Source organism: Paenibacillus sp. GM1FR (assembly GCF_002803315.1).
Classification (GTDB): Bacteria; Bacillota; Bacilli; order Paenibacillales; family Paenibacillaceae; genus Paenibacillus; species Paenibacillus amylolyticus.
Genome location: NZ_MKZL01000011.1, coordinates 519,044 through 576,714, shown reverse-complemented (window position 1 = coordinate 576,714; position 57,671 = coordinate 519,044). Strand labels below are relative to the sequence as shown.

General features: G+C 45.7%; 60 protein-coding genes (1 of these 60 cut by a window edge). 10 read left to right on the top strand and 50 right to left on the bottom strand.

What is annotated here, in order from left to right; all coding sequences use genetic code 11:
- Positions 1-139: 139 nt before the first annotated feature.
- The 7 genes from PAEAM_RS08350 to PAEAM_RS08320 all read right to left on the bottom strand — a co-directional run bounded on the left by PAEAM_RS08350 (position 140) and on the right by PAEAM_RS08320 (position 5,643).
- Positions 140-964, bottom strand: a complete 825-nt coding sequence (locus PAEAM_RS08350) for a purine-nucleoside phosphorylase (protein ID WP_036607861.1) — start codon at positions 962-964, stop codon at positions 140-142.
- 129 nt (positions 965-1,093) lie between these two features.
- Entirely contained in the window at positions 1,094-1,984 is an 891-nt protein-coding gene (locus PAEAM_RS08345; RefSeq protein WP_100527205.1) for a tyrosine recombinase, read from the bottom strand.
- Positions 1,985-2,059: 75 nt separating this feature from the next.
- Positions 2,060-2,302 carry a DUF4227 family protein gene (locus tag PAEAM_RS08340; protein WP_017687632.1) on the bottom strand — a complete coding sequence of 81 codons (243 nt, stop codon included), beginning with the start codon at positions 2,300-2,302 and terminating at the stop codon, positions 2,060-2,062.
- A 158-nt stretch (positions 2,303-2,460) separates the two neighbouring features.
- Positions 2,461-2,928, bottom strand: a complete 468-nt coding sequence (gene fur / locus PAEAM_RS08335) for a ferric iron uptake transcriptional regulator (RefSeq protein ID WP_036607866.1) — start codon at positions 2,926-2,928, stop codon at positions 2,461-2,463.
- Positions 2,929-3,035: 107 nt separating this feature from the next.
- Positions 3,036-3,665 carry a stage II sporulation protein M gene (gene spoIIM, locus PAEAM_RS08330; protein WP_017687629.1) on the bottom strand — a complete coding sequence of 210 codons (630 nt, stop codon included), beginning with the start codon at positions 3,663-3,665 and terminating at the stop codon, positions 3,036-3,038.
- A gap of 161 nt (positions 3,666-3,826) precedes the next feature.
- Complete coding sequence (locus tag PAEAM_RS08325; protein ID WP_100527204.1) at positions 3,827-5,047, bottom strand: endonuclease Q family protein; 1,221 nt, start codon at positions 5,045-5,047, stop codon at positions 3,827-3,829.
- A 2-nt stretch (positions 5,048-5,049) separates the two neighbouring features.
- Entirely contained in the window at positions 5,050-5,643 is a 594-nt protein-coding gene (locus PAEAM_RS08320) for an NUDIX domain-containing protein (RefSeq protein WP_100527203.1), read from the bottom strand.
- A gap of 349 nt (positions 5,644-5,992) precedes the next feature.
- Here PAEAM_RS08320 and PAEAM_RS08315 point away from each other — a divergent pair, with 349 nt between their 5' ends.
- Positions 5,993-6,127, top strand: a complete 135-nt coding sequence (locus PAEAM_RS08315) for a Z-ring formation inhibitor MciZ (RefSeq protein WP_100527202.1) — start codon at positions 5,993-5,995, stop codon at positions 6,125-6,127.
- 318 nt (positions 6,128-6,445) lie between these two features.
- Here PAEAM_RS08315 and PAEAM_RS08310 read toward each other — a convergent pair whose 3' ends face one another.
- On the bottom strand, positions 6,446-7,579 hold the full coding sequence (locus PAEAM_RS08310) for a M20/M25/M40 family metallo-hydrolase (protein ID WP_100527201.1): 1,134 nt from the start codon (positions 7,577-7,579) through the stop codon (positions 6,446-6,448).
- Positions 7,580-7,885: 306 nt separating this feature from the next.
- Between PAEAM_RS08310 and prli42 the strand changes: the two genes are divergently transcribed.
- The gene (prli42, locus tag PAEAM_RS08305) at positions 7,886-7,987 is read left to right on the top strand and encodes a stressosome-associated protein Prli42 (protein WP_017687624.1); all 102 of its coding nucleotides are present in this window, start codon (positions 7,886-7,888) and stop codon (positions 7,985-7,987) included.
- Positions 7,988-8,013: 26 nt separating this feature from the next.
- On the opposite strand, the gene lipB is transcribed toward prli42, so the two are convergent.
- From lipB to lpdA, 5 genes are all read right to left on the bottom strand, one after another.
- Positions 8,014-8,721, bottom strand: coding sequence for a lipoyl(octanoyl) transferase LipB (lipB, locus tag PAEAM_RS08300; RefSeq protein WP_100527200.1), 708 nt, complete (start codon positions 8,719-8,721; stop codon positions 8,014-8,016).
- Between the two features lie 111 nt (positions 8,722-8,832).
- Positions 8,833-10,278 (bottom strand): dihydrolipoamide acetyltransferase family protein, encoded by a 1,446-nt coding sequence (locus PAEAM_RS08295; RefSeq protein ID WP_036672332.1) that lies wholly within the window; start codon positions 10,276-10,278, stop codon positions 8,833-8,835.
- Between the two features lie 47 nt (positions 10,279-10,325).
- Positions 10,326-11,312, bottom strand: a complete 987-nt coding sequence (locus PAEAM_RS08290) for an alpha-ketoacid dehydrogenase subunit beta (protein WP_017687621.1) — start codon at positions 11,310-11,312, stop codon at positions 10,326-10,328.
- Positions 11,313-11,314: 2 nt separating this feature from the next.
- Positions 11,315-12,343, bottom strand: a complete 1,029-nt coding sequence (locus PAEAM_RS08285) for a thiamine pyrophosphate-dependent dehydrogenase E1 component subunit alpha (protein ID WP_017687620.1) — start codon at positions 12,341-12,343, stop codon at positions 11,315-11,317.
- A 139-nt stretch (positions 12,344-12,482) separates the two neighbouring features.
- Positions 12,483-13,907 (bottom strand): dihydrolipoyl dehydrogenase, encoded by a 1,425-nt coding sequence (gene lpdA, locus PAEAM_RS08280; RefSeq protein ID WP_100527199.1) that lies wholly within the window; start codon positions 13,905-13,907, stop codon positions 12,483-12,485.
- Positions 13,908-14,131: 224 nt separating this feature from the next.
- Between lpdA and PAEAM_RS08275 the strand changes: the two genes are divergently transcribed.
- Both PAEAM_RS08275 and PAEAM_RS08270 read left to right on the top strand, forming a co-directional pair.
- Positions 14,132-14,449, top strand: a complete 318-nt coding sequence (locus PAEAM_RS08275) for a DUF2627 domain-containing protein (protein ID WP_017687618.1) — start codon at positions 14,132-14,134, stop codon at positions 14,447-14,449.
- A gap of 63 nt (positions 14,450-14,512) precedes the next feature.
- A complete protein-coding gene (locus PAEAM_RS08270; RefSeq protein WP_036607883.1) occupies positions 14,513-14,860 on the top strand; it encodes a potassium channel family protein in 348 nt (115 codons plus the stop codon).
- Positions 14,861-14,868: 8 nt separating this feature from the next.
- Here the strand turns inward: PAEAM_RS08270 and PAEAM_RS08265 are convergent, their stop codons facing one another.
- Positions 14,869-15,081 (bottom strand): hypothetical protein, encoded by a 213-nt coding sequence (locus PAEAM_RS08265; RefSeq protein ID WP_100527198.1) that lies wholly within the window; start codon positions 15,079-15,081, stop codon positions 14,869-14,871.
- 176 nt (positions 15,082-15,257) lie between these two features.
- Between PAEAM_RS08265 and PAEAM_RS08260 the strand changes: the two genes are divergently transcribed.
- Positions 15,258-15,857: a thymidine kinase gene (locus tag PAEAM_RS08260; protein ID WP_017687615.1), complete on the top strand. Its 600-nt coding sequence runs from the start codon at positions 15,258-15,260 to the stop codon at positions 15,855-15,857.
- Positions 15,858-15,978: 121 nt separating this feature from the next.
- Here the strand turns inward: PAEAM_RS08260 and PAEAM_RS08255 are convergent, their stop codons facing one another.
- From PAEAM_RS08255 to PAEAM_RS08235, 5 genes are all read right to left on the bottom strand, one after another.
- Positions 15,979-16,455 carry a hypothetical protein gene (locus PAEAM_RS08255; protein WP_017687614.1) on the bottom strand — a complete coding sequence of 159 codons (477 nt, stop codon included), beginning with the start codon at positions 16,453-16,455 and terminating at the stop codon, positions 15,979-15,981.
- Positions 16,456-16,989: 534 nt separating this feature from the next.
- Positions 16,990-17,640 (bottom strand): hypothetical protein, encoded by a 651-nt coding sequence (locus tag PAEAM_RS08250; protein ID WP_017687613.1) that lies wholly within the window; start codon positions 17,638-17,640, stop codon positions 16,990-16,992.
- Between the two features lie 204 nt (positions 17,641-17,844).
- The gene (locus PAEAM_RS08245) at positions 17,845-18,882 is read right to left on the bottom strand and encodes an NAD(P)/FAD-dependent oxidoreductase (RefSeq protein WP_047843595.1); all 1,038 of its coding nucleotides are present in this window, start codon (positions 18,880-18,882) and stop codon (positions 17,845-17,847) included.
- A gap of 159 nt (positions 18,883-19,041) precedes the next feature.
- On the bottom strand, positions 19,042-21,015 hold the full coding sequence (locus PAEAM_RS08240) for an AraC family transcriptional regulator (RefSeq protein ID WP_100527197.1): 1,974 nt from the start codon (positions 21,013-21,015) through the stop codon (positions 19,042-19,044).
- 188 nt (positions 21,016-21,203) lie between these two features.
- Complete coding sequence (locus PAEAM_RS08235) at positions 21,204-23,165, bottom strand: AraC family transcriptional regulator (protein ID WP_100527196.1); 1,962 nt, start codon at positions 23,163-23,165, stop codon at positions 21,204-21,206.
- A gap of 207 nt (positions 23,166-23,372) precedes the next feature.
- Between PAEAM_RS08235 and PAEAM_RS08230 the strand changes: the two genes are divergently transcribed.
- Positions 23,373-24,176 (top strand): hypothetical protein, encoded by an 804-nt coding sequence (locus tag PAEAM_RS08230; protein ID WP_100527195.1) that lies wholly within the window; start codon positions 23,373-23,375, stop codon positions 24,174-24,176.
- A 267-nt stretch (positions 24,177-24,443) separates the two neighbouring features.
- Here the strand turns inward: PAEAM_RS08230 and PAEAM_RS08225 are convergent, their stop codons facing one another.
- The gene (locus PAEAM_RS08225) at positions 24,444-25,400 is read right to left on the bottom strand and encodes a GGDEF domain-containing protein (protein WP_100527194.1); all 957 of its coding nucleotides are present in this window, start codon (positions 25,398-25,400) and stop codon (positions 24,444-24,446) included.
- Positions 25,401-26,967: 1,567 nt separating this feature from the next.
- Here PAEAM_RS08225 and PAEAM_RS08215 point away from each other — a divergent pair.
- Both PAEAM_RS08215 and PAEAM_RS08210 read left to right on the top strand, forming a co-directional pair.
- Complete coding sequence (locus PAEAM_RS08215; RefSeq protein WP_100527192.1) at positions 26,968-27,774, top strand: hypothetical protein; 807 nt, start codon at positions 26,968-26,970, stop codon at positions 27,772-27,774.
- Between the two features lie 144 nt (positions 27,775-27,918).
- Complete coding sequence (locus PAEAM_RS08210) at positions 27,919-28,446, top strand: pyruvate kinase (RefSeq protein ID WP_100527191.1); 528 nt, start codon at positions 27,919-27,921, stop codon at positions 28,444-28,446.
- 659 nt (positions 28,447-29,105) lie between these two features.
- On the opposite strand, the gene spo0A is transcribed toward PAEAM_RS08210, so the two are convergent.
- The 25 genes from spo0A to spoIIIAA form a co-directional block, all read right to left on the bottom strand.
- Positions 29,106-29,915: a sporulation transcription factor Spo0A gene (spo0A, locus tag PAEAM_RS08205; protein WP_036614349.1), complete on the bottom strand. Its 810-nt coding sequence runs from the start codon at positions 29,913-29,915 to the stop codon at positions 29,106-29,108.
- A gap of 195 nt (positions 29,916-30,110) precedes the next feature.
- Positions 30,111-31,439 (bottom strand): SpoIVB peptidase, encoded by a 1,329-nt coding sequence (spoIVB, locus tag PAEAM_RS08200; protein WP_100527190.1) that lies wholly within the window; start codon positions 31,437-31,439, stop codon positions 30,111-30,113.
- A gap of 120 nt (positions 31,440-31,559) precedes the next feature.
- Positions 31,560-33,278, bottom strand: a complete 1,719-nt coding sequence (recN, locus tag PAEAM_RS08195) for a DNA repair protein RecN (RefSeq protein ID WP_100527189.1) — start codon at positions 33,276-33,278, stop codon at positions 31,560-31,562.
- Between the two features lie 277 nt (positions 33,279-33,555).
- Positions 33,556-34,005, bottom strand: a complete 450-nt coding sequence (gene ahrC, locus PAEAM_RS08190; RefSeq protein WP_017687604.1) for a transcriptional regulator AhrC/ArgR — start codon at positions 34,003-34,005, stop codon at positions 33,556-33,558.
- A gap of 84 nt (positions 34,006-34,089) precedes the next feature.
- On the bottom strand, positions 34,090-34,575 hold the full coding sequence (locus tag PAEAM_RS08185) for a hypothetical protein (protein ID WP_100527188.1): 486 nt from the start codon (positions 34,573-34,575) through the stop codon (positions 34,090-34,092).
- 84 nt (positions 34,576-34,659) lie between these two features.
- Entirely contained in the window at positions 34,660-35,505 is an 846-nt protein-coding gene (locus PAEAM_RS08180) for a TlyA family RNA methyltransferase (RefSeq protein WP_076251028.1), read from the bottom strand.
- A 22-nt stretch (positions 35,506-35,527) separates the two neighbouring features.
- On the bottom strand, positions 35,528-37,435 hold the full coding sequence (gene dxs, locus PAEAM_RS08175; protein WP_036614362.1) for a 1-deoxy-D-xylulose-5-phosphate synthase: 1,908 nt from the start codon (positions 37,433-37,435) through the stop codon (positions 35,528-35,530).
- Positions 37,436-37,717: 282 nt separating this feature from the next.
- The gene (locus PAEAM_RS08170) at positions 37,718-38,623 is read right to left on the bottom strand and encodes a polyprenyl synthetase family protein (protein ID WP_373865046.1); all 906 of its coding nucleotides are present in this window, start codon (positions 38,621-38,623) and stop codon (positions 37,718-37,720) included.
- On the bottom strand, positions 38,616-38,873 hold the full coding sequence (gene xseB, locus PAEAM_RS08165) for an exodeoxyribonuclease VII small subunit (RefSeq protein ID WP_017687599.1): 258 nt from the start codon (positions 38,871-38,873) through the stop codon (positions 38,616-38,618). Before xseB ends, PAEAM_RS08170 begins: the two co-directional genes overlap by 8 nt.
- Positions 38,863-40,227, bottom strand: a complete 1,365-nt coding sequence (gene xseA, locus PAEAM_RS08160) for an exodeoxyribonuclease VII large subunit (RefSeq protein ID WP_100527186.1) — start codon at positions 40,225-40,227, stop codon at positions 38,863-38,865. The genes xseB and xseA overlap by 11 nt, the downstream gene beginning before the upstream one ends.
- A gap of 10 nt (positions 40,228-40,237) precedes the next feature.
- Positions 40,238-41,095 (bottom strand): bifunctional methylenetetrahydrofolate dehydrogenase/methenyltetrahydrofolate cyclohydrolase FolD, encoded by an 858-nt coding sequence (gene folD, locus PAEAM_RS08155; RefSeq protein ID WP_036675001.1) that lies wholly within the window; start codon positions 41,093-41,095, stop codon positions 40,238-40,240.
- 117 nt (positions 41,096-41,212) lie between these two features.
- Entirely contained in the window at positions 41,213-41,665 is a 453-nt protein-coding gene (gene nusB / locus PAEAM_RS08150; protein ID WP_036675000.1) for a transcription antitermination factor NusB, read from the bottom strand.
- Positions 41,666-41,886: 221 nt separating this feature from the next.
- Positions 41,887-42,120 carry a DUF2273 domain-containing protein gene (locus PAEAM_RS08145; protein WP_017687595.1) on the bottom strand — a complete coding sequence of 78 codons (234 nt, stop codon included), beginning with the start codon at positions 42,118-42,120 and terminating at the stop codon, positions 41,887-41,889.
- Positions 42,121-42,134: 14 nt separating this feature from the next.
- Positions 42,135-42,674, bottom strand: a complete 540-nt coding sequence (gene amaP / locus PAEAM_RS08140; RefSeq protein ID WP_017687594.1) for an alkaline shock response membrane anchor protein AmaP — start codon at positions 42,672-42,674, stop codon at positions 42,135-42,137.
- A gap of 146 nt (positions 42,675-42,820) precedes the next feature.
- A complete protein-coding gene (locus tag PAEAM_RS08135; protein WP_017687593.1) occupies positions 42,821-43,231 on the bottom strand; it encodes an Asp23/Gls24 family envelope stress response protein in 411 nt (136 codons plus the stop codon).
- Positions 43,232-43,448: 217 nt separating this feature from the next.
- Positions 43,449-44,792, bottom strand: coding sequence for an acetyl-CoA carboxylase biotin carboxylase subunit (accC, locus tag PAEAM_RS08130; protein WP_036614375.1), 1,344 nt, complete (start codon positions 44,790-44,792; stop codon positions 43,449-43,451).
- A gap of 55 nt (positions 44,793-44,847) precedes the next feature.
- A complete protein-coding gene (gene accB, locus PAEAM_RS08125; RefSeq protein WP_036614903.1) occupies positions 44,848-45,312 on the bottom strand; it encodes an acetyl-CoA carboxylase biotin carboxyl carrier protein in 465 nt (154 codons plus the stop codon).
- Positions 45,313-45,451: 139 nt separating this feature from the next.
- Positions 45,452-46,282 carry a SpoIIIAH-like family protein gene (locus PAEAM_RS08120; RefSeq protein ID WP_036614378.1) on the bottom strand — a complete coding sequence of 277 codons (831 nt, stop codon included), beginning with the start codon at positions 46,280-46,282 and terminating at the stop codon, positions 45,452-45,454.
- 66 nt (positions 46,283-46,348) lie between these two features.
- The gene (gene spoIIIAG / locus PAEAM_RS08115; RefSeq protein ID WP_036614381.1) at positions 46,349-46,987 is read right to left on the bottom strand and encodes a stage III sporulation protein AG; all 639 of its coding nucleotides are present in this window, start codon (positions 46,985-46,987) and stop codon (positions 46,349-46,351) included.
- 15 nt (positions 46,988-47,002) lie between these two features.
- The gene (gene spoIIIAF, locus PAEAM_RS08110; RefSeq protein WP_165789861.1) at positions 47,003-47,833 is read right to left on the bottom strand and encodes a stage III sporulation protein AF; all 831 of its coding nucleotides are present in this window, start codon (positions 47,831-47,833) and stop codon (positions 47,003-47,005) included.
- Positions 47,834-47,864: 31 nt separating this feature from the next.
- Entirely contained in the window at positions 47,865-49,007 is a 1,143-nt protein-coding gene (spoIIIAE, locus tag PAEAM_RS08105; RefSeq protein ID WP_370511423.1) for a stage III sporulation protein AE, read from the bottom strand.
- 68 nt (positions 49,008-49,075) lie between these two features.
- Positions 49,076-49,465 carry a stage III sporulation protein AD gene (spoIIIAD, locus tag PAEAM_RS08100; RefSeq protein WP_100527184.1) on the bottom strand — a complete coding sequence of 130 codons (390 nt, stop codon included), beginning with the start codon at positions 49,463-49,465 and terminating at the stop codon, positions 49,076-49,078.
- Between the two features lie 32 nt (positions 49,466-49,497).
- Entirely contained in the window at positions 49,498-49,701 is a 204-nt protein-coding gene (gene spoIIIAC / locus PAEAM_RS08095) for a stage III sporulation protein AC (RefSeq protein WP_017687585.1), read from the bottom strand.
- Positions 49,702-49,730: 29 nt separating this feature from the next.
- Entirely contained in the window at positions 49,731-50,249 is a 519-nt protein-coding gene (gene spoIIIAB / locus PAEAM_RS08090) for a stage III sporulation protein SpoIIIAB (RefSeq protein WP_036614389.1), read from the bottom strand.
- Positions 50,242-51,246: a stage III sporulation protein AA gene (gene spoIIIAA / locus PAEAM_RS08085; RefSeq protein ID WP_100527183.1), complete on the bottom strand. Its 1,005-nt coding sequence runs from the start codon at positions 51,244-51,246 to the stop codon at positions 50,242-50,244. Before spoIIIAA ends, spoIIIAB begins: the two co-directional genes overlap by 8 nt.
- Before the next feature lie 263 nt (positions 51,247-51,509).
- On the opposite strand from spoIIIAA, the gene PAEAM_RS08080 reads away from it, so the two are divergent.
- Positions 51,510-52,259: a 2-phosphosulfolactate phosphatase gene (locus PAEAM_RS08080; protein WP_076251020.1), complete on the top strand. Its 750-nt coding sequence runs from the start codon at positions 51,510-51,512 to the stop codon at positions 52,257-52,259.
- An 86-nt stretch (positions 52,260-52,345) separates the two neighbouring features.
- Here PAEAM_RS08080 and PAEAM_RS08075 read toward each other — a convergent pair whose 3' ends face one another.
- The 5 genes from PAEAM_RS08075 to PAEAM_RS08055 all read right to left on the bottom strand — a co-directional run bounded on the left by PAEAM_RS08075 (position 52,346) and on the right by PAEAM_RS08055 (position 56,849).
- Positions 52,346-53,599, bottom strand: a complete 1,254-nt coding sequence (locus PAEAM_RS08075) for an aspartate kinase (RefSeq protein ID WP_047843625.1) — start codon at positions 53,597-53,599, stop codon at positions 52,346-52,348.
- 190 nt (positions 53,600-53,789) lie between these two features.
- Positions 53,790-54,347: an elongation factor P gene (efp, locus tag PAEAM_RS08070; protein ID WP_036614394.1), complete on the bottom strand. Its 558-nt coding sequence runs from the start codon at positions 54,345-54,347 to the stop codon at positions 53,790-53,792.
- Between the two features lie 290 nt (positions 54,348-54,637).
- Entirely contained in the window at positions 54,638-55,711 is a 1,074-nt protein-coding gene (locus tag PAEAM_RS08065) for a M24 family metallopeptidase (RefSeq protein ID WP_036674988.1), read from the bottom strand.
- Between the two features lie 39 nt (positions 55,712-55,750).
- A complete protein-coding gene (gene aroQ, locus PAEAM_RS08060) occupies positions 55,751-56,194 on the bottom strand; it encodes a type II 3-dehydroquinate dehydratase (RefSeq protein WP_036614400.1) in 444 nt (147 codons plus the stop codon).
- Between the two features lie 76 nt (positions 56,195-56,270).
- The gene (locus PAEAM_RS08055; protein WP_017687577.1) at positions 56,271-56,849 is read right to left on the bottom strand and encodes a YqhR family membrane protein; all 579 of its coding nucleotides are present in this window, start codon (positions 56,847-56,849) and stop codon (positions 56,271-56,273) included.
- A 213-nt stretch (positions 56,850-57,062) separates the two neighbouring features.
- On the opposite strand from PAEAM_RS08055, the gene PAEAM_RS08050 reads away from it, so the two are divergent.
- On the top strand, positions 57,063-57,671 hold the 5' portion of the coding sequence (locus PAEAM_RS08050) for a DUF1385 domain-containing protein (protein WP_047843628.1). Its footprint extends 384 nt past the window's final position; the window shows 609 of its 993 coding nt (coding positions 1-609); its start codon is at positions 57,063-57,065; its stop codon lies off the right edge, out of view.

Sequence of the window (57,671 nt, the reverse complement as noted above, 5' to 3'; positions counted from 1 at the left end):
TTTTATTGAAAATGTGGTCATAGCCAAAAAAACGCACTGTACTCAAGGAATGAGTAACCGTACGTTCAACACAACAAAAAAAGGTTACCCCCCTATGATTTCTCATCTAAAGAGGTAACCTTATCTACTCAAATCTTGCTTACATTTGTGGAATAACTGCCACTACCAGCGCCAGGAACGACTCACGCACACGTTCCGTCGTCTCCATAACCTCATCATGTGACAGCGGCTGGTCCAGAATTCCAGCAGCCATGTTGCTGATACAGGAAATACCGAGTACTTCCAGGCCCGCGTGGCGTGCCACAATCACTTCAGATACAGTGGACATGCCCACTGCGTCTGCGCCCAATGTACGCAGCATTCTGATCTCTGCCGGTGTCTCATAGTTCGGACCAAGCATACCTGCGTATACCCCTTCACGTACGTTAAAACCTTGTGATGCAGCCGTATCCTTCGCCAGCGCACGCAAACGGCGGCTATATGCTTCGGACAAATCCGGGAAACGCACGCCCAGTGCAGCGTCATTTGGTCCGATCAGTGGATTTTTGCCTGTGAGATTCAAGTGATCCGAGATCAGCATCAAGTCTCCAGCTTCATACGACGTATTCACGCCGCCTGCAGCATTGGTTACAAGCAGGCTGCTTACACCCAGTTCTTTCATAACCCGTACCGGGAAAGCTGTCAATTCCGGACCATATCCTTCGTACATATGGAAACGGCCTTTCATCATCACGACTGGACGACCTTTAATGGTTCCGACCAATAGTTCACCTTCATGTCCTTCTACTGTGGACACTGGAAAATGAGGAATATCCTGATAAGCAATACTTACGCCATCTTCAATCAGTTCTGCCAGTACGCCAAGACCTGAACCCAAAATCAAACCGACTTCCGGCTTGATGGAGCTTTTGCTTTGAATATAAGATGCTGCTTCCGAAATCATTTGTTGGTTTAATGCTGTCATGCGATGTATGTTCCTCCTTGAGTTGAAACGATCCGTCTTATGTATAACGGCGTTTGGATGTATTCAATTTATTTTATCCTAAATCGGCCCAATGTTCCGCATTTATTTGTGAATGCCATGCGTCAAAATCTATCTTGCCCTCGGATGATGGGTTTCATAGATTTCTTTCATGGTTTTGCGACCATGATTGCCATATTGTTGTCCAGGCTGCTCCACGTGACCCAGCATGTCTTGAACCGCACGTGTATCCGCCCCATTGGCAATCAGGTGTGCTGCAAAAGAATGACGAAGGGTATGCGGCGTAATTTCTTCCGAGATTCCCGCATCCACCGCCGCTTTTTTGAGCAGCTTCCAGAAGCCCTGCCGGGTTAAACGTCTACCAGATACATTCACGAATAGTGCCTGCTCGTCCGAATCGTTTTTGAGCAACTTGTTGCGGAATTCCTCCACATATACACTTGCCCAATGTGCAGCTGGTGCACCAATGGGAAGGATACGTTCCTTGCCCGCCCCACCGCATCGTATAAAGCGCATCCCTGGCTGTACATCCCGAATGTCGAGCGCAATCAGTTCCGAGACGCGAATGCCTGTAGCATATAACAGTTCAAGCATCGCTCGATCTCTCACACCCTGCGGTGAACGAATATCAGGCGCTGTCAGCAGTTGTTCGATCTCCTGGATACTTAGCACCTGTGGTGGCGTCTTGTCCGCCTTGGGAGCTTCCACATCAAACGTAGGGTCCTGTATAATATCACCCCGTCGCATCAAAAAATGAAAGTAGGAGCGCAGAGATACGATGCTGCGGGCAATGGTTGCATTGGCACGTCCTGCCTGTTTGAGCTGACCTGCAAACAGGACGACATGTGTGCGTCTGACCTGATCGGCTTCGCGTATGCCATATTCCTTATCTGCAAATTCAATGAACTTGTCCACGTCTCGGAGATACGATTCAAGCGTGCTGCTCGACATCCCTTTATCATCTTCCAAGTATAAGGCATAGGCGTGTATCGTCTGTTTCATGTACAACGCTCCTCAACTGACAGATCTGCCGCTCTGGCAGACTGCTCCCGTATTTGCATCCCTGGCTGTTCGAAGCTACTCTCCGTACCAATAGAACAAACGGAGACGCTCTGCCATCGTAGGACGTCCTTCTCCATTACCCGGCCAATCCGTTTCCTGAAATACTTTGATTGCATTGCCAGTTGGCATCTGATACTGATCCACAGGTGAGATCCAGCCATTAAACAGATCCAGAACATGATAGAACAGATAAACTAATGCAGCAAAAAATATAATAAATCGAATAAAACGGAGCCCTCTCCGCACTGATATAATCATGGGCGTGTCCCCTCCTGATTCGAATCCGTTATTGTCCTTGAATCAGGGTATGTCCATAAACACAGGTTTATGCCATTCGGGGGAAACTCCAGATCATGTCCGGTGCCAAAAAAGCTCTCCCGTCAAAACCGCCGGTGAGAGCTTGAAGATATGCTATGTTATTCTTCATCTTTGGGTTTCTGTTCATTTTTAGCTTTGCAACGATAACAAATTCCATGAAAGTCCAGTCGGTGATCTACTACCGAAAAGTTGAATTCCCGCTCCAAACGCTCTTCAAGCGGTCCAAGCCAGTCTTCACGTATTTCATCCATACTTCCGCATTGAACACAGATTAAGTGATGATGGTGATGCTTGGATGTATCTCCGCGCAGATCATAACGCGCTACACCGTCGCCGAAGTTGATTTTCTCTACAACATGCAGCTCACTCAGCAGTTCGAGGGTACGGTACACGGTTGCCAGACCGATTTCGGGAGCCTTTTCTTTAACGAGCATGAATACATCTTCTGCGCTCAGATGATCTTCTTCATTCTCAAGAAGTACTCTTAAGGTGGCTTCCCGCTGGGGCGTTAATTTATATCCTTGGGACTGTAGTTGCTGCTTAATTTTATCAATCCGTGCTTCCATTTTCTCCCTCCCCCTAGGAAATCACTGCACACTGCAACTTAACCCACTCTTTTCATTATAGGGGGAGTGCGTAATTAAAGTCAACATTTTACACTATACGGTGCACGTTAGGCCGGTAGTAACATTGGCGTGACCCAACGCATCATCGCAGGTGTAACCCATGTTTCAAAAGACGCTACGCCGAGCAGCAATGCAGCCATAACCAAAGTTAACACTATATATGAAGCAAAAGGCCTTTGTCGACCAGGTGTTCGCTGCATCAAAACACGATTGCGAATGATGTATAACGAGAACGTCATCGCCGCTACACTGCAGATCAGGAGGATCGGAATGACAAATAGATTATGCGGTGCCACGGACACCAGTGCAAACAGCAGCCCTTTCCAGGAATACTGTCCAACAAGGTACCCCACTGTGAATCCAATGAGCACACCTTTCAGAAAATCCAGAACCAGTATACCAGGTAGTCCAACGACGGATAAACCCAGAATAAAGATCAGACCTACCCATTTCAGATGAAGCATGGCAATGTCCCAATATGCCCCGGTTTCAGTCACTTGTGCACTGTGCTGCACGGTCATGAAGAAATTACCGAGATAACCCTCCAGATCCTGACGTTGCTCGAGAGACAATGCGTTCACCATGAGCGCGCCAAAAATGACGCCGACCAGAAACAAGACGGCCACGAATACATATAACGAAGTCTGACCTTTAAATGTAAAGTAGGAAGAGCGCATACAGGTACGAGTCCCCTTTCCGGTATCATGCTGCAAGGATTTTCATTTACATCCTCATAGTCATTCTTATGAACCGGAATGCACCTGTATGACTTCTTGTCCAGATTGGAGCTCTGTATAGCGAAAGCTATATGAGTTGAACTAAAGATTATTTACACCGGTCACTCCGAGGCTTTTTCCTGAACAGCAACCTTTCCGTACGTACCGCCACCTCCGGAGGACAGCTCCAGTTGTCCGTTCCGTGCAGCCACAATCAAGCCTGCCAGCACAGGTCCAACAACCGCAGCAAGCTCTTCCTCACGCGTGCGATGAAGTACGTTCATTTCTGTACCAAAATGGTCCAGTAGCTGGCGCAGTTTGGCTTTGCCAAGTCCCGGGATGAACTCCAGTGGCACCTGATAATGATAGGCTGGTCTGTTTGCAGGAACATGAGGACTCTCTCGATCAGAGATCGCCAGGATGCGATCCAGCACCCCCTGCACCAGCTTCAGACTGCCACAGTGCGGACAGCGCTCTGCTGACATCGCTTGCTCATCCATAATGCTGCCACATGCTGCACAGTAGGTACGATGATATTTGCCCAGCCTTGGATTAAGTCCATAATTGGCCGCAATTTTCCTGCCGGCTTCTCCTTGAAGTGCCATACGGAACTCATCAAAAGAAGGTGCAGCCACTTGCAGTTCATTATACTCCCGTCCAATCTTACCGAGAGAGTGGGCATCCGAATTGGTCAGGAACGGAACATGATCCAACTCCCGAATATAACTTGCCATGGATGAGTCCGAGCTTAACCCCAGCTCTACCGCATCCACGAGACTAGTATCCAGCACATCGCCCATACGGGATGCCGTACTGCCATAGATGCCTTTATGCGGTGTAAATACATGTGCAGGAACAATAAGTCCACCACGGGCCTTAATCTCCGCCTGCATCTCAAGAGCGGGCACGTAGACCCGCTGAGAACTGAGATTCACATTTTTCATATAACGTTTCATCCAGTCCGTGAAGGACTTCATCGTTTTCAGATCACGGAAGTACGCCAGCATATGGAACTCACGCATTCCAGGCTCGCGCAGCTCAATCTCTGTACCCAACAGAATGGTCGTATCCTGGTAGGCAATACCGCCGCCCTCAATCTCGGACATGGTACCACTCTCCAGCAATTGCTCGATATCCATCTGAACAACCGGAGAATGACAATCAATAACACCAAGCAAATGAATTCCTTTGCGATCCGATGCTTCCCGGGCAATATTCTCAAATGTCAGATCACGACTACCACTGATTTTAACAGCCTCACCCCGAGAGGTTCGTCCAATGTGGATATGCAGGTCTGTATAACAGGGCTCCCACGTCGTGGACGTTTCCAGTTCGTCTTGCATGCCTAGAACCGTCCTGTCGTTCTGTAAAGGTCCCACGCGTACACGGCCATCATCGTTTTGGCATCGCTAATCCGGTTCTCGTCCATAAGCGCATAGGCTTCCTCCAGAGTTATTTCGGCAACTTCAAGGAATTCATCTTCGTCCAGCGCCATGTCCCCTGCTTCCAACTCTTCAGCGATGTAAAGATGAATGATCTCATCTGCGAACCCCGGTGACGTGTAAAACGAACGCAAATGACGCAGCGACTTGGCTAGATATCCCGTCTCTTCTCGCAATTCACGTGCTGCGGCAACCTCTGGCTCTTCTCCCGGGTCCAGTTTTCCCGCAGGAATCTCCACTTCGGTGCGTCCCATTGCCTGACGATACTGATCCACAACAAGCATGCGATCCCCATTCAGAGCGAGTACAGCTACCGCTCCAGGGTGCCGGATTATCTCACGTGTAGCCGTCTGCCCATTCGGTAGTTTAACGGTATCGACTTGAAGCGAAATCACTTTGCCCTCGAAGATTGGCTTAGTGGATACGGTCACTTCATCTAGTTTTGGATTGGCAGGTTGCGCCGCGTGGATGGATTGGGCAGATTGGTTTGGTTTCATTGGTTCTTCAACTCCATATCGTAGGATTATATATAAATGGACTGAAAATATTTACACTAACCACTCCGATGACAGAACAACCCTTCGATCGCTGTTATCCCCAGATTTTTTTGATTTGTTTCTCTAATAGATAAAATTTGGTGATAGCTTATGCTTACGATGCAGCTTTCTTTCAGAAAGCTTTTAGGCGAACGCTCCGCTTCTCTTGGTTATTTCTGTCCTCTCCGTTCTTGTGTAAAGGGATTAGCTCAATTTATATATTCGGTTAATGTATATATCTCTGATTTTGGGCATATGGTGAGCGTATAGAACTCTCACAGCAAATATAAACGAATCAGGGGGACTTTCAATGAATAGTTATATGACGCCTCAATCCTTACACGTGGTAGGACAAGCCCGGCAAGTACAGCTCATACTCAAACAATGGTTGCGCGAGTGGGGCCCGGATGCCAAGTTAATTGATCTGCTCGCTGGACGTAAATGAATGGGTCATCGATCCATTCATCCAATGATTCAATTTGACCCTAAATTAACGAGTCTTCTCCCTTGAAATATAACATTAATTCGCAAAAAGTCCGAATCCGATACTAGGGCGTGTCTCAAAACTCGCTGAAGTGCATCTTTTACCGCCTTTTCGCCCCTGCTGCGTCACTTTCCCTTGACGTGCCCCGGCACGCCTGCGGAAAACTTCCTGGCTTGGAACGAAAATTCGGCAAAATCTGCTTCCTTCAGAGTTTTCAGACACGCCCTAACCGGGTTCGGACTTTTGTCTAACAACATGTGAGGTAACATGTGCTCTATATTATTTCTTGTCAGCTACCGTTTCCTGAATAATAGCTACGACTACCTGGGATAACTTCACAATGTCTTCGGCACGAATGCGTTCTTTGGTTGTATGAATATCCTCATACCCTACCGCCAGATTCACTGTCGGAAGGTCGAATCCGTTAAAGATATTGGCATCACTGCCACCACCGGAAGCAAACGTACTTGTCTCCAGCCCAATACTGCGGATGGCACGCTGTGCAAGTTGTACAACTTCGTGTTCATCATGGAAGCCAAATGCAGGGTAAAGGATCTCACTTCTGAATTCAGCTGTTGCACCGTATTTGCGACATGTCGTTTCCAACGCGTCACGCATCTGTGCAACCTGCAATTCAACTTTCTCCTGCACAATACTGCGAGCTTCCGCTTCAAGCTGTACAAAGTCACATACCACGTTGAGTGCTGATCCACCTTGGAATTTACCGATGTTCGCTGTCGTCTCATCATCAATTCTGCCCAGTGTCATCGCAGCAATAGCTTTTGCGGCAACCTGAATGGCGCTGATCCCGTCTTCCGGGTTCACGCCCGCATGTGCGGACTTACCATAGATGCTCATTTGAATTTCAGCTCTGGCTGGTGCAGCAACACAGATCGTGCCTACAGCTCCATTAGAATCCAGCGCATAACCGAACTCGGCATCGATATCCTTCGGATTCATTGCACGTGCGCCCACCAGGCCAGACTCTTCGCCGACCGTAATGACAAATTGAATTTTACCATGTGGAATCTTGTTTTCCTGGATCACACGAATCGCTTCAAACAATGCCGCAATCCCTGCTTTGTCATCTGCTCCCAGGATCGTTGTTCCATCACTGCGGATCCAGCCATCTTCACCCAGTTCAGGCTTGATTCCCTGTCCCGGCGTCACGGTGTCCATATGACATGTGAAAAAGATCGGTGCAACCCCTTCAGTTCCTTCAGCTTCCCAGGTAATGACGAGGTTTCCGGCGCCATGTCCGGTTTGCTCCATGGTATCATCCTCATAGACATGAAGCCCGAGATCTGTAAACTGTTCTTTTAACACCTTGGAGATGTTCTGTTCATTTTTCGTTTCACTATCAATCTGCACCAGTTCCATGAACTGATCGATAACACGTTGTTGTTTAATCAAAGGACTTTCCTCCCTCTCGTAGATACGGTACAATACAATTACTATGGCTTGTTTATTTTATGAGGTTGTTCAAAAAGTCCAGTTTTGATTACGAAGGATGCCTGGCGGCATCATCAGCATCGAATATGGAATTCAGCCGAAATAAGCGGGAGGCTTACGAAGTATGTTTCCTTTCGAAACATTGTGGTTGCTCACGTAGTTTTCCCTACGCTCCGCTACTCCATTTCTAGCTTCATCCCATCTTCTTGGTACTAAAAACCAGTCTTTTTGAACATACACCTTATGTTGAAAGGAGTTCTCTCATCCATGCAAAAAAAGAAATGGTTCAAAATCATCATCTATCTCATGCTGATCGCCATGATCGGGTCCACCCTTTTCATAGCTCTCGAACCGTTGCTGTTTGGATAGCAACCTAAAGCCTTTCGACGACCTGTTTACAGACGTTGAAGGGCTTCTTTTTCCGTGACCCAATTAATTTGATATTGAAAAATACGATTAAAGTACGGAACAATCTCCTGCGCTACTTGCTCCACCGCATAGGACTTGCCCGTTATATCCTCCAGTGAGGTAACGCCATACTGTTCAATCCCACAAGGAACAATCCCCTGAAAACCTGCATGTTGAATGCCTGAGCTGATGTTAAAAGCAAACCCGTGACTGGTCACAAAACCGCGGCGGTGTTTGCAACGATTAAACTTGATGCCGATTGCAGCAATCTTCATATCACCAATCCACACACCCGTGTAACCCTCTTTGCGTCCAGCTTCAATGCCCTGGTCTGCAAGATAATCCATAAGCACCTGCTCAAGTTTCCGTAGATAGCCGTGCAGATCCAGGTCTTCATCCCGACCAAGAATCAATAACGGGTAACCTACCAACTGGCCCGGGCCATGATAAGTAATATCACCGCCACGGTCAATTTGAAACAAAGAAATCCCTTGCTCACGCAACTCTTCCGGACTGAGAAGCAGATGCTCCGGATGATTTTGTGAGCCGATCGTATACGTTGGTGGATGCTGTAAAAGCAACATCTGCTCCGCTCCCTCGCCCTCGTCCAATCGCTGCACAATCGCTTTCTGGCGGTTCCAAGCCTCTTCATAATCAAGCATTGGTATGTATGCAACATCCAGCGGCTTGCTCATGATTCCCCACACCCTTCTGCTTCAGGTTCAGTGTACAATTGAGCACCTGTCCGTAGACAGCAGGAAAAGTGCACGGCCTCCGGCACATACACTTTCCCGACAACTATTTACTTAATACACCTTGGTCTCCATGGTATATCCTTCAAGGTTTTCTTTGACACGTTGCAAGAAACGTCCGCTGATTACACCATCCAGGATTCGGTGATCCAACGACAGACACAGGTTAGCCATCGAACGAACAGCGATCATATCATTAATAACCACTGGTTTCTTGACAATCGACTCGAATGTAAGAATCGCTGCCTGCGGATAGTTAATGATTGGCTGGGACAGGATCGAACCAAATGAACCGGTGTTGTTCACCGTGAACGTACCACCTTGCATATGGTCCAGCTTTAACGTACCTTCACGTGTTTTGCGAGCCAGTTCATCCACTTCACGGGCCAGACCTGCGATATTACGCTGATCGGCATGTTTGATTACGGGTGTAAGTACAGAATCTTCGGTTCCTACCGCCATGGACAGGTTAATGTCCCGTTTGACGATAATTTTGTCCACTGCCCATACCGAGTTCATAATTGGGTAGTCTTTAATCGCGTTAACGACTCCCTTCATCATGAAGGACAGATATGTCAGATTGATGCCTTCCTTACGCTTGAACTCATCCTTGAGTTTATTGCGTAGCATCACAAGATTGGTTACGTCCACTTCGATCATTGTCCATGCATGCGGGATTTCCGATACGCTTTGACGCATATTCCGGGCAATGGCATTACGCACAGGGGTAACATCGATGAAATACTCCGATCTTCCCTGGCCGCCACCTTCCACTTCGATCTGTGGAATTTTCGGACTTTCGGTTAGATGAATGCCTGAATGTCTCACAGGAACACCTGCATCGGACGCTGAGATCGCTTCTCCAGCGGTCAAACCCATTTCTCCATTTCCACGATTCACTCCGCTGAATGGAGAAGCAGACGGCATACTAGAAGGTGTATGCTGAACTGCTGCAGATGATGCTTGTGCGGACGATCCAGCCGCGTTACCTCCCTGTGCAACAAATGTCAGCACATCTTTGCGGGTAATACGACCACCGGCACCGGTGCCTTGGATGCTTTGCAAGTTCAAGCCATGCTCTGCTGCCAAGGATTGCACTGCTGGGGAATACCGATTACGCATCGGCTGGTTCGGATCATGTCCTGCTGTATTTGACGCGGCAAGAGGAGTGGGGCTCGCATGTTGCTGCACTTGCTCCTGTTGCTGCGATACTTGTGTTACTTGCTCAGCCGCTTCTTCGTCAGAAGCTGCGACCTGCATGCGGCAGATTGCTTCACCAACAGCTATCGTTGTGCCCTCTTCCACCAAAAGGTCACCCATAATTCCATCCACAGTGGATGGAATCTCGGCATTAACTTTATCAGTGATTACTTCACAGATCGGCTCGTACTGTTCCACACGGTCGCCCGGTTTTTTCAACCATTTGCCTATGGTAGCCGAGACCAGCGATTCCGCCAATTGCGGCATAATGACCTCGATCCATTTCATACGTTCAGCCATTTGATTATCACTCCAAACTTTACTTTTAAACGATCCAAAAAACGAAATTAAAACTCGGCAAGTGTACGCATTGCTGCTTTGGCTTTGTCTTTGCTCAGCATGTAGAATTTCTCCAATGTTGGGCTAATTGGCATGGCCGGCACATCAGGTCCGCAGAGACGCTGAATCGGTGCATCCAGTTCAAATAGACATTCCTCACTAATAATCGCGGCAACTTCGGCACCTACACCACCCGTTTTGTTATCTTCGTGTACGATCAGCACTTTGCCTGTCAGACGAGCGGAAGCAATAATCGCTTCACGATCCAACGGTTGCAATGTGCGCAGATCGAGAACGTGTGCTGTAATGCCTTCTTCACGCTCCAGTTCCTCAGCAGCCTGCATGACAAAATGTAGCGGCTGACTGTAACCGATCACCGTAATATCCGCACCTTCACGAAGTACGTTGGCTTTACCAATCGGAACGATGTAATCATCTTCAGGCACATCTTCCTTGATAAGTTTGTAGCATTTTTTATTTTCAAAAAAGAGTACCGGGTCCGGGTCGCGAATAGCGGCCTTCAGCAGTCCCTTAGCATCGTATGCCGAGTAGGGAGCTATAATTTTCAGACCAGGTGTACCAAAGAAAATCGACTCCGGACATTGGGAGTGATACAACCCACCGAAGATCCCGCCACCAATCGGCGCACGGATAACAATCGGACAGCTCCAGTCATTGTTGGAACGATAGCGAATTTTTGCCGCTTCACTAATGATCTGGTTGGTTGCTGGCAACATGAAGTCCGAATATTGCATTTCGGCAATCGGCTTCATGCCATACATCGCTGCACCAATCGCAACACCTGCAATAGCAGATTCAGACAATGGTGTGTCCATCACTCGCATTTCGCCAAACTGATCTTGCAGCCCTTTAGTTGTGGTAAACACACCACCTTTGAGACCTACGTCTTCACCAAGGATAAACACATTTTCATCCCGTTCCATCTCTTCTTTCATCGCGAGACGGATTGCATCAATATATTCCATCACTGCCATACTTACCGTCCCCCTTCTTCGCTGTCCGCATAAACGTGCGTCAGAGTGTCCTCAGGTTTAGGATATGGCGCGTTGTCTGCATATTCAGTTGCTTCTTTCATTTCCAGCGCAAGCTGGGAAGCCAGATCCGCATCCCGGGCTTCGTCCCAGATGCCGCAATCGATCAAGTAGTTCTTCATACGAGGAACGCCATCTTTCTTCCAGTTCTCCTCAACTTCCTCTTTGGTCCGGTAAGCCAGATCATTATCGGAGGTGGAGTGAGGTGACAACCGATACATCATCGCTTCAATCAGTGTCGGGCCTTCTCCGGCTATGGCACGGCGACGCGCTTCCTTCACTGCAGCATATACTTCTAATGCATCGTTACCATCTACACGAAGTCCGGGGAACCCGTATCCTTGTGCTCGATCGGATATTTTGCCGCTCAACTGTTTGTGAATCGGTACCGAAATTGCATATTGATTGTTCTCACACATAATAATGACAGGCAATTTATGCACACCTGCAAAGTTGGCTCCCTCATGGAAGTCACCCTGATTGCTTGATCCTTCGCCAAACGTAACAAAAGAAACAAATTCTTGCTTCTTCATTTTGGCAGCCAGTGCAAATCCAACAGCGTGCGGAACCTGTGTTGTAACCGGGCTGGAACCCGTCACAATCCGCAGCTTTTTGTGACCGAAGTGACCCGGCATTTGCCGACCGCCACTATTCGGATCTTCTGCCTTCGCAAAAGCAGACAACATCAACTCACGCGGAGTCATGCCTACCGCCAGTACAAAACCGTAATCGCGGTAATAAGGTAAATAATAATCGTGATCCCGATCCAGACCAAAAGCAGCGCCTACTTGCGCAGCTTCCTGTCCTACACCGGATACGTGAAAGTTAATTTTGCCAGCCCGTTGCAAGAGCAAGCAACGCTCGTCAAACTTGCGCGCGAGCAGCATGTATTTGTACATATCCAATACTTCACCATCGCTAAGTCCCAGCTGTTGATGCCGGTGGACCGCGTCTGCAGTACCTTGTGAACTCATATGAGGTACCTCCTTTTAATCAGAGCCTGTGCCACTCTTACTACCCGATCTTATAACCTGGTACTAAGACTTGGCTTAACCTTATTATAATCCCTTTTACCCAAAAAAGGAAAGGACCTTTCTCATAAGCTTGTTTGGCTTACATTCCAATGGCCTTTCCATCGACCGCCAACATGGCTTCACCCATAATTTCTGACAGAGAAGGGTGCGGATGAATGGTTTGTCCAACTTCCCAAGGTGTGGCATCCAGCATCTGAGCCAGAGAAGCCTCAGCGATTAATTCCGTCACATGGGTGCCAATCATATGTACCCCCAATATATCATTCGTCTTGGCATCTGCGATCACCTTTACGAATCCATCCCGACTTCCGTGAATGAGTGATTTGCCAATAGCCGAAAATGGGAACTTCCCTGTTTTAATATCATAGCCACGTTCTTTGGCTTCACGCTCGGTGAATCCGATGCTTGCTGCTTCCGGACGTGTGTACACACAACGCGGGATACGGTGGGATTCTACGGCATGTACCGTTTCGCCCGCCAGATGATCGACAGCGAGAATGCCTTCATGACTTGCGGCATGTGCAAGCTGTAAACCGCCGATGCAGTCACCAATGGCGTAGATGTGACCTTCACCGGTCTGTAACTGTTTGTTCACAGCGATGAACCCACGCTCCAATTTGATATCTGTATTTTCAAGTCCGATATTTTCCACATTAGCTTGACGTCCAACCGATACGAGCATTTTCTCCGCTCTTAGCGTTTCCTGCTTATCTTCACCAAGCTGCACATCAATCTGAATACCCTCTTGATCCGTGCTATATGTTTCGGTTAGAACGGTGGCATCTGTCAGGAAACGGACACCTCGTTTGCCGAGCAATCGCTGCATTTCTCTGGCAACATCCTCATCCTCGGCAGGCAACACGTGAGCAGCTGCTTCTACTACTGTGATGTCTACGCCAAAGTCATTCAGCATGGATGCCCACTCCAGTCCAATCACACCCCCACCAACAATGATGAGTGATGCAGGAAGTTCATCCATACGCAGGGCTTCGTCACTGCTCATAATAAACTTGCCGTCCGGTTCCAGGCCCGGCAGCACACGAGGACGCGAACCAGTGGCAATGATGAGATTGGTTGGAACTACCGTATCCATCTCGCCATCTTCGAACTCTACAGCGACTGCTCCGCTCTGCGGTGAGAAGATGGATGGACCGATGACGCGACCTTTCGCGTGTACAACCTGGATTTTATTTTTTTTCATCAAATACTGAACGCCCTGGTGGAGCTGTTCGACAATTGCATCCTTGCGCGCCTGTACTTTGGGAAATACAAGTGTGGCTCCATTCGTCTCGATACCATACGTCTCGCTCTCCTGGATTTCGGCGTATACTTCCGCACTTTTCAGCAAAGCCTTACTCGGAATACAGCCACGATGCAGACAGGTACCGCCAAGCTTGTCCTTCTCAATGATAACAACCTGTTTTCCCAGCTGTGCAGCCCGGATCGCGGCTACATATCCACCGGTTCCTCCTCCAAGAATTGCAACATCACATGTAATTGGCATCTCTCATGCTCTCCTCTATGAATCAAATTTCAATATCATTTATGATGGCTTAAATCATGGTTTAGCTTATACCCTCTATATGCCATTGTACTCTCCTTGAGCGGTCAACTCAAAGTTTGAACCAATCACACATGGACAGCCTATGCATTCCAAGCTATGATGGAATCAGGTATGATCTGTAAGCGTAACCTTTATTTAATGTCGACTTTGGCAGAAAGGGTATAATGCTCATGAATACAAGATTGGTCTTTGCGCGATTTTTGGCAATTGTTGTTCTGGTCATCCCCGGGTTAATGGCTATGAAGGGTTTTCTGATGATGAAAGATGCCCTGTTCCTATATTATGCCGAGCACGGGAACGAACTGATTTCACCAGGATTCCAGTGGCTTTCCTTTGGCGGTGGACTTGTCCTTTTTGCCGCAGGTATGAGTTTTCTGGGAGGCTGGATCTTGTTCCGTGACCGCAAGCGTAATTATGTAGGTCCCCGTTTCCGGTCCAAAAGTGTACCCGAAAAAGCAGAGACGCCCGGAAGGACTCCATGAGTCCGGGCTTTTTGTGTGTTTATACAACACACCGCCTACTTTACATAGACAGGATGGATCATCATGGTATCATTTCTAATCACGTTACAACGATTGCTCAAAGGCATTTTCCATGCGTTCAAAGACCCTAAGTTTCTGGCTCTGTTCGCGTTAACGGCAGCAACGTTGCTATCAGGCACTTTATTTTACACTCGTGTTGAAGGTCTGCACTGGATCGATGCGTTATACTTCTGTGCGGTTACCCTGACTACGGTGGGACATCCTGAATTTGTGCCAACCACCGGATTCAGCAAAGCCTTTACCGTAATCTACATGTTTGCAGGCATTGGTCTCACCTTTGCCATGATTGCCAGAATTACAGCAGGTATTCTGTTCCCTCGCAAATTAAAGACAGAAGAGGACCCGGAGTAATCTCCGGGTCATTCGTATAAGGCATCCCGCAGTTTGGTAGACATACGTGATTCTTTGGAAGAAGACTTCAAGATCGTTCTACGCAAGGTAAGGTTACTTGCCTGCAGTCTCTCCGCTTCTGCGAACAGTTCTGCAAATAACACCTGCGTCGCTTCATCTAGAGATCCCTGTTCTTTCAGGCTTTCATATCGCTCTTGAAGTGATGTTAATGCTTCACTCATACTAAACACCTCTTTTCACAACTCCTGTTAACTAGCTGCCGTAACCAATACCTTAACAATCCATATAGTAACACAAAGCTGCGCAGATTAGTTCTGGCTCTTTCCAAAGATTTTGTGGTACTCTGTAAAGGTCGCTTTTTTTGTTGAATCCCGTATGTGAGAGGAGTAGCAGCACCGTGCAAACAGGACGTATTACCGTAATTACTGGACCCATGTTCAGTGAAAAATCCGGTGAACTCATTCGCCGTTGTCAGAAATTAATACAATTTGGCCGTAAAAAGGTTGTGGCCTACAAACCAGCCGAGGATAATCGGTTTGCCCAGGACGAGATCGTAAGCCGAATTGGTTATCGACTCCCTGCCCATTCCATTCCCCGGCAATTAACCCCGGAATCCGTAGAAATGATCTTGAACCAAACCATAGATGCTGATGTTGTTGCATTTGATGAAGTACAATTTTTCAGCAGTGCCATTATGGAACTTGTCTCGGAGTTAGCGTATTGTGGCAAACATGTCATTGTGGACGGACTTAATATGGATTACCGTGGTAAGGAATTCGGATATGTCGGTGGTTTGCTTGCCATGGCAGACGACATTGAGAAACTCTCGGCTTTCTGTGCGGTATGTGGCAGCCCGGATGCAGCCTTTACGCAACGTATCGTCAATGGGGAGCCTGTCACCTTGGGTCCGGTTGTCATGATTGGCGATTCAGAAGCTTACGAGCCACGCTGTCGTTGCTGCTTCATTCCTCCTCACAAAGTTGAATGCTCCTCATAATTCCTAAAAGATCGATCTTAGATATTTTCCAAAAAGGCCCCTTGGGGCTTTTTTTGTTATAGAGCAAACATTCGCACAAAAAAGCACCGCTTCGCAGCGATGCTTCCAGAGTCACTTCCCGCTAGTCACGGGAAACAAAATATTTGTTGGTCATGTAGTAAGCGTCACCACGCGACGTTTCCACCATTCCTTTTTTGGCATCCAAAAATACAATCTCTTTACACTTTGTACAGTACCATTTTGTGCGCTTGTATGGGGATTCCGTCACATAAGCCGTGCCACATTTACAATCAATCTTCATTAATAACTCGGTTGATTTATAAGCACTGGACAAGCGTTCCAGGTTATCCTGCTGCTGTGTAGGCATAATGGTCTGCTGATAATCCGATAAATGATTTTGAACCTTGAAGTCTGCTACCAATCCTGCATTCAATCCAAAAAACTCCTTGCCGATTTCGGTCACGAAGCGCTTCTCATTTCTGTAGCAATCCAGCCACTCAATAATCTGCTTATTAGACAGTGGAACCGTACCCTTGATACCGCTGTTTAAGGTGTAGGTCATGATGTATAAAGTATCGTCTTGTCTACCTGAGTACATTAGAATCCTCCTTCGAATACATTTGCTAATGTACTACAAAAACGCGCATAAATCAAAAAATTCTTATTTCCTGAGCGCATCTCTTCTTATTAAATGGGAAACATTCCACGTTCATCCGCTAAAGACTTACAAGAACTGCATACACCTGAAACATTTCCCTGTGGCGCGGCATAATGCACGACCGATTTAACGTTTTTCTTGCATATGGAACAGTAGTGCCTCCTTTCCTTTTTTGGGATATAATCCGATAGCTTAACCACGTTTTTGTTCGGTCGGAATCGTTGTAAGAAACCCGGCCATTTCATCTCGCTTCACTCTTTCTTGTTCGTCTACTTCGTAGTCATTTTTTTACTCTGGGCTAATAATCATCTCGTCTTTTTTTATGTATACGATTCCAAGTTGTGCGTGCCTATCTCATAATCTATTCGACGTTTTGAGCGTTTTTCCTGTTTTTAATCTCTACACATATAAAAAAAACCGACAGAACCTGCTCTCCTTTTTTTCGGAAGAACAGTATTTTAGTCGGTTCCAGCCTTATTTATAAAAAGTTCCCAGAACGTCCAGCTCTGATGAACGCTCAATTCGAAATGGATAGATATACCCCTGATTCATTCGGGTAAATTTGCGGCTCCACAGATCCAGTCCCGATGTGAACTGATAGGCCTGATATATAAACTTGGAGCAGTAATTGCGCTCAATACTGCGCAGATTGGTCTGCAAACGGTAGAATTTTACCTGCTTGTAATGGTCGTGTACCCACCCCGCTGCTTTCATTCCTGCCTCATTCAATCTGGAACGGAATACAATGAAACGATCTCCTTCATAAAATCGCGTCAGATACCACTCTAATGAATCAGCAAATACAGGCCCATAAGGGTGCACATGATACACCTTGCCGTCGAGACCGATAATGCCCATATGCCCGGCGTAATACGTCGATTCCGAGCTTGGCGTGTACACAATATCCCCTGGCTCTAGCTTCATCTCGCCCAACGCGTTAATAGGCAAGTCCTGATGCAGCCGTTTGGCTGCTGAACGTTCACGCCGCCCTTCAACCAACAAGCGATGAAGCGCGCCAGCCAGTGCGAGATACATTTCAGACCATTTGATCTTTTTTTTATCAGATCGTTTGAACCACCGCTGGATGAAGGTGAAGCCTCGTTGTGGCTGTGATCCCTTTTTCATACGCTGCACTCCACTCTGATCTAGTTATTGTATCTTGATGTTATTCTAAAGTTTCTCAAGCTTATTATAGACATTTGGTGGTTCATGTTCAATTCGAAGTGTGTTCTATCTTGTGCCATTATGCCTTCTTATTACCCATTTTATGCAAAAAAGATGACTTCGGAATGAACTCGAAGTCATCTTAATATAACCGATCGAAGACCTTTATTCTTCTACAACGCCAAGGGCTTTATTTTTCTCCTTGAAGCGACTGTTATGGGAAGAAACATAAGCCACTTTCTCCGCTTCAGGGTCCATGTAAAGCTTCGCACTGTTTACCGCTAGGGCTGCATCTGTGAAAGTACCCGCAATCAGGTACAGTTTGCTACCATAATCTACAAAATCGCCTGCGCCAAACACGCCGGGAATATTGGTTTGCAATCTCTCCGTTGTAGTGACATGCCATTCGCCAAGATCAAGTCCCCAATCCCGGATTGGACCAAAGTCACTCTTCATGCCATGGTTTACAATGACAGCATCGACTTCAAGCAGTTCAGTTTCACCTGTATCCACGTGTGAGATGGTCACCTGTTCAATCACATCACCACTCATACTATGCAGTGTCTCTACCGCATATGGTGTACGGACATCTACAGAGGATTCTCTCATACGTAGTACATTACGCTCCAACCCGCCAAAGCGGTCACGACGATGCACAACCGTAACTTGCTCTGCCAGTGCTTCCAGTTCATTCGCCCAGTCCACAGCAGAGTCTCCTCCACCCGAGATTAGCACACGTTTACCACGGAATGGCTCTAGTTCCTGCACAGTATAGTGCAGATTGCTAACCTCATAGCGGTCTGCACCTTCAAGCTCCAGCTTGGCCATTTTATATATACCATATCCGATTGCCATAATGACGGTACGTGTCCAGTGTTGCTCACCTGTTGCAGAAGTTAACAGAATTGTGCCATCAGGTTGACGCTCGAATCCTTCGATCTGTTGTTCAAATACGAGGGTTGGCTCAAAAGTCCTTGCCTGTTCTTCCAATTGTTTGATCAGATCTTCACACAGAATTGGCGTCACACCCCCGACATCCCAGATCATTTTCTCCGGATAAAAGAGCATGCGACCTCCCAATCTGTCACGTGCCTCAATCAACTTGGTCTTCATATCCCGCATGCCGCTATAAAAGGCAGAGTACATGCCCGCAGGGCCACCGCCGATAATGGTTACATCATAAAGTTCCAACTGCTGATTCATATTAAAAATACCTCCGTTAATTCGATCCAGAACATCGAGTATTTGATATCGATTCTCATTATCACTTAAATCCTAGTGTAATGGTAATCTTATCAAAATACAATGGCTAAAAAACAAACATTTCTTGTACAAAAATTCTACGAACACATCTGCTCTTTACTATTGCGCTCTTGGAGCCGCCAACAGCTTTTCAACGACAAAATCAAGTTGTTTATTAATTGAATAGATATCCGAATAATAGAAGAAATCGAAATCAATCTCAATCAGACGACCTTCTTTAACAGCCGGGATGCTGCTCCATATTGGATCATCCGTAAGGTTATCTGCCCCTTCATACACCGAACGAAACACGTAGTCCCCGATATATTCAGGCAGTACTTCCATGGATAGATTAGAGCCTCCCGCTTCCGAAACTACATCAATTTTCTTTTGTACCACTTCAGGTGCTTTCATCCCCAAGTATTCATATAGTGCCTGAGATCCTCGGCCATATTGCTTGCTCTCTACAACGACCATACCTTTCAAACCGCCCTCCACAATGGAAACCGTTTTGTCCAATATGCCTGCATCTGCTAGTGTTTGCTTACTCTCTTCGACTTTGCTATTAAGATTATTGATTAATGTCTCAGCTTCCTGTTCTTTGCCAAAAATACTCGCTATACTCTGGAGTCTTTCTTCTGTTGTCATTTTCTCGTATGGAATATATACCGTTGGTGCGATATCCTTTAACAAAGTATACGTCTCTTCTGAAGGAACAATGATCAGATCCGGATCAAGGTCAATGACAGCTTCAGGATTCGGTTCGAACCAGGTGCCTAGTGAATTTACACCTTCAAGCTCACTCTTGTAGGCAGCCCCGTTGAATACTTCAGATGTAGCAATTGGCTTAATTCCAAGCGCAACGACGTCTCCCTGGAGATATAGTACAACAACCCGTTTCGGATTCGCTGGAACAACTACGTCGCCCTTAACCGTTGAGACCGTGCGTGTTTCATTGTCTTTGTTTGTCTGGCTTGCTGTGTCTGATGATACTGCCGTACTGCTGTTATTGGAACTGGCACCCGTTCCTTCGCCAGCTGCTGGTGTTCTTGCTGTACCCGAAGAGCAGGCTGCGAGGAGCATCGTTATGCTCAATAATGCAACCATAATCATACTGGAACTTGTTTTTCTTCTTTTCATTGGTGTAGACCCTCCGTCTATATATTGATAATGATTCTCATAATCAATATATCCCGACTTCCATCTTCGGCCAATGGACGATTCAGAGATTACTAATGGACGATCCTCTGTTCTCGCTTCTTCTCTCATCTTTCGTTGATACTGTATCGGAGAGATCCCCACATGTTTTTTGAAGATACGACTAAAATAATACACATCCGAATAACCTACTTCTGCTGCAATTTCACTCAGCGTTGCATCAGATCGCAAAAGCAGATTGCGAGCCTTAGCGATTCGGGTCTGAATTAAATAATCAATGGGACTGTAACCCGTCTGTCGTTTGAATTGCATGGATAAATGTCGGGAGCTGTAGTTGAACTGTTCAGCCAGGAAATCAAGCGTGACCTGTTCCCTATAATGATTCTGTATATAACGAAGTGTTTGTTTCACCGGGTCAGCAAGCTCTGTTTTGATCTCCTGCTCTGCCAATTGAACCATCATTTCATGAATGAACTGGTAAAATAAACTTTGGGTATGAAGCAGATCCAGACTGCCAGATTGAATCCATGCACCCTCAAGCTCATCAAGGTAACGTAATAACCCCAGCGGACTACTCGGTGCAAATCCATATTGCAAAGAGAACGGTGCAACTTCCGGCTGTGCCAATAACCACTTTTTACGATAACTAGGAAAGGCAAGAAATGCTCTGTAATAGAGCAGAATATATTCAAAATCTTCGTTGGTTTGGATATCCAGTGAAGATCCTTTGGCCCCATGAAGCATGTAGAACCGCTCTGCCTTGTATGTTTGTCCATCCAACTGAAGCACAGCAGATCCTCGAATCGTATATATAAAACCATTTGCCGGAAGTGTGTAGGAACTCAGTTGTGCCCCTGCCTCCATAACGATTCGGCGTATATCCAGAACCTTAACAGCGGCATGATTCCAGCATTTCATCTGTTCGTCTAATTGCATCGAATACTCTCCAATCCCAACCTCACCCGGAACAAAGGCCTTACAAGGTCATCATTCTGCCACACATCCGATAACATATGCCTAGCAGAGGTTCACTAATGTACCTTTATTATAAATGATAATAATTTTCATTATCAACTGAAATTTAGAATGGAATTGGATTTCATCTCATCAATCACTTGTTAGACTTAATTTGGTTCAGAGATCTTCTTAAACCACGCGGCCAATTCCTCTGTTTGATCCAATGTTGCAATCGGGTCAAAGTACCATGAACGATCCGGGCTCCAGATAAACACACGATCATTTTTAACCGCATCCAGTGAACTCCAGACCGGTTTCGATTTCAACTCTTCCAGGGTCAGATTATCTGCTGTTAGAATGATATAGTCTCCGGCAAATTCAGGAATCGCTTCCGATGAAACTTCAACCAGTTGATCCTTCATTAAGATCTCTTTTTTATCTGCAGGAGGATTCAAACCAAGCGCGCTGTAGACTGCCTGACCTCCCCGACCAAAATTATCACCAAAGGCCAACGGTGCTTTATCATAGAACTGCATGACCGACACCTCGGCCTGCGGATCAATTGCCTCACTAACACGTTTCTTGGCATCTGCAATTCTTGCATCATAATCGGCTAACCATGCCTCAGATTCTTTTTCTTTATTTAACACTTCACCGAAATAGGTAATTTCTTCGTGGGTATTTTTCAATTCACCATAAGGTACAACCAAGGTAGGTGCAATTTTGCTAAAGGAATCAAATAAATCAGGATTACCTGTCACAATGAGATCCGGTTCAAGTTCCAACACCTTTTCTAGAGAGATGGTTTCATATTCACCAATATTCTGCACACCCTCAAGTGAGCTGATAAAATAAGGATTTTTCAGGTTCATCTCGGGTGTACCCACAGGTTTGATCCCCAGAGCGATCAAGCTTCCTAGATACAAGTCAACCACAATCCGTTTAGGTTCAGCCGGAATTGTAATATCTCCCTTCACCGTTGAGATTATACGTGGTTCAGATGTTTTGGTGTGATTACCCGCTGTTACTGTGTTTGTGGAACTTGATGTACTTTTGCTTCCAGAAGCATCCCCGCTCGAATTACTGGCAACACCTGTAGAGCAGGCACTTAGCAGTAACGTAAGACTTAGTAAAATACTAAGCAACATTCCCGTTCTTGTCTGTCTGTTCATATTTATTGACCCTCCGTGTTTATATTGATAATGATTATCACCATCAGTATAAACATACCTTCCACTTCCACCTCTGAAAATGTCATTTCGCGCCACACCTGATGTCAGATCAGGCCAATATAGGGGTGCTGAGGTCTTTTCTTTAAATTGCAAAGGAGAAAGACCTGTATGTTTCTTGAACATACGCCCCAAATAATATCCATCCGGATAACCGATGCCTACAGCGATCTCATCCAACGTGGCGTCCGTTTGCAGCAACATCTCCTTGGCTTTGAACAAACGAAACTGAATCAGATAATCGATCGGACTTGTTCCAGTCGACTGCTTGAACTTGCGTGACAAACTTCTTGGGCTGGAGCCGATCATTTCTGCCAAAGCATGCAGCGTAAGCGGCTCGGTGTATGAAGACTCTATAATTTCAATGACTTTGCTGACCTGATCCATAATATTTGGATAGCGAGTGGATACACGAGGAATCTGTGATGAGATTTGCTCCACAAATGCATAGAACAAACTCTTGGCTTGAAAGTGCTGAATAGGGTTCTTTTGATCCCACAAAAAGTGCATCTGTTTCAATTGCTCATATAGAATGGTTGGCATATCTGGGGTAAAGCCATAGTTCATTTGGAACGGATTGATACGCTCCATTAACCTTCCGAGATCATTTCTCCCTCCACTCGGCAAGTTTGCTTTGTACATCAAGTAATATAGGCGCAATCCGGATTCACCTGCTTGAATCACCAACTTACTCCCTTTTCCCCCATGGAAAATATAAAAGCGACTCACTTCATATGTTTGGTTGTCAATCGTCACTCCAGCATCACCCTGAATGGTGAGTACAAAGGTACTTGTCGGAAATTTGTATTTCATCTCTTCATATGCCTCTAATTCCATGTAACGGATATCTGTTACACTCACCGCAGCATAGTTCCAGAGGATATAATAATCATTCCACATTTTGCTAACCCATCTCCGTCTACATAGATTGTGTCTGAACTTCCACTCACTTATTGATAACCATTATCAATTATTATGATGAAGTACGCAATATAACCGACGCAATATGAATCCATTGCGAGGAAACAAGAGCTATTCAAATCCTTCTCTTAACATCCGATATATGTAAATAGAACCATGATAAAGCGGAGAAGGAGAACAGAGGATATGAATTCAATCTCATCTGCAACCAAAAGCAGTTTCACTCCCGGGAATCAAGTCTCCAATCGGGATAAAGAAATTCAGGGACTCATGCAGCAGAAGATCCGGCTCAATGAAGAAATGCAAGGTGTAAAAACCAATGACGAGTTGGATACCAAAACCAAAGCTCAGCGAATCAAATCCTTAACAAGCTCCATTTCCCAGATCGACAGCCAGATTGCCCAAATTAAAGCTGAAGAATTGCAAGAAAAGAACAAATTAAGACAGCCCGAAAAAGCTCAACAGCAACAACCCAAACCAACCGACGAGACACAAGCCCCTTCACTCGATCACCTGATCAAGCATAGTCAGACTTATGATCAATTGGGTAAGCTGGTCGGTTTGCGTGATCGCATGCAGGGCTCCATTCAGACCACCGAAGGAGAAACCCGCTTCGACCGACTTGTTCTGGAGATCAATGCAGACAAGGATATAGGCAAATCAATGATGCTGGAAAATTCAGAACGCACCGTCTTTCAGGCTAAGCGAGAGACCGTCCAGGACATCAACTCCCAGTTAAATAAGGTCAATCAGAAGATTGGGGAACTGGTGGAAGAGATTCATCAGCCCGCACCTAAAAAAGGGGTACAACCACCTATCTCTGCAACATCTGGAGAAGAAGAGCAGGAAGTAAATGAAGGAAAGAAAACGGGAAGCAAGGAGCACCCATCAGATGGCGGAACCACAGATCAGGAATCAGGAAATGGTTCGCAAACTACGGCTTCTACATCTCCTGCTGCTTCATATCCATCCGTCGATATTCGAATCTGAGTACGCATTTATCAAACATACTTATATGTATACATAATGGGTTTGAAGGTTAAAGTGGTTCGTTCGCTACACAACCTTCGACTCGCATCCAATGATAGAACCGCTATTACAGGTGACTAACTCCTGATAAGTAGCGGTTTTTCTTGTATTTTTAACGTTATGGGTATAGAGGCGAAGCCTCAGCTTCCGAAGAAGCTTTCTTACAGAAAGCTTTTAGACCCACATCTTTAGGTTCTCTCTGTCCTCTACGTTCTCGTAATTTTATTTCTAGCACGGAGTAGTGGCGGTATCATTTGCACAGATGATACTCCCAGCAATCGCTTTACAACCTTTTTTGATGCGTGTGGCCTCATCAATTATCTGATCTATGTTTTCATATTTTCGCTTGCTATTGGTTACAACGGCGATGGATACCGACACCAGAGGAATGGGCCGATTCAGCCCGGAGCGTCCTTCCCCCAGAACATATTGATGATGCCAATCATGTTCGTTGTAAAATGTCTTTTTCATTTCCTCAAAACCTGAGATGACTTCCTCACTAATATATTTGTAATCATGGTGATTCAGGATCGTAATAAAATCATCACCACCGATATGTCCAAGAAAAGCTTCAGGGGGAACAAATAGCTTACGCAGCAAGTTAGCTGTCGCCTGAATAAGCTGATCCCCCATTTTGAAGCCGTAGCTATCATTGTAGGATTTGAATTGATCAAGATCAACGTACAGTACGCTAAATTGGTCCATCTGAAGAGCCTGCGACAGCCTTTCATCTATGATATGATTACCAGGAAGACCAGTCAGCGGGTTCATAAAAATCGCCATTTCAGCCCGTACATCAGCAACAGCAAGTAGCAAACGTCGAATACTCACAGCTCCAAAGAAACTTTCTCCTGACGTGACCAACACAAGATCATATATATCCCCTTCATCTCGATCCATGGCTAGAACACTGACATCTGTAATCTGTTCCGAATAATCCACGACCAGTGCCTGCGTATTCATCACCAGTTCTACAGGACGTCCCATATACAGATTATAGCCATACTGGGTGCCAATCTGCTGAAAGAATCGGGGCCGCATCATTAATGACACATCCTTCTCCCCCATAACAGCTATACCTTCCAGACTAGGATTGGACTTGAAAAGATGATAGACGATATCACATTTTGTATCAGATTGTACTACAGGAATTGGTTCAGCAATCTCGCCTATTTGCGTAAACATACTATTCTACTCCTCTGTTCGTAGCATCTTATCCGAACTTTTCAAATATATATGTAGGTCTTTGTCAATGGTCACATCGTACCACTTTCTACTTGAAAAAGCGTTAACTGAGGGTAAAAGTTTATGAAAGATAATTTTTATCCCCATGATCTGTGTTATTTCGTTATGCAAAAATACCGTCAATTATTGGATATCTTCAATCCAATAAAATGACGGTATTCGTTGGCATTGTAGTTGCTCCGTGCTGCGTCATAATTGATATATTCCCACTGGTATCAAAAGCCTTTACTCCAAGAGAACAGCTCGTACCAGGATTCAGTCCTGTAAATGTATATCCACACTTGAACAATACATCTCATTGTATTATATTCACATAATTGATTGTCTTTTCTTCATCTATCCAATCGATACGTACAGAATCCTTTTCATCTATGTAGGTATAATTTTTGTAACGCTACCATTTGGGCAAGCAATAAGACTATTATGTTTCTCTTCGTGGATCTCAGTACTCCCATGATTTCTGGAGTACCCATTAAGCTTTCTTTCCCTATAATCAAAATAGAATACTCTTTGTTATCAAACCTTTTTCCATTTGATAGATTTCCTTTTATCATGCCCCTTGTTATTCCTAAACCAGTAACTTCATTTATCCTTTAAATCGCATTCTTACCACTAGGACACTCCAACAGACTCAGTTTTTCGGATTCCCTTAATGCAACGATCGTTACACATACAATAGACGAACGATCTCTCATTCTCGAAGACGTGTTATTTCAATATCCCTCCACTTCAATATTTTCTAGCGTTGTAAATTCATTTTTATCAACATTAATGTTTTCATTGGCTTTCATTCATTAGTCCAACTTCATTAAATACTGCTCTATAGTGGACAAAAAGACCGCCAATTTAAAACATTAGCGGTCTTCTCATTGTATTATTTTATTATATTGCTCACCTGTTGCCCTTTTGAAAAGGGAATTACAGGTGAGCAATGACCATTTGATATTTTGTGTTTTAGGCTAAGAGAAGAATGTGACTACAATCTCAACCTTCTTGTTGTTGTTCTTGTTGTTGTCACTGTTTCCGTTGTTCTTGTTGTTTTTACTGTTGTTGTTGTCTTGATCCTTAAAACATCCTTTAATCTACTTTCCATAATCTTCCTCACAAAAAAGAATACTTTCTTGTAATATTGCATAGATTAATTTCCTCCTTGTTACAAAAGGAGATTGCTCACCATCCCATACTTTATTAAATTCTACCAGATGCGTTGCGAGAAAACAATTCACAGAATTAATTCTATTTAAGATTTATTAAATCTTGTACAACAAAAGCCAAAATCATGCTTAGTAGATAACTGAAATTGTGAAAATTGGAACAGCTACATTTTTCCTTATGTAAATTAATACCCAATAAATTTTTACATTACCAAATAATACGTATTATTACTATCATTGCTTATTAATGTCGCCTGCACTATACTCCTAATTATTGGTTCTAATATTAACTATATAGAATCGATAACCCATTTTGGAGATGGTGTAAATAAAAAACTTCGGAGGGAATTTAATTGTTTAAAAAGGCATCTTTAAAATCGTTTTTCCGTATTACTGCTCTAACTATGGCTTTCTTATTATTTGCTGTAACTGGTGCACAATCTTATTCGTTAGCCGCAGGTGTAGAAAAGTTGCAAAGTGATCAAGAAGTTGTAACCAGCACAGAGGATAATATTGTTCCAGAAACTGTTGCTGATGAAAGCTCAAATATCACAGAGGATGCACGCACCACAGACGATGAAAATCAAAGTCAGAGTAACGTTGCAGAATCTCCGTCTAATGAGAACTACCATAATGTAAACATTGGCGACTTTGATATTATTGGAGAAGATGTTCCACTTGAAGAGTCGAAAGTAGCATGGGTACTCCCTTGGGTTGGTTGGGAAATCGGAAAAGTTATAGTTTGGCTGGCTGCTGGAGCCGCTGTTGGAGTAACAGTTATCGAAGGCTTTGTAGAAGCTAAAGCGTTTGTGAGTGAACTCACAAAGAGCAAACAGAAAGATAAACCTAAATATTATAGAGTTAAATACGATAAACTAAACCTGTATGTTGGTGCCCCATTGACAGATGACCAAGCTTTTTCAATCATTTCTAGCCCATATGGTGAAGTTTGGACACCAAGTTATAATGACGGTAGAATTCTCGCAGCTAAATTTGCAGGTAAAAATGGAAAAATCATCTCAGAAAATCATTCCAAGAAAAATTATAATGATACTCGCTATTTTTGGCATTTCCATGGAGAGAAGTCAAACGGAGTTCGCTCAGGACATATTTTTCAAGGAACTGAAGGTCAAATGGGACAGATACCAAAACCAAAATAATGAGCAATTAACGTAAAGCATATGATATTCTAGAAATACATATACCATCTCCAGAACTAAATGCTATATTTCGAGACAACTTCAGCAATTGCATGAAGTTGTCTTCTTAACCTAATTAATTTAAGAGAAGAGGATGAAGAAGAATTGCATATTAACATACAACAACTATACGAGCGATATCTCACCCTAAATATACCAAATCCTTTTTCATTAGAGCAAATTCACGATCACCTGACCAATAAATATCACGCTGAGAAAGTGGATCTTAGCCTTTTCTCAAATTTAAGTAGTGATCCTTATGCTGACTTCGATCAAGCTATTGCTGCGTATGTGTTCAAAGACAAGCGCGGAATTATTGAACTATTAAAACTGAACAACAAAGAGGAAATTTATGAGCCTTTAGAATTTGCTTGGATCATAAATTCAACAATACAGGGTTTTTCTCACATGCTATGTGTTGAGATAAGTGTACTACAAATAGAGATACCCAAGGAACAGATGGTTCTGGGAAACTTACTATTTGAAGAGTATCTGGTAGCTCTCTATTTAACTGGTCACATTTATTTTGAAAATGATCAATTAATTGACAAAGTGATAGCACGTTATAAAGAAGGTTACCGTCTCCGGTATTTTGGGAACCAAAACGGTGACGATACTTATCTGTGCAATTAAACTATAACCACTTTTGATGCTCTTTCACATTGAAAGAGCTATTTTATTAGTAAGCATGATTTTCTAGACAAATCAGCCCGTCGCGGTGGAAGTGTCAATTGTAAACAAAGAATGTCATTATGATCTAACGCCCCCTCCCCTAGTCCCTCAAAAGTGTTGTCTAATATGGATTAGACGACACTAAGGGCCTTATAATATCCATATTATATAAATAAATCTCTTAAAACACCTGATATAATTCGATTTCGCATATTTATTCATAAAAACTTAAAGTCCCAACTATATTTAGCATACTTCACATAAACAAATTAAACTGCATCAGAATATTGTTTTTTAACCATCTTTGTTTCTTTTATAAGATGGATATTCCCTGACAGTACCTTCAGCGTTTGCTCGTAGCTAGACAAGGTCTTACGATAAAGATTTTGGAATGAACAGTATAGCATAAAGTTATCCAACTGAAATTCATTATCATTCATAAAAATACCGTCATTTATTGGATTTTTACAAACCCAATAAATGACGGTATTCGTTGGCATGTATTACAGAAGTTTAGCGGCATGAAATGAACGAATTCAGATATAGGCCGCCAAAAACCATTTGGCTAGAATCAAATTTGAATCCAAACTATACTTGCCAGCTCAATACTCCTGACCCTTTCAGCTTACCTTATGCTCAATTCTCAGCTTGTCAGCAACCATCGCGATGAACTCGCTATTCGTTGGTTTCGACTTGCTGATATTGATCGTGTAACCAAACAAGTGGCTGATGCTGTCGATGTTACCGCGAGTCCATGCCACTTCAATGGCATGACGGATGGCACGTTCGACGCGGGACGGCGTGGTTTTGAATTTTTCGGCAATCGCCGGATACAGTGTTTTGGTGATGGCTCCCAAAATTTCGATATTGTTATACACCATCGTAATCGCTTCGCGCAAATACTGATATCCTTTAATATGCGCAGGAACGCCGATTTCATGTATGATGGACGTAATATTTGCATCCAGATTTTTGTGTTTGCCCATTGGCACAACATTGGATGATTTCATGAACATGGATGATCCGCTGCTTGTGGACATCGCCGTCTGTGTTCCCACCAGTTGACGCACACGATTCGCAAGCACTTCCATGTCAAACGGCTTAAGAATATAATAAGAAGCTCCGAGTTGCACGGCACGCTGTGTGATATTCTCTTGTCCGAATGCCGTAAGCATAATGACTTTAGGCTGTGGAGACAGGTTCAGGTCGCGCAAGCGCTCAAGCACACCCAGTCCGTCCAGGTGAGGCATGATAATATCCAGAATCAATACATCCGGCACATCCCGAGTTTGCTCCAGCAATTGCAGTACTTCTTCTCCATTGTATGCAATACCGGTTACTTCCATATCTTCCTGCTCAGATATATATTCGGCAAGCAAATTCGTAAATTCACGATTATCATCGGCCAGCAATACCTCAATTTTTTGCAAAACGGTATCCTCCTTTAAATTAAACATCGTTTCGTACATTTCCTTACACGTTTAATTTTCGACACAGCCAGTTAAATTCCTCCTGTCGAAAATTATTTTTCTTTATTTTTTTTTCTTGATCCTATATAATAAATAATTTATTTCATTATCCGATATATTATGTTTGCTTTCGACAAAAAAGAACCTCAGGGCTGTTTAACCAGCCTTGAGGTTCTTATCGTTTTCCTTTTTCATCATAACGCCAGCATCTTGTAACATCCATTCAATGAAGCAACCGTAACCCGATTTTGGATCATTCACGAATACATGAGTAACTGCACCGATCAATTTACCATTTTGTACAATGGGGCTGCCACTCATCCCTTGAACGATACCTCCGGTCTTATCCAGCAGTTTCGGGTCCGTAATTCGAAGTACCAGACCTTTTGTTGCTGGTTCAGTTTGATCTGCCACATGAACAATGTCAATGGAGAAGCGTTCAACTTGTTGACCGTCAACCACGGTAAGTATCTCGGCCGGTCCTTCCTTTACTTCATGAGAAAAAGCGACGGGAATACCTTTCGAATACAGACTGTGCTCAGGATTTCCGGACATTTTACCAAAGATACCAAAAGCCGTATTACGTTCAATATTGCCCAAAATTTTGCTTTCCTTGAGGAAATGAGCACGTTTTTCACCCGGATCACCGGTCTCACTTTTAGAAATGGACGTCACATTGGATTGAACGATCTGACCACTACCCACAACAATAGATGTCTGTGTGTTCATATCTGTAATGACATGGCCCAGTGCGCCATATACGCCCTGATCGGGAGCATAGAAGGTAAGTGTGCCAACACCGGCTGCAGAATCACGAATGTACAATCCAAGCCTCCACGCTTGATCCTCGGAGTCATACGCCGGAGTTAATCGTGTCTTCACCGTTTCCTTACCACGTTTTAACACAACATCAATACCTTTTTTACTTTTCCCTGCAAGTTCAACGGCTTCAGAGACACCTGCTACGCCTTCCAGACGTTTTCCATCCATATGCGTAATCAGATCTCCGAGCTTAATGCCCGCTGTTTCTCCGGGCGATACACGCTCATCCTGACCGGAACGGACCAGATGATGTCCAACCACCAGAATGCCTGCCGATTTAACCTTGACGCCAATCGTTTGTCCCCCGGGTACAACACGCAAATCCGGTATCACATTCACATGGACTGTTTTGACCGGAATTTTACCCCACAACTTCAACGTTAATTTGGCATGTCCCGTCTGTTGAGGGTGAAGATGCAAAGGTTGTTGCCTGGTAACATACATCGCTGCCTGATCATCCAAACCAACGATATCAGGACGATCTACAACGGCGCTTGAAGCAGCAGGTACAGCGAGCCGGACTTCCGCTTGCCTGCCAGCAAACACCTGCAATTCATCCGGCAGTGAAGCATAACTTTGCACAGGCTGAATGGCCTGGCTAATCACACAAAGAAAGAAGGCAAATAAAAGACCTAGCAATTTCTTCCTGAGGGGGGAATTCAATGGCTGTCACACTCCCTTTGCTTCTTTCGCTTGACGAAAGGTGGTCGCCAATTGCGTACCTATAAGATAACCTCGCCCCCAGGCTTTTATTACTGTCAATCATTACGCCAGCCGTCCGTTTCACCCTTTTTTGGCTTCCGCCAAATTCAGCATTTCCTGTGCGTGATGCAGCGTTTTTTCTGTAATTTCCACGCCGCCCAGCATACGTGCCAATTCCTTCACTCTGCCTTCGTCTGACAGCGATTCCACCTGCGTCATTGTCCGTCCATCGTAGACATGTTTCTCAATGAGATACTGATGATCTGCCATACAAGCCACTTGTGGTAAGTGAGTTATTGAGAAAACCTGACAAGTCGAAGACAAACGGAACAGTTTTTCCGCAATGGATTGAGCTGCTCTACCGCTAACTCCGGTATCAACTTCATCAAAAATCAACACAGGTATCCGGTCATGTCGCGCAAAGATACTCTTCATCGCCAGCATCATTCTCGACAACTCACCACCTGAAGCAATTTTGCCAAGTGGTCGTAATGGCTCGCCCGGGTTTGGTGAGATTAGGAATTCCGCATTGTCCGCACCATGACGATTCAGACGAATACGACGTCCATTCCATTCAATCCCCTTTGGATCTTCGAAAGGAGTAATTTGAACACGCAGTGTAGTCCGCTCCATTTGCAGATCCTTGAGTTCGCTTTCCACCTGTGCAGCAAGTTGCTCGGCGCATTGTTTGCGAACCTTGCTGAGCTCTTCAGCAGACTCCATCACAAGGTTAAGCATTTTGTCACGTTCAGCTCGCAATTTCTCCAGCCGTTCGTCCTTGTTCTCCAGTTGGTCGGTTTCATGGCTAATCTGATCATAATAACTCAGAATAAGTTCAACACTGTCCCCGTATTTCCGTCTGAGGCCAGAAATCAGATTCAGCCTTTGCTCCACTTCTTCCAGCCTTGCCGGATTAAATTCAATCTTCTCCCGGTAATCCCTTAACTGAAATGTCGCATCTTCCAATTGATAAAATGCAGATTGTAGCTGTTCTACGATTGGTTGCAGTCCTTTGCTATCATATCCAGAAATGTCTTCAATTCTTGAAAGAGCAATGCTCACAGCTTCAAGTCCGCGTTGACCACTGAGCAGATCATATGCACCAGCAACACTGTCCATCATTTTCTCACTATGGGATAGTTTGACCCGTTCTTCCCCGAGTAATTCATCCTCGCCTTGTGTAAGGCTTGCTGCTGCGATCTCCTCAAGCTGAAAGCGATACATGTCCAAGAGTTGATATGCCCGCTGACTGGACTCCTGAAGGGCACGCAGTTCTTTTTCCGCCGTGATAAACTTGCTGTAGCGCTCCTGGTACTTCGCTTTGATCGGTCCGATGACTTCCGAGCCATAAGTATCGAGAAGCCCCAGATGGCTCTCAGCGCGTAGCAAACTCTGATGTTCATGTTGTCCATGAATATTGATTAGCTTCTCGCCTACTTCCCGCAGCATGGTCAGATTGACCAATTGCCCATTAATGCGGGACGTACTCTTCCCTTGAGTATTCAACTCACGTCGTATAACCAAATGCTCTTCAGGCTCACAATGGATACCCAATTTCTCTAATGTCTGCCATACCGGATGACTCTGCTCCATCTCGAACAAGGCTTCCATCTCTGCCTTCTCACATCCGTACCGGATCAGATCAGCTGAACTGCGTCCACCGGCAATTAAGCCAAGTGCATCTATAATAATCGACTTACCTGCACCCGTTTCCCCTGAAAGTACATGGAATCCCGGGTGGAATACAACATCCACTTCTTCCACCACAGCCAGATTACGAATCGATAACGTAACTAACATCTGCAAAAACACCTCCGGATAACTAACTCAGATATTATGTTTTTGAACCATTGATTCAAAAGGTTGTTCAAAAAGTCCGCTTTTGATTACGAAGGATGCCTGGTGGCATCATCAGCATCGAATATGGAATTCAGCCGAAATAAGTGGGATGCTTACGAAGTATGTTTCCTTCGGAAACATTGCAGTTGCTCACGTAGTTTCCCTACGCTCCGCTACTCCATTTCTAGCTTCATCCCATCTTCTCGGTACTGAAAACCAATCTTTTTGAACACGCACTTTAAGCAATGTAACCCATGATCCGCTCAATAACGGTCACACTGTTACCTTCAGTCCGGCAGATAATCAGAATGGTGTCATCTCCACAGATCGTGCCCATGACTTCATTCCACTCAATATTATCAAGCAAAGCTGCAATGGAGTTGGCTGTTCCCGGCAAACATTTCATTACAACCAGATTGTTCGTGTGATCAATGTGCAAGAAGTTGTCAACGAGTGCACGCTTCAACTTTTGAATCGGATTATATCGTTGATCTGTCGGTAAAGAGTACTTGTATCTTCCGTCATCCATCGGAATCTTGATTAACAGAAGTTCCTTGATATCCCGGGATACCGTCGCTTGAGTCACCTGAAAACCTGATTTGCGTAGTGCTTCAACCAGATCATCCTGGGTCTCAATTTCATTTTGACTAATGATTTCACGAATCTTGATGTGCCTTTGTCCTTTCATATATGCCTCCAGTTAGATGTATTGCAATAAAGCAGCATTTGTAATTCGCCGCAGACTTTGCCCTGCAATGTTCATTCTTTTATATTAGTCCAGATCATCCCCATCATACACATCTTCCTGATAGTCCATGAGCCTGATTAACTTAATATCGGAATCCTCCACGTCAACATACAGCAATCCTTCACAGCCAGGATATAACAACAGATAATTGAGGAAGCGATCCCTTAGCGCAGGGCCGGTCATATCGATTGGCTGTCTGCGACGAGACGTTTTCACGAGGTATCTGAGATCCTCACGTTCTGCAACATAATCAATGAATAATCTGCTGTAATAAACGGATTCATTGGCCTCAAAAGCCAGAGGGACTTTCATTTTCCCACCGATGACTTCGTAGCCCTGTGCTTCAAGCAAATCCAAGGCCGGGGAATCTTGAATCTTCACGTTCAGTTTCATTCCAGACAAGCTTACCGGCGTCGGTCGGTTCACCCAATTACGCAAGCCAAAGAACAGCCACAAGATCAAACAGACAGCAAGTACACCTATAAAGATTGTGTCATATTGACCATCCATTATCGCTCACCTCGAAGACATATTCGAGGTTCAGTAATGATTTCCCTTTACGTCAATCACCTTTCCAGCGAAAAGAAACCCATCTTATGATGAGTTTCCCGTAAATGTATGAGCTGCTTCCTTTGCAACTTGCTCCGCAAGTGCGTCAAGTGAAGCTGGATCGATCTCTGGTTGTGTTGCCTCTGGTGCTTCCAGACGCCAATGTGCGAGAAATTCTATATTACCTTCTCCACCCGTTATCGGTGAAAAAGTTAAACTCTGCAGATGTAAACCAAGTTGACTGGAAAAATGAAGCATTGTCTGCAATACATCCTTGTGTACCTTCGTATCACGTACTACACCGGACTTGCCTACTTTTTCACGCCCTGCCTCAAATTGAGGTTTAATCAATGCAACGATATCTGCAGGTTGTTTCAAAAGAGCCAGAAGTGGCGGCAATATGATTCGCAGTGAAATGAACGACACATCAATGCTCGCAAAGTTCGGCACGGGTCCCGTCAGATCTTCAGGAGTCACATAGCGGAAATTAGTTCGTTCCATAACGGTAACCCGCTCATCATTACGCAAAGACCAGTCGAGCTGATTATAACCCACATCAATAGCGTAGACGTGAGATGCGCCATGCTGAAGTGCACAGTCCGTAAATCCGCCGGTGGATGAACCAATGTCGAGCATGACAAGTCCGTTCATATCAAGGCCGAAATGACGGATCGCTTTTTCGAGCTTCAATCCGCCTCTACCGACATAGGGATGTACCGAGCCTTTAACTTTCAGCTCGGCTTCCCTTGGAATTTTCATGCCCGCCTTTTCGATCGGCTCATTATTGGCATATACCAGTCCAGCCATGATTGCAGCTTTTGCCTTCTCACGACTTTCATAATAGCCCTGCTCAACCAGCAGAACATCAATTCGTTCTTTCGGGAGTGACATGTCTGTCTCCTATCATGTAAATTTACGAAGGAAAACGTGTTTTGGGTATGCCGTAAGATGATTGAACAGCCATCTTGCGCAGTTCAGCACATACATTTTCAACGGTAAGACCCACTTCCTCACGTTGTTCCTTAATACTGCCATGCTCGATGAAGCGATCCGGAATCCCCATCAATTGTACATGAACATCATGTAGTCCCTGTTCTGCATAAAACTCCAGAACTGCACTACCCATGCTGCCTGCCTGGGATGTTTCTTCAAGTACAATCAATTTGGTGCCTCGAACAGCTAAATCACGCAACATTTGCTCGTCAAGAGGTTTCAGGAAGCGAGCGTTGATTACGCCTGCTGTGATACCTTCCCGCTTCACCATCTCTGCTGCTTCTTCTGCAAGCTGCACCATCGAACCTGAAGCGATGACAGCATATCCCTCGGATGGACGCAGTTGCTCCCATGATCCGATTGGAATCGGAACAAGTACATCATCCAAAGGTACACCGACCACATTATTTCGTGGATAACGGTAAGCAATTGGACCTTCATTATAATCAAGCGCCGTTTTCATCATATGACGCAATTCATTTTCGTCTTTTGGCATCATCAGAACGATATTTGGAATATGGCGCATAAATGCCACATCGTATACCCCTTGATGTGTTTCCCCATCCGGACCAACAAACCCCGCACGGTCAATAGCAAACATCACGTTGGCGTTATGACGGCAAATATCATGTACAATCTGATCATATGCACGTTGCATAAACGTAGAATACACGGCAAAGACCGGCTTCAAGCCTTCCATAGCCAGTGCAGCACACATGGTTGCCGCATGCTGTTCTGCGATCCCTACGTCAATCATGCGGTCAGGAAATTCCTTACTAAAAGGAATGAGACCTGATCCTGTAGGCATTGCTGGCGTTACCGCTACGACCCGCTTATCCTGCTTCGCAAGATCAATTAACGTTTGACCGAATACTTCCGTGTACATCGGTTTTCCGACTGCCTTCAGCACTTGACCGGATTCAATTTTGTACGGAGAAATCCCGTGCCACTTGTGCGAATCGGCTTCTGCTGGCTGATAACCTTTGCCTTTGGTCGTGAGCACGTGAACGAGCACAGGGCCATCAACGTTATCTGCCTGTTTGAAGGTTTCGATCAATTTGGGAATATCATGCCCATCAATCGGTCCCAAATACGTGAAGCCCAGTTCTTCGAAAAGAACACCTGGTACCATCATATATTTGACACTATCTTTGATCCAGCTTGCCGATTTGGCCAAACGGTCCCCAATAGCAGGAATTTTTTTAAGCATGCCCTCGACATCATCTTTTGCTTTCAGATAATGACGATCCGAACGAATCTTGCTCAAATATTTATGCATGGCCCCAACGTTTGGAGCAATGGACATTTCATTATCATTCAGAATAACCATCAGTTTTCTCTGCTCATGACCGATATGATTGAGGGCTTCAAAAGCCATACCACCTGTAAGCGCTCCATCACCAATCATCGCGATAACTTGGTTGTCCTCACCCTTCAGATCACGTGCAAGGGCCATCCCCATCGCAGCAGACAATGAAGTACTGCTGTGTCCAGCTTCCCATACGTCATGTTCACTTTCGTTGCGTTTGACAAACCCGCACAGACCGTTATGTTGACGCAATGTATCAAAGCGATCCATACGCCCTGTCAGGACTTTATGCACATAAGCCTGATGCCCTACATCAAAAATCATTTTGTCTGCTGGACTGTTGTAGCAGTAATGCAGGGCTACCGTGAGCTCAACCACGCCTAAGTTGGGTGCGAGATGCCCACCTGTAACAGACAGTTTCTCAATCAGAAACTGCCGGATCTCTGCCGACAAAAGGGCAAGATCATCCTGAGACATCGACTTTAGATCACTGGGTTGTTTAATTTGTGGAAGCAGCACGAGAATCTCCCCGCTTTCCTAGATTGTTTAGTTATTGTTGTAAATCGATATATACATTATGAATCAAATGACATTAAATCATTATAACATAAAAGAACAAGAATCATAATTTACTGCACTATACTCCCGATAACGAGCATTCTCGCCAGCAAGTTATTTAAAATTCTTCTCCATATGTATTCCCGCATCCACTCGGGACAGCTCTTTCCACCTACTCGGAAAAAGGACATTACATTCATTACACGGCTATACAGGTTTTGAAACAGACCGCTCCGTCAGAATCTAATGGTCTCGACTCATCAGATAATCTGCAATTTCCAGCAATCTGGATGCATCAGGTAACTCGGCTCTTTCAAGTGCGTCTTTGGCAGATTGGGTAAGGGATTTCACTTCATCTACAGAAGCCTCCATGCCAATAAAATAAGGATATGTTACCTTCTGCTGATTCACATCGCTCTGTGTTTTCTTGCCCATCTTCTGCTCGTCACCCGTCAGGTCGAGAATATCATCCTGAATCTGAAATGCCAGCCCCAGATCACGGCCAAACACACGTAAGGCTTCCAATTGTCCCTCCGTTGCTCCACCAATTCGTGCTCCAGCAATGAGTGAGAAAACAATCAGATCACCCGTTTTGTGCAAATGGATATATTGGAGCTGTGAAAGATCGGTCATGCCTTGCTCGCCTTCCATATCCGCGACTTGGCCGCCGACCATGCCTCTTGCTCCAGCAAGTTCGGACATGTCCTCTACGATGGACAGTAACGCATCTGCCGCCACACCGCTACGGCGTCCAGCTTGAACAATGCTATAAAAAGCATGAGTTAGCAACGCATCGCCCGCCAATATGGCTGTTGCTTCACCATATACCTTATGATTCGTTAATTTTCCCCTGCGGTAATCATCATTATCCATAGCAGGCAGGTCGTCGTGGATCAGTGAATACGTATGAACCATCTCCACGGCGCAGGCTACCGGCATTGCAGCTGTACGCTGTGCACCGAAGGCTTCCGCCGCAGCAACGACCAGAAGAGGACGAAGGCGTTTGCCTCCGGCCATAAGTGAGTACTGCATCGCATCCGTCAACGATTGGGGTACATCCCAGTGATCGGGAAGCGTATGTTTCAACGCTTCTGTCACCTCAGCTGTGACCTCTTCGAGGTATGCTTGAAACGAAGGACGATTACTCATGGACTTCACCGCTCTCATCGTCAGCAGTTCCGAAAGGCTTCTTGCGAAGCTCTCCATCTTCTTCTACGATCATCTCGATCTTGCGTTCCACTTGTTCCAGCTTCAAACCGCAAAGTTGCGAAAGTTTCATCCCGCGTTGAAACAGATCGATGGCCTGTTCCAACGGAACATCACCATGTTCCAGCTGACCTACGATGTCTTCCAATGCCGCCATTGCCTCTTCAAAATTCAATTCCGGTTCATTCGCCATGGGTATTGTCGTCCTCCTTCATTCCCCAAACCTGACAGTCCAGCTGTCCGTCTGTTAATTTAATCTTAATTGAATCTCCAGGCTGTACATCCTTCGTCGACTTGATCAATCGCTGTTCTTGCTCGTCATAGACAAGGCTGTATCCCCGTGACATGACTTTAAGCGGGCTAAGCGCATCCAGATGCCGCACAGATGATTTCCACTGTTGCTGCTTCGATCTGGCTATAGACCTGATCGCAAGTTCAAGTTGTCTGCGTGCTGCCGCATTCTCACGGCGTGCTGCATTGACCTGCTCACGAGGATTGAACCGTTGCAGTGCTGCCCGCAGACGCTCCTGCTTCTCTCCTGTCCATTTCATACGTGTATCGACTGTTCTCAAAAGCCGTTGGTGCATCATATCCAGTCGTTCCGTATGCTGCATCAAGGTACGTCTTGGATGCACCAGCACTGGCGAACGCTGTAATCTTGCGAGCCGTTCACGATTATGTACAGCACGCTGACGTAAGCTGTGCTGTAACTGGCGCTGACGTTGTCCGATCTGATCAAGCAACTCAGCTCTATTAGGTACAGCTAATTCAGCAGCTGCTGTAGGTGTAGCCGCACGCAAATCGGCTGCAAAATCAGCAATAGTGAAGTCCGTTTCGTGCCCAACCGCAGAAATGACAGGAATATCCGAAGCAACTATTGCTCTTGCCACAACCTCCTCATTAAAGGCCCACAACTCCTCCAGTGAACCGCCTCCGCGTCCAACGATAAGTACATCGGCTTCTCCCATCCGGTTCAGGTTGCCAATCGCTTTGACAATGGAAGGTGCTGCACCCTTCCCTTGAACCAGAACAGGATATAAAACAACTTTGGCAGAAGGGTATCTGCGCTGGAGTGTGATCATAATGTCTCGCACCGCCGCTCCCGTCGGTGAAGTTACAACCCCGATGGTCTGTGGATAACGAGGGATCTGTCTTTTTCGAGAAGGTGAAAATAACCCTTCATCCTCAAGCTTTTTCTTCAGCTGTTCGTAAGCCAGATACAGACTTCCAATTCCGTCCGGCTGCATATGGGTAGCATAGAATTGATACTGCCCATCCCGTTCATACACCGAGACATTACCACGGGCAATAACCCTTGCACCCTCCTTCGGTACAAAGGGTAATCGCTGGTTATGGGACGCAAACATAATTGACTTGATCCGGCTGTCCTTGTCCTTCAATGTAAAATACATATGGCCGCTGGAGTGATGTGTGAAATTCGAAATCTCCCCGCGCAGCCAGACGTCCGACAGGACCTGATCCGATTCCAGTTTCATCCGGATGTATCGGTTCAGGTCTTTGATGGAGTAGATCTTTTGATCTGCCACAGACAAAACCCTAGGCCAATCCGTGAGCGCGCTTGGCAGCGATCAATGTATTTTGCATCAGCATTGTGATTGTCATCGGACCAACACCGCCAGGAACGGGTGTAATTGGACCAGAAACTTCTTTCACACTCTCGAAATCAACGTCTCCTGCCAGTTTGCCATTATCCAAACGGTTCATGCCGACATCGATAACAACAGCACCTGGTTTCACAAAATCAGCATCCACAAAATTAGCACGGCCGATGGCTACAACTAAAATGTCCGCCTGACGTGTAATTTCTTTCATGTTGGCTGTACGGGAATGACACATGGTTACCGTCGCATTCTCACGTTGGAGCAACAGCGATACCGGTTTGCCAACGATGTTGCTTCTTCCGATAACCACTGCATGTTTACCGGACATTTCCAGTCCAGTACGTTTGATCAGTTCAATTACACCCGCTGGGGTACATGGAAGCAGACTATCGTCTCCAATTACGAGATTACCAACATTGACTGGATGGAATCCGTCTACGTCTTTATCCACGGCAATTGCATCAATGACCGCTTTCTCTTCGATATGCTTCGGTAGTGGGAGTTGAACCAAAATTCCGTTAATGGATTGTTGATTGTTCAACTTGTCCACCAGCGCAAGCAGATCTTCTTGGGACGTATCTGCATCCAAGCGATGTACTTCGGAGTAGAAACCGAGGTCGTGACATGCTTTTTCTTTATTACGCACATAGACTTGGGATGCCGGATCTTCCCCGACGAGCACAACAGCCAGACCAGGTACTACCCCCTGTTCGCTAAGCTGTTTTACTTCTGTTGTCATGCTTGCGCGGATCTCTTGGGATACTTCTTTACCGTTAATAATAGATGCTGTCATTGTACTCTCTCTCCCTTATGTGAATATAAATTTAGAGGTTGTTCAAAAAGCCCGCTTTTGATTACGAAGGTTACTGAAAACCGGTCTTTTTGAACACACACTATAATTAATCATAACTTAAGATAATTTTGCTTTAATCGCGTCAACTTCCTGAATCATGCGTCCAAGTACACCATTGACGAATTTACCGGATTCTTCTGTACCAAAATATTTGGACAGTTCAATTGCTTCATTGACCGATACCTTTGCCGGGATGTCATCACGGAATACCATTTCATACGTTGACAGTCGTAGAATCTGGCGATCTACACGTGACAGACGGCTGATCTGCCAACCTTTCAAATAATCCACAAGCAAACCGTCAATGGCTTCCTTATTGTTCCAGGCTCCTTGTACAATCTCAGTAACATAAGTACGCATTACATCTTCATCGCGAATAACTACTTCGGTTTCATTATCTTCAGCAGCTTCATTGATCAACATGTTCACAGCTTCTGCTGCACCTACCTCATTCATTTCCATCTGATACAGACTTTGTACTGCAATTTCCCTTGCCAAACGTCTTTTCATGTCCTGCCTCCTGCAGCGCTCCGTCTGGAGCGTCATCATGCTTATTTTAAAATCATGCAAACATCACATCTTATCCAGTATCGGTTAGATCGATGGCTTACACGGTATTGTTATTGTTATCCCTTTTCACAAAAAAACCTGCAATACGTTTCCTCCAAAAAACGGGCAACCTAAACTACAGCTCTATTTTCGGAAGAAACATATTGCAGGGTTCAGGTAGGTCACTTAAACGGACGCCAGCGATCGCCCAGCCATTGTCCCCACTCCCTCCAGGGAATGGACGAACCCAGCTTCGAATCGCTTCGTCTGCCTAACGTATAACCGATGAACACCAAGAGTGCAAAGAACAACATATCCCAAAAACCGATCCATACATAAAGAAATCCAAAAAAGATGCCGCCGATAATTCCGGTAATTCGGCCTCTGTGACTATCCCAAATCTCTTTCCACAGCATCAGTGAAACTCACCTCATTCCACTCGACTCTTGTAGTTAGGCGACTGGGTTACATTAGCGATATACACCGTGACAAAAGAAACCGGGATGCCCGTAATCTCTTGCACATGATCATGTATCGCCTTTTGCAGATCAGAAGTCAGCGCAGGAATAGGTGTCTCACCATCCACTACTGCACGGATCATAATCTCCAGTCCTGACTCAACCACACGTATGCGTGCCTTGACATCACGTACTCCCCGGAAACGGGAAGTTGCCTTCAAACAGAGATTCTCAATCGTCTCCATCGAAATCTGTACATCACCAAACTCAGTACGTTGATCTACAGACGGCAACGATGCACGCTCACGCCGAACCGAGATGTAGAAAAATCGCAAACTCAGGATAAACAAAATCGCTGCTGCAATAACCGACGCAACAATAACGTTTTGTTCCTGCTGGTAATTCAATTCGTAAGGCAGCACACCGCTAATCAGAAGAATGACGGCTGCCGATATTGCTCCAACGCTTATGCTGTATATAAACAACAGAAGCCGATCCAGTATTTTAGCCACGAACTGCACAGCCTCCCTTGCTCACTAACATTACTTAACCTGTTCACTAGCAAAAAATCAGATCCTCATCTAGCTTTCGCTATAATGAAGACCTGTCCAAGACGGGATAACCCCCGGCAGATGATGCCGGGGGAATCTGTCTTCTTTTATTTTACGCGCTGACTGTTCAGGTCGATCTCTTCCACTTTCTCGGTGCTCTTGAACTGAACGTCATGAATGTGCACATTCACTTCATTCACATTCAATCCTGTCATGTTCTCGATGGAACGTTTCACGTTCTGTTGAATCTCCGTAGCTACTTGTGGCAGACGGTATCCGTACTCGATAATTACGGAAACATCAACTGCAGCTTCACGTTGGCCCACTTCAACTTTAACGCCTTTGGAAAGGTTTTTGCGACCAAGCAATTCAGCAAACCCGCCAGCGAATCCGCCACTCATGCCTGCAACACCTTTCACTTCAAGGGTCGCCAATCCAGCAATCACTTCAATAACTTCAGGTGCGATCTGGATTTCACCGATATCCGTTCGTTCAAATTCAGTCGGTAGTGTACTCATAACTGTTCAACACACCTTTCGCGAGATAAGTTTGCGGCCATCCGTCAGGGCGCTGGACTCAGGTTAATCAACCTTCAGAACCCTTCCGGTCCGGCTTTACCGGAACTCCTGCAAACATCCGCGAGGTGCGGGCTTATCCTTTGCAGGAGACATGCGCTCTTATTATTCATACTATATCATTTGGGCTACATTATGACAAACAAGCCCAATATACCTTTTAAATCTCGTTTTCCTCAAGAAATTTGATATCAAAGTCACCGCGAATGAACGTTGGGTGCTCCAGCAATTTCTGATGGAAAGGAATAGTTGTAGATATGCCTTCAATCGCAAATTCCCCAAGCGCACGTTTCATCTTGGCAATCGCCTCTTCACGATTCGCTCCCCACACGATCAATTTTGCAATCATGGAGTCATAGAAAGGTGAAATGGTATAACCCGGATAAGCAGCACTATCTACACGAACGCCAGGTCCTCCCGGTGCAAGGTAGAATCCGATTTTGCCTGGTGATGGCATAAAGTTACGGTCCGGATCTTCTGCATTGATACGACATTCAATGGACCAGCCATTGATAACCACGTCTTCCTGACGGAATGAGAGTGGGTTGCCTTCAGCTACCGAGATCATCTCACGGATCAGATCCACGCCAGTAACCATCTCAGTCACCGGGTGCTCTACCTGAATACGCGTATTCATCTCCATGAAATAGAACTCGCCATTCGGGCTGAGCAGGAACTCCAATGTACCCGCTCCCGAGTAATCCACAGCAAGGGCAGCCCGTACCGCAGCTTCACCCATCAGTGTCCGCACATCTTCGGAGAGAATCGGACACGGAGCTTCTTCTACCAATTTCTGGCGACGACGCTGAACCGAGCAATCACGCTCTCCCAAATGTGCTGCATTTCCGTGTTTATCAGCAATGATCTGAATTTCCACGTGTTTCATACCTGTCAGGAATTTCTCCAGATATACACCTGCATTGCCAAATGCCTTTTGTGCTTCTTGCTGAGCAGCGGTAATCTGCTTAATCAGCGTTTCTTCATCTTCGGCAATACGAATTCCCTTACCTCCGCCACCAGCAGTAGCTTTGATAATGATAGGATATCCGATATCTCTAGCAATCATGATGGCTTCATCCATATTTTCAACAAGGCCGTCTGATCCAGGAATAACAGGTACTCCTGCATCTTTCATCGTCTGTTTGGCAACAGCCTTGTCTCCCATTTTGGTAATGGCTTCGGGTGAAGGCCCGATGAATGTAATATTGCAAGACTCACAAATTTCCGCAAAATCAGCATTCTCCGCCAAAAAACCGTATCCAGGGTGGATTGCATCACATTCCGTCAGCGTAGCTACACTCATCAGGTTTGTGAAGTTGAGGTAACTGTCCTTAGACAGTGTCGGTCCGATACAATAAGCCTCATCTGCAAGACGAACATGCAGAGAATCCTTGTCCGCTTCCGAGTAGACGGCTACCGTTGAGATACCGATTTCACGGCAGGCACGAATAATACGTACCGCAATCTCTCCACGGTTCGCAATCAGTATTTTTTGAAATTTCATTTCGTTTTGTCCTCCTTCGAAGCTCATGCGGTTAGCTGTTTACCAGCTATAACGGTTATTCCGGTTTCACCAGGAAAAGGGGCTGCCCATACTCGACCAGCTGTCCGTTCTCAACCAGCACTTCAACGATTTCTCCCTTGATGTCCGCATCAAGCTCGTTCATCAGCTTCATAGCTTCGATGATACATACCGTTGTTTTCTCAACAACTTTATCACCAGCGCTCACAAAAGGACCCGCTTCCGGCGAGGAAGCTCTGTAAAAAGTACCTACCATCGGAGATACAATTTTATGTAAATGACTTGTAGTATCGACCTGCGGTGCAGCTTCACTTACCACTGCTGCCGGCTGTACTTGCGGAGCAGCAATCATTTGCGGTTGCACAGCAGCTGCTTGAACATACTCCGTTTTGCCCGGTTTGCGGATTGATAACCGTGATCCTTCATTTTCAATTTCCAACTCTTGAACGGAACTTTCATCTACCAGTTTAATCAGTTCTTTGATTTCACTCAATTTAAACATTTCCATTATTCACTCCTTCGGCATCATGCCAGTCTCACTAGGACGGTCATATGGCTTTATGTATTATATCATAATCATTAAAAATGGAAAGAGCCCGAGAGTACAACCAGCTCCCGGGACTGCATTTCCATGATTTGGATTACTGTTCTGTGACGTATTGCACGCTGATTTTGTTCTGTGAAACCGCCAATTCTTTCATGACCAGATCCACAATGGATACCGCCTGTTTTACATCCAGTTTGTCACTGAGGACCACAACTTTATACTTGTCGGAATCTTCTTGAACGATCGCATTAGCGTACTGTTGAGAGAGCGTCTCCTCAATGCCAGTGATTTTAGCTTCTTTTTCTTCCAGTGTACGGAGTTGCTCGGTTGCTTTGGCATTCTCCTCTGGCGTTTTGCTCAGATCACCTGCCACGGTCATCAGTTCCTCATACTTACGATTGTTGCTTTCCTCACGTTGCCACTGGTAGTTCTGGAACTGGCTGCTCGCAGATGCTGTCGTATTCTGCTCTTCCATTTCCTTGAGGACTTCCTCATCTGTCTTGGTTGCAGTGCTGCCTGCCTGACCGTCTGTCTCCGGTGTAGTTGTTGCCCCTTTGTCGGTCTCTTTGTTGGTTTCCTTGCCTGCCTCGCCCTTATTCTCGCCTGGTTCGACAGCAGGTGTTTTCTCTGTATTTCCAGCTTCTTTACCTTCCGTAGCCGCCGGTTCTTCCACAGCGCCAGCCGCACTTGGATCACTTTCAACTTCGCCGCTATTCACCACTTCATTTACAACCAAACCTTCTGTAGGATCAAGAATGCCTGCCGTCTCCTTTGCTTCCCCCTGTTTGATTCCATCCACTTGCTGACTGTCAGCCACCGGCGCGTTGACTGGACCGGAATCCTCAGTGAACAGATAATACGCGGACAAAATGACCATCAGACTCAGCATGGAAACGAGCCATACCGTTTGACGTTTGTTATTCATTAGAACTTCCTCCTCAAATTGGCTTCAATCTTATGAGAATTGAATCTTGTGATTCAACACATCAGATTAGTCTTGTTTGCGCGGTACAACCGAGATCCGGTAGGCTGCCACATTCAGTCCTTTTTCCACAGCATCGGTTATCAGGTCCTTCACAACCTTGTTCTCTGCACCCCTCGCAACCACAAGCACCCCACGGATCTGCGGTTTGAGCTTTTTGGTCACTATAGGTGTCTGATCCCCTGCTATTTCGTAAGTAATAATCTCGCCATCACGGGTATATTGCGTCATATGCCGTTTGCCCCCGCTAGCATCGGTTTCTTCGGTAAGTTGCTGAGAATCCTTCACGTTCCGCTGAACGACCAATTCTTCTGTGGAATCCACGGTAACCATAACATCAACCGTTCCCACACCAACAATGTTTTCCAGCACACCTTTGATTTTGTCTTCAAATGCAATTTCGATCGCCTGAAAAGGATTCTGTTCCGACGGATCACTCTGTATGGATGCCATGGATGTTGCCGGGTCCGGTGGTTCCCGACCGATATTTTCGGAATCAATTTTTTTGACATTGACGAAGGAATTGAACAGCATGATTCCCACCCCGATCAAACCCAGGATAATCAGCCAGCGGAAGGTTTGACTTCGCCTTGCCCCACCCTCTCCGCCACCCATCCAGGTTTCCATCTTTTTGAACCATTGTTTCATCGGACACCCTCCTTCTCAGAGCACTCCAGCACTTTTTGGTTCTGTCACTTGAACGTTGTTTGCATCAACATCCCACTTTTCAGTCAACAATGTAATAATCTGCACCGCATGTTCGGACCTTGTGGATGTCTCACCTTGCTGCTTCGTCTCATCTGCTTGATCACGTATAACAGGCTCGGAAGACGCTTCATTTCCATCACGTTGCCCTCTACTCACATCAATCTGAACATCAGGCACTTCAATCTGACCGATCTGGATGGGCTGCTGTATTTGATGTGATTTATCCTTCTCGACTTCTGTGTCTGTTCCAAATATGGGTTGTGTGTTAGCAGCGACTTCTTGCTGCCCTGCCTTCACTTCTCCTTCTACACCCTCTCCGGCCATCTCGACCAACACACGCTGGATCACAGGCAGTTCGACTGATGAGGCAGCTTCCATCTCCGTTTCATATTTACTCATGGTCAGCTGTACCTCTACGGACCGCACCTTGGCTCCTGTTGTTTCTTCAATCTGACCTTTCATGACATTAGCCAGTTCTTTGGCTGTCCATTGTAAGGATTGTTCCTGTTCATTGGATTGTAGCCGTTTGCCCTGAGCTAATATCTGTTCGAGTGTCGCATTCCCATTCGATGGAGCATCCATTGCAGACATTGCCCGTTTCAGTTCGCCAACTGGATCACTTTTGAGCAGCTTGGTTATGGGTGATAAAAGGGTCAGCAGGATGAGAAGGCTCAGCACAAGCTTGACATAACGTTCCATGGATCGATTGGGCAACAACATATCCACAAAAGTCGCCAGCAGAACGATCATAATCAATTCCTGGAGCCAGTTGCTCAGCCACCCCATCCTTTCCACCCCCTTTCTTGCCAACATACATTCAGCGCATCATGACAGTCAGATTGCCCGCGGTCAGCAAGATGGTAATGGCCAGGAAAAACATCAGCCCGACGGCTGCGAGCGCCGCAAATACGTAGATCATGCTCTTGCCGATGGCCTGGAGGCATCCTACAATCGGGGTGTCTCCTAGTGGTTGCATAATGGCACCAGTTACGTTGTATATCAAGGCAAGAGCCAGGATCTTGAGTGCCGGAAAGGCACATAGAAACAAAATGATGATCACTCCGGTGAGTCCAATTGCATTTTTGACAAGTAAAGAAGCTGTAATTACCGTATCCGTCGCATCCGCAAATGTTCTGCCCACGACAGGGACAAAGTTGCCTGCGATGTATTTGGCGGCCTTCAGGCTAACTCCATCCGCTACGGAGCCCGATGCTCCCTGCACCGAGATTACACCCAAAAACATCGTCAGCAGGATACCCAGCAGTGCCACACTAATATTGCGCAAGAGGTCTGCCAGCTGTGTCAGCTTGTACTTGTCAGACAATGAACTGACGAGATGCAGAACAGCTGAGAAGAAGAGTAACGGGAATACCAGCAAGTGAATCAACGTACTCACCAGATGAATCATGAAAATGATGAGTGGATGTGTCACCGAGACGGTGATGACATTACCCATGGACGCAAGCAGTGTGAATAACAAGGGAACCATGGCCATCATGAAGTTGATCATGCCGGTTATGGCATCCTTGGCGTATCCAATCGCTACACTGAAGCTGTTGATCGCAATAATGATGATGACCATATAACAGATGGAATAGGCGATTTTGCTAATATTATTTTTCTCAAATGCAGTCTGAAGTGTCTCCAGAATCATGCTGAGTACACTTAACATCACAATCGTGACCAGAAGTTTGCCATTATATAAAATTTCATGCAGCATGAAGGTTCCTATCGCTACAAACACCGATTTCAGGCTGAACCCTTCATTGCCGGGGATTAACATATCCATGAAGGAAGGGGTCTTCCCATCCGGGAAGAAACCACCGTATTGTTGCATCAGTTGATCCCAGTATTTCTCCACCTGATCCTTGGGAAGGTGATCGGCCTGCTGCTCCATCCACTCACCGGAAGGCGAGGTTGCAGTAACCTGTCCCAGGATACCAAACAGAAAACAGAGCATCAGCACAACCGTAAGGCGCCACTGCGGCTTAAGATGCATTGATTTCATATGAAGTCCGCACGCCCTTTCTACACCGGCATCAGCTTCATGACGGTTTGGATAATAATGCTGATGATCGGTATAGCAAGTACAAGGATCAGTACCTTACCAGCCAATTCGATCTTGGACGCAATGCTCTCCTGACCTGCATCCCTGACAATCTGTGCGCCAAATTCAGCGATGTACGCTATGCCAATAATTTTCAGCACCGTTTTCAGATAAATACTTTCCATGCCTGAATTCTCGGCAAGCCGCTTCAACACTTCGATAACTGCACCGATCTTGCCAATCAACAACATGAAGATGACAATGCCCGTTGCAGCAGCAATCAGAAAGGCAAACATCGGTTTCTGTTCCTTAATGACCAGAATGAGCACTGTTGCGATGAGCGCCAAACCTACAACTTGGATAATTTCCACAGGTCACCACCATCCGGCTTCATGACCGTTTTTCATTGAAAAAGAAATATCGATTTGATCTCTTGTAGCAGGCTGTCCAGCATACGGACCACCATGAACAATACAACGACAAATCCGATTACGGTCACCCAGTGAGCCATATCTTCCTTTCCCATTTGTTTCAGTACCGTGTGAATCATGGCGATGATGATTCCGATACCCGCAATTTGAAAGATTGCGTTCACTTCTAGATTCATGACCTTGGCACCTCACTATCCCGGCTATTTCAGAAGATCAGAATGACGATTAACGCTCCGACAAGCATCCCGAGGCTTCGGCTCATTCGTTCATATTTCATTTGATCGGCCTGGGCGCGGGATTCCTCATGCATTAGTTGTTGAATGGCTAACGATATATGTTTGGTCTGATCCTGACGGTCACTTGTGCCAAGGCTGAAGCTTAATTGCAGCATCACTTCCTTCTCGTCAGCCTTCATGGCCGATCTTCCCCACGCCAGATCCACGCCTGACTGCAGACTTTCCCGGGCAGTGAGTCCATGAGGAGGTTCCATTTGTGTAGCTGCATGAAGAAACAGCGTCTTTACAGGTTCTTTGGTCTGTGCTCCCATCTTGCCCATGGCATCGGGAAGTGGAGTGAGCCCATAGTTAATCTCCGTCATTAGTCGCTGGAGGGCTGCAATGAGTTCTCGCAACTGTCTCGGTCTTAATGCATACTGTCTGGCCTTGTAAAATCCGGCGAGGGTGCTGGCTAACAGAATAATTACCGCACCAAACATGTTAACCAAAGGCTTCACCTCCTGCCCCGGTCTGCTGCAACGCACGCATTTTGCCATCAGCCAGCCGAAAGGTCATGCCCCGGCTCGTCCGTTGCAGCTGGACATAACGTTGAAACATCTGCTCCGTAATTAAGGTTCTGAGGGCGGGTCTGGCCGACAGCTCCGATAGGTCACGGCCATGCGCAGTCGCAATCACTGAGACTCCTGCATGCAGGGCTTCCATCACCGCCTCGGCATCCTCCGGACGACCGATCTCGTCCACAATCAGGACATCGGGCGACATGGAGCGAAGCATCATCATCATGCCCTCAGCCTTCGGACAACCGTCCATCACATCTGTTCGGGGACCTACGTCGAAGCCAGGTACTCCTTTGTAGCTACCAGCGATTTCGGACCTTTCATCCACAATGCCCACTTTCAGACGAGGACGTATTCCCTGAACCAGTTCAGTTCCCCCTGTAAGCTTTGTACCACTGCTAATTTGTCTCGCCAGATCTCGCAGCAACGTCGTTTTCCCTTGTTGTGGTGGTGATAGGATCAACGTGTGCAGGACCTGTCCGCTCTTCATATCGAGAAGATAAGGAAGGATACGATCAGCCACTCCATGTACCTCACGGGCTACGCGAACGTTAAACCCGTTGATGTCACGCAGGTATTCGACACGCCCACCGCTTAGTACCGTTCGTCCAGCAAGCCCAATTCGATGTCCCCCAGGTATGGTGATGAACCCTTTGCGCAGTTCCTCTTCCAATGTATAAAGTGAATGGTTACTGATCAGGTCCAGCAACCTGTGTGTCACTTCTTTCTGAGGAACATACGCTTCTTCAGGATTCCCGGTCGGACAACCTTGAGGTGTCAGGAAGTGGTATGTGTTGCCTGCATTAATCTCCAGGGGTCTGCCTTCTCGAATACGTATTTCCTCCACTTGTTCCAATAGAGCGGGTGGCATTCTTCCAAGAATGGTTCGGATCGGTTCCGGAAAAAGTTCCCTCCAGTTCACCTTCATGAGTAGGCTCCTCCAACCTTGAGATCATTTGGTTCACACTTCTGGCGCTTGTTCATATCTCAAGTTTATGCCTGTACATTTAATTTATGACGCTGAAATCTATCAATTCTTTAGAATACGGTTGAGAGTTGAAACCATAGATCCACCTCATGTTCTAGGCACCCGTCTAGATGTGCATGCATATAGTAATTGCAGATAGGTAAGTTCCATTCCGGTTCAAAACAGAACTACCGATCCCCAGATACAGAAAGGAGTTGTGGGGAGTGCGAGTTGATGTCGTTGGCAATGTGAATGAAGTACGTACCATTGATATTGCAGGGCGAAGTGCAGTTGTCATTGATGTATTGTGTACGACCAGTACGATTGTTACGGCTCTGGCGTATGACGCTTCGGCTGTGATTGCCGTAGAGACCGTTCCACAAGCCAAACAAATGGAAGTGAAAGATTGCATTCGAGGCGGGGAGCGTTTTGACAAAAAAATCACCGGATTCGAAGTGGGGAATTCCCCCTATGAATATATGACTGCAGGCATTGCAGATAAAACAATCATTCTAACCACAACCGATGGAACCCGAGCTTTGATCAAGGCTTCCAAGGGGAAACATGTATTTGCTGGTTCATTTCTCAATGTGCAGGCTGTTGCAGCAGCTCTATGTGAACTTCAACGAGATGTATTGCTGTTATGTGCGGGGAACCAGGATGAATTTGCTCTGGAGGACGGCTTGTGTGCTGGATGTATCATCGATGAACTGCACCGTCAATCCTGTTCTCCCCTCCAACTTAACGATCTCGGCATAGTGCTTCATCAGGCTGTATCCCAACGTAGTGAGAGCATCCCGGAGTTGGTGCAGGGGTCTGTTAGCGGGCGGAGGCTTGAAAAGTTAGGCAGAGTTCATGATATTTCGTATTGTTCTCAATTAAACCTGCTGGATTGTGTTCCCGAGATGGGGGAGGGGAACCGCATGCAGCCTTATAGAGGCATACGCGGGGGAAAGATGTTCAAGTTAATGTGAGAATTGCCATGAGAAAAACAAAAAAAGGTGTACTGCTGCCCGTTGGCAACAGTACACCTTTGCTAATTTACATACATAGAAGATACTTATCTGCGATCTTGAGGTCCACCGATAACGGCTTGCTCGGCAGTGTCGAGATCATATGCTGTATGCAATGCCTTAATGACGTCATGCAGCTTATCTCCGTCAATAACACAAGATACTTTGATCTCGGAAGTGCTCACCATCTTGATACTCACGCCTTCAGCGGAAATGACTTTGAACATCTTCGCAGCTACACCAGGATGACTGACCATACCTGCGCCAACAATGGAGATTTTAACGAGGTTCTCCTCAGATGTAACTTCACGGTAAGGCAGGCGGCTGTGAAGGCCTTCAATGACACGTAATGCGTTCTCACGATCAGACAGCGCAACAGAGAACGAGAAGTCCGCTTTGCCATCCATCACTCCGCTCTGAACGATAATGTCCACATCCAGCTGATTGGATGCAAGCGCACCAAATACTTCGGCCAGAACTCCTGGTACATCCGGCACACCCAGAATACTGATGCGAGCCACGTTTTTGTCATAGGCAATACCACTAACCACTACGCCTTGTTCCATTGCTGCTTCCTCCTTCACAACCGTTCCTTCATTATGGTTAAAGCTGGATCTTACGATTAAAGGTACACCGGAATGCTTCGCGTACTCTACTGCACGCGGATGCAGCACCGCTGCTCCCAAATTAGCGAGTTCCAGCATTTCGTCATACGATATTTCTTTCAGCTTACGCGCAACCTTAACGATCCGCGGGTCCGTAGAATAGATTCCGTCTACATCCGTATAGATCTCACACGCATCAGCCTTAATGGCCGCGGCCAGCGCTACAGCTGTTGTATCCGAACCACCACGACCCAGCGTTGTGATCTCGCCGTCTTCCGTCATGCCCTGGAAGCCTGCAACAATAACAATGTTGCCCTCAGCAAGTGCTGCATTCACTCGGTCAGGTTGAATATCATGAATACGTGCTTTTCCGTGAACCGGCTCTGTGCGGAATCCCGCTTGCCAGCCCGTAAACGATACTGCCTTACGTCCAAGCGCTTGAATAGCCATCGATAACAAAGAGATCGAAATCTGTTCTCCTGTCGTTAAGAGCATATCCATCTCACGAGCAGGCAGATCACTATTCAGTTGTTTTGCCTGATCAATCAAATCATCTGTTGTATCCCCCATGGCCGAAACCACAACTACACACCGATGTCCTTCATCAGCTTTTTCTACAACACGTCCGGCTACACGCTTCATGCGTTCTGTATCTCCGACCGAGCTGCCCCCAAATTTCATGACGTACAATGACAACGCAAATCCACTCCCTACCTTGTGCAGTATGCATAATTAATGTCCATCGTCATTATTCTCTACGAGAAATGACTTTAACCCAGTATATTACGAAAGCGCCTGATAGGCTAATCTTTTTTCGAAAAAACCCTCTGCCAAAGGAATGGCAAAGGGTTGTTAATAACCTTTTTTAGCTTACAAACTGTGAAAGTTACGCACGGGAAGAGTATTTACCTTCACGTGTGTCAATCAGGAGAACGTCACCTTCGTTAATGAACAAAGGAACCTGTACGTTCAAGCCTGTTTCCACTTTTGCATTTTTGGTAGCGCCTTGTGCAGTGTTACCTTTAACACTTGGCTCAGTCTCGATGACTTTCAACTCAACGCTTGTTGGCAAGTCAATTCCGAGAATTTCACCTTGGTAGCTAACGATCTTAACGACCATGTTTTCTTTCAGGAAGTTCAATTCCCATTCCAGTTGTTCACTAGTCAATGTGAACTGATCATATGTTTCGTTATCCATGAACGTGTGCTCTGTACCGCTTGCATACAGGTAGGATACGCCACGGTTTTCGATGATGGCACGACCAATCGTTTCGCCTGCACGGAATGTTTTTTCAACGGTGTTACCGTTACGCAGGTTTTTCAATTTGGAACGTACAAAGGCAGCGCCTTTACCTGGTTTAACGTGTTGGAAATCAAGTACGGTATAGATATCGTTATCTACTTGCACGGTCAAGCCTGTTTTAAAATCGTTTACTGAAATCACAAAAAATCCCTCCTGATATGGTTAAAAAGTAGGTGATATAAGACGATGGGTTAATGTTATATGTAAAATGAGCCCAAGAATGCCCACCTCGTTCACTTCGATTGCAGTACCATCCTCCGATCGCTGTTATCCCCAGATTTTTTTGATCCCATTATCAATGGGAAAATCCGGTGATAAAGGCGAACGCTTCGCTTCTTCAGATTGGTTCTGCACTCTTCGCTATGGTGAAATTTCTTATTTTCAATTTAAATAACACATTAAAAATCGTCTTATATCCCTGTGGCTGTAATTTAGCCGATTACGGTGAACTTCTTGTCCGACTTCGTGAGAATATGAATACCCGTCTCGGTAATCACTACGTCATCCTCGATACGCACGCCGCCAAGCCCGTCAATATATATACCCGGTTCAACGGTAACGACCATACCCGGTTTCAATACATCGTCGCTAAGCTTGGACAAGCGAGGAGCTTCGTGAACTTCCATACCCAGACCGTGGCCTGTGCTGTGTCCGAATTGATCTCCATATCCGTGACCTGCAATGATATCACGAGCCAATGCATCTGCTTCCCGTCCGGTCATACCCGGTTTCAGGTTCTCCAGCGTATGTAACTGAGCTTCCAGTACAATGTCATAAATTTTGCGCAGTTCAGGTACAGGTGTACCTGTTGCAATGGTACGTGTCAGATCTGAACAGTATCCGTCCAAAAGTGCACCAAAGTCAAATGTAATTAACTCATTTTGTCCGATGACCTTGCTGCTCGCTACACCGTGAGGCATAGCAGAACGTTCACCCGAAGCAACAATGGTGTCAAACGAAGAGGACGTTGCTCCATGCTTGCGCATGAAAAACTCCATCTCCAGATCCACTTCACGCTCCGTCATACCTGGTTTTGCAAACTGCAAAACGTGGCTGAACGTGGCATCCGCCAGGTCTGCTGCTCTCTGCATAACCGCGATCTCATCTTCATCCTTGAACATACGAAGTTGTTCCACGATCCCGGATACAGCTTTCAGTTCGATAGATTGAAGTGCTTCTGCATAAGCGGAGTGCGTGCCAAATGTAACACTATCCTGCTCGAAGCCCACTTCTTTGATATTCGCGGATGTCAACAATTCGCGCACCGTATCCATCGGCTTAGCTCCATGCTCCACAACGGTGAATCCTTTGGCTTGTTGAGGCGCTTGTGACATATAACGGAAATCAGTCAGCAGATATGCATCCTGTTCCGTAATCAGCACATATCCCGCCGAGCCTGTAAAACCCGTCATATAACGACGGTTAATCGGGTTTGTAATCAGCATTGCAGTGAGTTCATGCTCACGCATGGCTTCACGCAACTTATTTACTCGTTTGTTTTCCATCGGTAACCCTTCTTTCTCTCACATTCCCGGGTTCCCGGCTCAGGTTTGTTTGTCCAGATGACGCACAAGAGCCAGCAATCCCAGTTCATAGCTTACTTCGCCAAATCCGGCAATCTGCCCGATTGTTTCCGCTGCAATCACTGAATGATGTCTGAACGCTTCGCGTGCATGAATGTTGGATAGATGTACTTCCACTGTAGGGACTTTTACAGCATTGATTGCATCACGTATAGCATAGCTATAATGGGTAAATGCTCCGGCATTCAGTATTATTCCGTCTGCCTCACCCATCGCTGCATGAATGCGGTCAATGATGTCCCCTTCATGGTTCGATTGATAAAAAGCGATGGAGACGCCAATTTCATCAGCCTGTCTGCGAATTTTGTCCTCAATATCCTTCAGACTAAGCGTTCCATAGATGCCCGGTTCGCGTACACCAAGCATGTTCAGGTTCGGACCATTGATCACAATAATTCGTTTCATCGCTGCTCCACCCTCTCTGCAAATAACCATCTGCTATTTTAACACAGGCATTGCCGGATTGAGAAGCTTTTTTGCGCTATGCCCCCGCTTGCTCCGGCTCGCGTTTGCGTTCGTCTGTGTACTCCATGGCTACCGTGTAACCAATGAACAGCCCCCACAGCAAAAAGAAACAGAGTTCCGTGATGATTGAATCCCACGTTAAACCGTTCAAAGGTTTCATCATCCCGAGTTTCGGTCCGACCAGTATAAAGAGAATCAGCCACCAAACGATTCCATATACCATGCCGGGTAACGGCCCTTTCAGTTTTCTAATCGTGAATGTGTAGAGTAAGGATGCCAAGATGGAAAAGACGATAAAAAACAGCCAGCCTGTCAAATGTCCTGCTGCGGTATATATATATTCATGTTTGAAAAAAGGCTCGGCCAGAAATCCGACAGGTACAATCGTAAAATGCAACAGATAGAATAGCCAATGCAGCCCACCCCAGATAAAACCGGCAAAGAAGCCAAGCTCTAATGCAAAGGAAAATGGCTTCGTATAGTAGTGTGCTTGACCTTGCCTCTGGGTAGGGCGCCTGCCCTTGTCTTTTTGCTGCCGCTCATTGGGACGTTGACCTTCATCTTGTGATGTATTTTCATGCTTACGTTCTGTCATTGATATTCTCCTTCATTCAGTTGATAATCCCGCATTATGCCTCGAATTACCGCTCCGATTCTACGAAGTAGTATGTTCAAAACAGGACAATCTTAACAACATCCTTCAAGGTTTGACTCACAAACTAGAAATTGGTCTCAAAATTCGATACAATAGGGTTATTAAACTGCCTTTGATCGCGAAGGCCAAGAACAGAATAGGAAGGTGAATAATTTGCCTCAACAATCCAAGCCTGTCAGCTATGGGGGGCAAGCTGTCATTGAAGGCGTAATGTTCGGTGGGAAACATGTCAACGTTACAGCTGTTCGTAGAAAAGACGGCGAAATTACGTATCTGGAAGTTCCCAAGCAAGACAAGTCCTGGGTCATGAAATTGCGGCGGATTCCTTTATTACGCGGAATTGTCAGCATTATAGATTCAAGTGTCAAAGGTAGCAGACATCTCAATTATTCTGCTGACGCCTATGCTGATGATGAACTGGAACCGGAAGAGAAAGCCAAGCAAAAAGAGAAAGAAGGTTCGGGCTGGAGCCTAAGCATGATCATTGGTGTGACCGCCGTCGCCATCCTTTCATTCCTTTTTGGTAAAGTTGTGCTCACATTGCTTCCTGTTGTTATCGAGAATTTTCTATTCAAAAATGCATTCGACAATCAGTTTTTGCATAATTTACTGGAAGGCGGCATTAAGCTGATCCTATTACTCGCTTATCTGTGGTTAATCTCACAGACGCCGATGATTAAACGTCTCTTCCAGTATCATGGAGCGGAACACAAAGTAATCAGCGCACATGAAGCTGGTGAAGAACTGACACCGGAGAACGTG

Excerpts from the sequence above, each read along its gene's own strand:
- accB (WP_036614903.1), bottom strand. The coding sequence starts at position 45,312 with ATGTTTAAATTGAGTGAAATCAAAGAACTGATTAAACTGGTAGATGAA.
- spoIIM (WP_017687629.1), bottom strand. The coding sequence starts at position 3,665 with ATGCGCTCTTCCTACTTTACATTTAAAGGTCAGACTTCGTTATATGTA.
- fur (WP_036607866.1), bottom strand. The coding sequence starts at position 2,928 with ATGGAAGCACGGATTGATAAAATTAAGCAGCAACTACAGTCCCAAGGA.
- PAEAM_RS08055 (WP_017687577.1), bottom strand. The coding sequence starts at position 56,849 with ATGACAGAACGTAAGCATGAAAATACATCACAAGATGAAGGTCAACGT.
- PAEAM_RS08255 (WP_017687614.1), bottom strand. The coding sequence starts at position 16,455 with ATGTACTCAGGTAGACAAGACGATACTTTATACATCATGACCTACACC.
- PAEAM_RS08120 (WP_036614378.1), bottom strand. The coding sequence starts at position 46,282 with ATGAATAACAAACGTCAAACGGTATGGCTCGTTTCCATGCTGAGTCTG.
- PAEAM_RS08270 (WP_036607883.1), top strand. The coding sequence starts at position 14,513 with ATGGTATCATTTCTAATCACGTTACAACGATTGCTCAAAGGCATTTTC.
- accC (WP_036614375.1), bottom strand. The coding sequence starts at position 44,792 with ATGAAATTTCAAAAAATACTGATTGCGAACCGTGGAGAGATTGCGGTA.
- PAEAM_RS08345 (WP_100527205.1), bottom strand. The coding sequence starts at position 1,984 with ATGAAACAGACGATACACGCCTATGCCTTATACTTGGAAGATGATAAA.
- PAEAM_RS08285 (WP_017687620.1), bottom strand. The coding sequence starts at position 12,343 with ATGAGTTCACAAGGTACTGCAGACGCGGTCCACCGGCATCAACAGCTG.
- spoIIIAG (WP_036614381.1), bottom strand. The coding sequence starts at position 46,987 with ATGAAACAATGGTTCAAAAAGATGGAAACCTGGATGGGTGGCGGAGAG.
- PAEAM_RS08245 (WP_047843595.1), bottom strand. The coding sequence starts at position 18,882 with ATGAATCAGCAGTTGGAACTTTATGATGTAACCATTATCGGCGGTGGC.
- PAEAM_RS08065 (WP_036674988.1), bottom strand. The coding sequence starts at position 55,711 with ATGGAAAACAAACGAGTAAATAAGTTGCGTGAAGCCATGCGTGAGCAT.
- PAEAM_RS08340 (WP_017687632.1), bottom strand. The coding sequence starts at position 2,302 with ATGATTATATCAGTGCGGAGAGGGCTCCGTTTTATTCGATTTATTATA.
- PAEAM_RS08185 (WP_100527188.1), bottom strand. The coding sequence starts at position 34,575 with ATGGATGGTCAATATGACACAATCTTTATAGGTGTACTTGCTGTCTGT.
- PAEAM_RS08170 (WP_373865046.1), bottom strand. The coding sequence starts at position 38,623 with ATGAGTAATCGTCCTTCGTTTCAAGCATACCTCGAAGAGGTCACAGCT.
- PAEAM_RS08235 (WP_100527196.1), bottom strand. The coding sequence starts at position 23,165 with ATGTGGAATGATTATTATATCCTCTGGAACTATGCTGCGGTGAGTGTA.
- PAEAM_RS08320 (WP_100527203.1), bottom strand. The coding sequence starts at position 5,643 with ATGAAACCAAACCAATCTGCCCAATCCATCCACGCGGCGCAACCTGCC.
- xseB (WP_017687599.1), bottom strand. The coding sequence starts at position 38,873 with ATGGCGAATGAACCGGAATTGAATTTTGAAGAGGCAATGGCGGCATTG.
- PAEAM_RS08350 (WP_036607861.1), bottom strand. The coding sequence starts at position 964 with ATGACAGCATTAAACCAACAAATGATTTCGGAAGCAGCATCTTATATT.
- nusB (WP_036675000.1), bottom strand. The coding sequence starts at position 41,665 with ATGAAAAGACGTTTGGCAAGGGAAATTGCAGTACAAAGTCTGTATCAG.
- PAEAM_RS08295 (WP_036672332.1), bottom strand. The coding sequence starts at position 10,278 with ATGGCTGAACGTATGAAATGGATCGAGGTCATTATGCCGCAATTGGCG.
- PAEAM_RS08265 (WP_100527198.1), bottom strand. The coding sequence starts at position 15,081 with ATGAGTGAAGCATTAACATCACTTCAAGAGCGATATGAAAGCCTGAAA.
- prli42 (WP_017687624.1), top strand. The coding sequence starts at position 7,886 with ATGCAAAAAAAGAAATGGTTCAAAATCATCATCTATCTCATGCTGATC.
- spoIIIAF (WP_165789861.1), bottom strand. The coding sequence starts at position 47,833 with ATGGGGTGGCTGAGCAACTGGCTCCAGGAATTGATTATGATCGTTCTG.
- spoIIIAA (WP_100527183.1), bottom strand. The coding sequence starts at position 51,246 with ATGAAGGTGAACTGGAGGGAACTTTTTCCGGAACCGATCCGAACCATT.
- PAEAM_RS08240 (WP_100527197.1), bottom strand. The coding sequence starts at position 21,015 with ATGCAATTAGACGAACAGATGAAATGCTGGAATCATGCCGCTGTTAAG.
- spoIIIAC (WP_017687585.1), bottom strand. The coding sequence starts at position 49,701 with ATGAATCTAGAAGTGAACGCAATCTTTCAAATTGCGGGTATCGGAATC.
- PAEAM_RS08135 (WP_017687593.1), bottom strand. The coding sequence starts at position 43,231 with ATGAGTACACTACCGACTGAATTTGAACGAACGGATATCGGTGAAATC.
- PAEAM_RS08250 (WP_017687613.1), bottom strand. The coding sequence starts at position 17,640 with ATGAAAAAGGGATCACAGCCACAACGAGGCTTCACCTTCATCCAGCGG.
- PAEAM_RS08180 (WP_076251028.1), bottom strand. The coding sequence starts at position 35,505 with ATGTCACTCCCGAAAGAACGAATTGATGTTCTGCTGGTTGAGCAGGGC.
- PAEAM_RS08275 (WP_017687618.1), top strand. The coding sequence starts at position 14,132 with ATGCTCATGAATACAAGATTGGTCTTTGCGCGATTTTTGGCAATTGTT.
- lipB (WP_100527200.1), bottom strand. The coding sequence starts at position 8,721 with ATGAGCAAGCCGCTGGATGTTGCATACATACCAATGCTTGATTATGAA.
- PAEAM_RS08145 (WP_017687595.1), bottom strand. The coding sequence starts at position 42,120 with ATGCTGTGGAAAGAGATTTGGGATAGTCACAGAGGCCGAATTACCGGA.
- folD (WP_036675001.1), bottom strand. The coding sequence starts at position 41,095 with ATGACAGCATCTATTATTAACGGTAAAGAAGTATCCCAAGAGATCCGC.
- PAEAM_RS08230 (WP_100527195.1), top strand. The coding sequence starts at position 23,373 with ATGAATTCAATCTCATCTGCAACCAAAAGCAGTTTCACTCCCGGGAAT.
- lpdA (WP_100527199.1), bottom strand. The coding sequence starts at position 13,907 with ATGCCAATTACATGTGATGTTGCAATTCTTGGAGGAGGAACCGGTGGA.
- recN (WP_100527189.1), bottom strand. The coding sequence starts at position 33,278 with ATGTTAGTTACGTTATCGATTCGTAATCTGGCTGTGGTGGAAGAAGTG.
- spoIIIAE (WP_370511423.1), bottom strand. The coding sequence starts at position 49,007 with ATGCTCTGTTTTCTGTTTGGTATCCTGGGACAGGTTACTGCAACCTCG.
- PAEAM_RS08325 (WP_100527204.1), bottom strand. The coding sequence starts at position 5,047 with ATGCAAGACGAACTGGAAACGTCCACGACGTGGGAGCCCTGTTATACA.
- PAEAM_RS08290 (WP_017687621.1), bottom strand. The coding sequence starts at position 11,312 with ATGGCAGTGATGGAATATATTGATGCAATCCGTCTCGCGATGAAAGAA.
- PAEAM_RS08225 (WP_100527194.1), bottom strand. The coding sequence starts at position 25,400 with ATGTTTACGCAAATAGGCGAGATTGCTGAACCAATTCCTGTAGTACAA.
- ahrC (WP_017687604.1), bottom strand. The coding sequence starts at position 34,005 with ATGAAAGGACAAAGGCACATCAAGATTCGTGAAATCATTAGTCAAAAT.
- aroQ (WP_036614400.1), bottom strand. The coding sequence starts at position 56,194 with ATGAAACGAATTATTGTGATCAATGGTCCGAACCTGAACATGCTTGGT.
- PAEAM_RS08315 (WP_100527202.1), top strand. The coding sequence starts at position 5,993 with ATGAATAGTTATATGACGCCTCAATCCTTACACGTGGTAGGACAAGCC.